Source organism: Providencia sp. PROV197 (assembly GCF_028479625.1).
Lineage (GTDB): Bacteria > Pseudomonadota > Gammaproteobacteria > Enterobacterales > Enterobacteriaceae > Providencia > Providencia vermicola.
In genome coordinates, this window is the sequence record NZ_JAMPNZ010000013.1 from 1 (window position 1) to 42,891 (window position 42,891).

37 protein-coding genes and 2 tRNA genes are annotated in these 42,891 nt (G+C 41.4%); 27 read left to right on the forward strand and 12 right to left on the reverse strand.

The annotated features are described in order from the left end of the window. Positions 1 to 530 precede the first annotated feature (530 nt). Positions 531 to 2,081, forward strand: coding sequence for an aromatic amino acid ammonia-lyase (locus tag PR808_RS06365; RefSeq protein WP_272538945.1), 1,551 nt, complete (start codon positions 531 to 533; stop codon positions 2,079 to 2,081). Positions 2,082 to 2,096: 15 nt separating this feature from the next. Here the strand turns inward: PR808_RS06365 and idi are convergent, their stop codons facing one another. The 4 genes from idi to PR808_RS06385 form a co-directional block, all read right to left on the reverse strand. After that, the gene (idi, locus tag PR808_RS06370; protein WP_272538946.1) at positions 2,097 to 2,618 is read right to left on the reverse strand and encodes an isopentenyl-diphosphate Delta-isomerase; all 522 of its coding nucleotides are present in this window, start codon (positions 2,616 to 2,618) and stop codon (positions 2,097 to 2,099) included. Positions 2,619 to 2,779: 161 nt separating this feature from the next. Further along, positions 2,780 to 3,436, reverse strand: a complete 657-nt coding sequence (narL, locus tag PR808_RS06375) for a two-component system response regulator NarL (RefSeq protein ID WP_206084456.1) — start codon at positions 3,434 to 3,436, stop codon at positions 2,780 to 2,782. A gap of 20 nt (positions 3,437 to 3,456) precedes the next feature. Further along, complete coding sequence (narX, locus tag PR808_RS06380) at positions 3,457 to 5,223, reverse strand: nitrate/nitrite two-component system sensor histidine kinase NarX (RefSeq protein WP_206084458.1); 1,767 nt, start codon at positions 5,221 to 5,223, stop codon at positions 3,457 to 3,459. Between the two features lie 469 nt (positions 5,224 to 5,692). Continuing rightward, on the reverse strand, positions 5,693 to 6,601 hold the full coding sequence (locus PR808_RS06385; protein WP_206084459.1) for a DUF808 domain-containing protein: 909 nt from the start codon (positions 6,599 to 6,601) through the stop codon (positions 5,693 to 5,695). Between the two features lie 287 nt (positions 6,602 to 6,888). Here PR808_RS06385 and PR808_RS06390 point away from each other — a divergent pair, with 287 nt between their 5' ends. Then, positions 6,889 to 7,875, forward strand: coding sequence for a glycosyltransferase (locus PR808_RS06390; protein ID WP_272538947.1), 987 nt, complete (start codon positions 6,889 to 6,891; stop codon positions 7,873 to 7,875). Positions 7,876 to 7,920: 45 nt separating this feature from the next. Here PR808_RS06390 and uriH read toward each other — a convergent pair whose 3' ends face one another. Further along, the gene (gene uriH / locus PR808_RS06395; protein WP_272538948.1) at positions 7,921 to 8,865 is read right to left on the reverse strand and encodes a uridine-preferring nucleoside hydrolase UriH; all 945 of its coding nucleotides are present in this window, start codon (positions 8,863 to 8,865) and stop codon (positions 7,921 to 7,923) included. Between the two features lie 269 nt (positions 8,866 to 9,134). Between uriH and PR808_RS06400 the strand changes: the two genes are divergently transcribed. The 5 genes from PR808_RS06400 (at position 9,135) to PR808_RS06420 (ending at position 14,319) form a co-directional block, all read left to right on the forward strand. After that, on the forward strand, positions 9,135 to 9,881 hold the full coding sequence (locus PR808_RS06400) for a helix-turn-helix transcriptional regulator (RefSeq protein ID WP_206084465.1): 747 nt from the start codon (positions 9,135 to 9,137) through the stop codon (positions 9,879 to 9,881). A 323-nt stretch (positions 9,882 to 10,204) separates the two neighbouring features. Further along, positions 10,205 to 11,509, forward strand: a complete 1,305-nt coding sequence (locus PR808_RS06405; RefSeq protein WP_272538949.1) for an NAD(P)/FAD-dependent oxidoreductase — start codon at positions 10,205 to 10,207, stop codon at positions 11,507 to 11,509. Between the two features lie 48 nt (positions 11,510 to 11,557). Further along, on the forward strand, positions 11,558 to 11,926 hold the full coding sequence (locus tag PR808_RS06410) for a cupin domain-containing protein (RefSeq protein ID WP_272538950.1): 369 nt from the start codon (positions 11,558 to 11,560) through the stop codon (positions 11,924 to 11,926). Positions 11,927 to 11,954: 28 nt separating this feature from the next. Beyond that, entirely contained in the window at positions 11,955 to 13,448 is a 1,494-nt protein-coding gene (locus PR808_RS06415) for an aldehyde dehydrogenase family protein (RefSeq protein WP_272538951.1), read from the forward strand. A 127-nt stretch (positions 13,449 to 13,575) separates the two neighbouring features. Continuing rightward, positions 13,576 to 14,319: an SDR family oxidoreductase gene (locus tag PR808_RS06420; protein ID WP_272538952.1), complete on the forward strand. Its 744-nt coding sequence runs from the start codon at positions 13,576 to 13,578 to the stop codon at positions 14,317 to 14,319. 4 nt (positions 14,320 to 14,323) lie between these two features. Here PR808_RS06420 and PR808_RS06425 read toward each other — a convergent pair whose 3' ends face one another. After that, complete coding sequence (locus PR808_RS06425; RefSeq protein WP_206084470.1) at positions 14,324 to 14,989, reverse strand: helix-turn-helix transcriptional regulator; 666 nt, start codon at positions 14,987 to 14,989, stop codon at positions 14,324 to 14,326. Between the two features lie 399 nt (positions 14,990 to 15,388). Here PR808_RS06425 and PR808_RS06430 point away from each other — a divergent pair, with 399 nt between their 5' ends. The 6 genes from PR808_RS06430 (at position 15,389) to PR808_RS06455 (ending at position 21,842) form a co-directional block, all read left to right on the forward strand. Next, positions 15,389 to 16,882 carry an APC family permease gene (locus PR808_RS06430; protein WP_206084471.1) on the forward strand — a complete coding sequence of 498 codons (1,494 nt, stop codon included), beginning with the start codon at positions 15,389 to 15,391 and terminating at the stop codon, positions 16,880 to 16,882. Then, the gene (locus PR808_RS06435; protein WP_241016849.1) at positions 16,857 to 17,471 is read left to right on the forward strand and encodes a DUF3156 family protein; all 615 of its coding nucleotides are present in this window, start codon (positions 16,857 to 16,859) and stop codon (positions 17,469 to 17,471) included. The genes PR808_RS06430 and PR808_RS06435 overlap by 26 nt, the downstream gene beginning before the upstream one ends. Positions 17,472 to 17,529: 58 nt before the next feature. Then, the gene (locus tag PR808_RS06440) at positions 17,530 to 19,098 is read left to right on the forward strand and encodes an alpha/beta hydrolase-fold protein (protein ID WP_272538953.1); all 1,569 of its coding nucleotides are present in this window, start codon (positions 17,530 to 17,532) and stop codon (positions 19,096 to 19,098) included. Positions 19,099 to 19,279: 181 nt separating this feature from the next. Then, positions 19,280 to 20,719, forward strand: coding sequence for an alkaline phosphatase (gene phoA / locus PR808_RS06445; protein WP_206084473.1), 1,440 nt, complete (start codon positions 19,280 to 19,282; stop codon positions 20,717 to 20,719). Between the two features lie 218 nt (positions 20,720 to 20,937). Further along, a complete protein-coding gene (locus PR808_RS06450) occupies positions 20,938 to 21,468 on the forward strand; it encodes a GNAT family N-acetyltransferase (protein ID WP_206084474.1) in 531 nt (176 codons plus the stop codon). 119 nt (positions 21,469 to 21,587) lie between these two features. Continuing rightward, complete coding sequence (locus PR808_RS06455) at positions 21,588 to 21,842, forward strand: DUF1435 family protein (RefSeq protein WP_206084475.1); 255 nt, start codon at positions 21,588 to 21,590, stop codon at positions 21,840 to 21,842. Between the two features lie 97 nt (positions 21,843 to 21,939). Here PR808_RS06455 and PR808_RS06460 read toward each other — a convergent pair. The 3 genes from PR808_RS06460 to rsmC form a co-directional block, all read right to left on the reverse strand. Continuing rightward, positions 21,940 to 22,025 (reverse strand) — tRNA-Leu (locus PR808_RS06460). 46 nt (positions 22,026 to 22,071) lie between these two features. Continuing rightward, a tRNA-Leu gene (locus tag PR808_RS06465) sits at positions 22,072 to 22,157 on the reverse strand. A gap of 158 nt (positions 22,158 to 22,315) precedes the next feature. Next, positions 22,316 to 23,329, reverse strand: coding sequence for a 16S rRNA (guanine(1207)-N(2))-methyltransferase RsmC (rsmC, locus tag PR808_RS06470; RefSeq protein WP_272538954.1), 1,014 nt, complete (start codon positions 23,327 to 23,329; stop codon positions 22,316 to 22,318). A gap of 131 nt (positions 23,330 to 23,460) precedes the next feature. Between rsmC and PR808_RS06475 the strand changes: the two genes are divergently transcribed. Then, complete coding sequence (locus PR808_RS06475) at positions 23,461 to 23,871, forward strand: DNA polymerase III subunit psi (protein WP_272538955.1); 411 nt, start codon at positions 23,461 to 23,463, stop codon at positions 23,869 to 23,871. Continuing rightward, complete coding sequence (rimI, locus tag PR808_RS06480; RefSeq protein ID WP_206084478.1) at positions 23,840 to 24,292, forward strand: ribosomal protein S18-alanine N-acetyltransferase; 453 nt, start codon at positions 23,840 to 23,842, stop codon at positions 24,290 to 24,292. Before PR808_RS06475 ends, rimI begins: the two co-directional genes overlap by 32 nt. 87 nt (positions 24,293 to 24,379) lie before the next feature. Here rimI and PR808_RS06485 read toward each other — a convergent pair whose 3' ends face one another. Continuing rightward, entirely contained in the window at positions 24,380 to 25,933 is a 1,554-nt protein-coding gene (locus PR808_RS06485; protein WP_206084479.1) for a BCCT family transporter, read from the reverse strand. A gap of 321 nt (positions 25,934 to 26,254) precedes the next feature. Here PR808_RS06485 and PR808_RS06490 point away from each other — a divergent pair, with 321 nt between their 5' ends. Genes PR808_RS06490 through PR808_RS06500 form a run of 3 tightly spaced genes read left to right on the forward strand, consistent with a single transcriptional unit; the run spans position 26,255 to position 29,822 of the window. After that, on the forward strand, positions 26,255 to 27,385 hold the full coding sequence (locus PR808_RS06490) for an aromatic ring-hydroxylating oxygenase subunit alpha (RefSeq protein WP_206084480.1): 1,131 nt from the start codon (positions 26,255 to 26,257) through the stop codon (positions 27,383 to 27,385). 18 nt (positions 27,386 to 27,403) lie between these two features. Beyond that, a complete protein-coding gene (locus tag PR808_RS06495) occupies positions 27,404 to 28,855 on the forward strand; it encodes an NAD-dependent succinate-semialdehyde dehydrogenase (RefSeq protein ID WP_272538956.1) in 1,452 nt (483 codons plus the stop codon). Positions 28,856 to 28,868: 13 nt separating this feature from the next. Then, the gene (locus PR808_RS06500; protein ID WP_272538957.1) at positions 28,869 to 29,822 is read left to right on the forward strand and encodes a PDR/VanB family oxidoreductase; all 954 of its coding nucleotides are present in this window, start codon (positions 28,869 to 28,871) and stop codon (positions 29,820 to 29,822) included. Positions 29,823 to 29,856: 34 nt separating this feature from the next. Here PR808_RS06500 and PR808_RS06505 read toward each other — a convergent pair whose 3' ends face one another. Together PR808_RS06505 and PR808_RS06510 are read right to left on the reverse strand one after the other, a co-directional pair. Further along, the gene (locus PR808_RS06505) at positions 29,857 to 30,762 is read right to left on the reverse strand and encodes a helix-turn-helix domain-containing protein (protein WP_206084785.1); all 906 of its coding nucleotides are present in this window, start codon (positions 30,760 to 30,762) and stop codon (positions 29,857 to 29,859) included. Next, positions 30,762 to 31,709, reverse strand: coding sequence for a LysR substrate-binding domain-containing protein (locus PR808_RS06510; RefSeq protein ID WP_206084483.1), 948 nt, complete (start codon positions 31,707 to 31,709; stop codon positions 30,762 to 30,764). The genes PR808_RS06505 and PR808_RS06510 overlap by 1 nt, the downstream gene beginning before the upstream one ends. A gap of 101 nt (positions 31,710 to 31,810) precedes the next feature. Between PR808_RS06510 and PR808_RS06515 the strand changes: the two genes are divergently transcribed. From PR808_RS06515 to deoB, 9 genes are all read left to right on the forward strand, one after another. Continuing rightward, positions 31,811 to 32,875 carry a tartrate dehydrogenase gene (locus tag PR808_RS06515; RefSeq protein ID WP_206084484.1) on the forward strand — a complete coding sequence of 355 codons (1,065 nt, stop codon included), beginning with the start codon at positions 31,811 to 31,813 and terminating at the stop codon, positions 32,873 to 32,875. Between the two features lie 202 nt (positions 32,876 to 33,077). Beyond that, positions 33,078 to 34,667: a peptide chain release factor 3 gene (gene prfC / locus PR808_RS06520; RefSeq protein ID WP_206084485.1), complete on the forward strand. Its 1,590-nt coding sequence runs from the start codon at positions 33,078 to 33,080 to the stop codon at positions 34,665 to 34,667. Between the two features lie 197 nt (positions 34,668 to 34,864). Continuing rightward, a complete protein-coding gene (locus PR808_RS06525) occupies positions 34,865 to 35,275 on the forward strand; it encodes a BON domain-containing protein (RefSeq protein ID WP_206084486.1) in 411 nt (136 codons plus the stop codon). Between the two features lie 130 nt (positions 35,276 to 35,405). Beyond that, positions 35,406 to 36,503, forward strand: a complete 1,098-nt coding sequence (locus tag PR808_RS06530) for a patatin-like phospholipase family protein (protein ID WP_272538958.1) — start codon at positions 35,406 to 35,408, stop codon at positions 36,501 to 36,503. Continuing rightward, on the forward strand, positions 36,496 to 37,281 hold the full coding sequence (locus PR808_RS06535) for a TatD family hydrolase (RefSeq protein ID WP_241016852.1): 786 nt from the start codon (positions 36,496 to 36,498) through the stop codon (positions 37,279 to 37,281). Before PR808_RS06530 ends, PR808_RS06535 begins: the two co-directional genes overlap by 8 nt. Before the next feature lie 303 nt (positions 37,282 to 37,584). After that, positions 37,585 to 38,868 carry a NupC/NupG family nucleoside CNT transporter gene (locus tag PR808_RS06540; protein ID WP_206084786.1) on the forward strand — a complete coding sequence of 428 codons (1,284 nt, stop codon included), beginning with the start codon at positions 37,585 to 37,587 and terminating at the stop codon, positions 38,866 to 38,868. Between the two features lie 495 nt (positions 38,869 to 39,363). After that, the gene (deoC, locus tag PR808_RS06545) at positions 39,364 to 40,143 is read left to right on the forward strand and encodes a deoxyribose-phosphate aldolase (RefSeq protein ID WP_047755652.1); all 780 of its coding nucleotides are present in this window, start codon (positions 39,364 to 39,366) and stop codon (positions 40,141 to 40,143) included. Between the two features lie 48 nt (positions 40,144 to 40,191). Continuing rightward, entirely contained in the window at positions 40,192 to 41,514 is a 1,323-nt protein-coding gene (deoA, locus tag PR808_RS06550; RefSeq protein WP_219245644.1) for a thymidine phosphorylase, read from the forward strand. Positions 41,515 to 41,567: 53 nt separating this feature from the next. Continuing rightward, positions 41,568 to 42,791 (forward strand): phosphopentomutase, encoded by a 1,224-nt coding sequence (deoB, locus tag PR808_RS06555; protein WP_206084490.1) that lies wholly within the window; start codon positions 41,568 to 41,570, stop codon positions 42,789 to 42,791. Positions 42,792 to 42,891: the final 100 nt, after the last annotated feature.

Below are 42,891 nucleotides of genomic sequence, written 5' to 3' on the forward strand. Positions count from 1 at the left end.
AACGTAGAAATTCTTCTAAGCTTATTAATAATCCCCTCAGCAACTCATCGTTGTGTAATCCGTGTTCTGTGTTCACGTCATTATGACTTGTGACTAAAACGGGGGGATCTTTGCAAGCTTATCAATAATCTACTTAGCAACTCATCGTTGTGTGATCCGTGTTCTGTGTTCACGTCGTTATGACTTGTGATTAAAACGGAGAAATCTTTGTAAGCTTATCAATAATCCACTTAGCAACTAATCATTGTGTCATCAGCATGTTATGTTTTTTATGTTTACATTGTTATGACTTGTAATTAAAGGATAGGAATCCTTGCAAGCTTATCAATAATCTCCTTGGTAAGTATTTTTATGCTTAACAATATTGTTATTTAAAATAATAGCATTACTTAATGATTATTATTAATTTATCTCTAATGAATAATGACTGATAGTTGACGTTTAAAAATAAAAAATTAGTATTTAATATAAGTAAGTGAAAAGGATAGTTGATAATTATCTTATTTTTTATTCTATTTTTTAGGGGGAATATGATTTTATTAAATGGAAAAAATTTGAAACTTCATGATGTAAAATTAATTATGAACGGCGAATGTATTGCTGTGGAGGGGGCTGCAATGGAACAATTAGATAAAAGCCATAAAGTATTAATATCAGAAGCAGAAAAAGGTGCAAAAATATACGGTCTAACAGTGGGAGTTGGTTTAAATAAAGATACAGAATATATAAAGTTAAATGGAAAATTTACTGAAGAGCTAATTGAGAAATCGACTGTTTTTAATAAAAAATTGATACGTGCACATTCTATGGGGATAGGTAAGCTTGTAGATAGTTGTTTAGTTAGGGCTGTAATGGGGATTCATATAAACATGTTGCTCAATGGTTATAGTGGAATTCAGCCTAGAATAATTAGTAGTTATGTTGAATTGCTTAACAAAAATATTATTCCTTGTATACCCAGTATTGGCTCGATTGGTGAGGGGGATATTACTATATTGAGTCATGTAGGACTGACAATGCTAGGTGAAGGAGAGGTAATTTACCAAGGTAAAACAATGCCTTCTTCAAAGGCACTTCAACTTGTTGGAATCACACCCATAGAGCCCTGGGCAAAAGATTCACTATCTTTATTATGTTCAAATGCTTATTCTGTTGCTATTACAGCAGTTGCGTTATTAAAAATAGCGCATTATATAAATATAAGTGAGTTGCTGTATTGTTTAAATTTACAAGCCTTAAATGGTAATCTCTCACCTTTAAATCAACGGGTTTTGGATGCTTGTGCTTACCCTGAAGTTATTGTAATGGGCGCTAAACTTAGAAATTTATTAATTGGTTCTTCGCTAGAGTCTCATGATGATGAACGACATTTACAAGATCCATTAAGCTATCGCTGCGGGGTATATCGACTAGCAGAATTGCGTTTAAGTTATGAGCAAGCGAAAAAGCAACTTCTTATTCAGGTTAATGGTTCAAATGATAATCCATGTGTGCTCACTAAAAATGTAAATAATAGTTTGACTGGGAATTATGATCATCAGGCTGTGCTTCCAAGTGGAAACTTTGAAACATTACCTTGGGTCTTAGCCGTTGAAAAATTAAGTTTAGCGATAGCTCATAATGCATTAGCAAATGTGCAGCAGATAGTAAAACTCAATGATCCTTATTTTACACAATTAACCCGATTTTTGGGTAATAAAACAGCATTTCATGCACTTGGTGCTATTGAAAAACCTGCAGTTGCTTTGGGGATGAGAATTAAAAATCTAGCAATGCCTGTTTCATTAGATTACTTTTCTGTCGCAGGTAATGTCGAAGATACAGCGACAAATGCGCAATTAGTTGCTGAAAAATTACAAAATCAATTAACATATGGATATGAGTTAATTTCAATTGTTTTTTTATGTGTGGTGCAAGCGATTAGTCTAAGAAAAGCGAAAGATTCCTCTTATTTATTATCTCCAAAAACAGAGGGTATTTACCGTGCGATAAGTGAATTCATAGAGTTAAATGGTGAGGATAAATCACTTTCGAAAGAAATAAGACTAATTAATGATTATATTTTTAATTGTAAAATATAATCTTCAAAACATTATTTAATCTCTACTAAAATGTAAGGATGGGTATTTAGTCAGTATTTTTTTAAACCAAGGCGTGAAGATATCTGGTTGTTGGTTAACTTCAGAAATAAGTTTAGAAATACTAATCCAACGGATGGATGAGACTTCTTCTACATTGGGATAAACCATTTTATTATAGTGGCCAACATATAGGTGGTCATATTCATGTTCAATTAACCCGCCATTTACATCGGCTCGATATATAAGAGAGCCTACATGGGTTAGTGGTGTAGTAAAACCTAATTCTTCTTGAAGTCTACGCTCAGCTGCACTTTGCGTTTCTTCATTGGGTTTTGGATGGCTACAACATGTGTTAGCCCACTGACCAGAAGAGTGGTATTTATGTGGTGCTCTTTGTTGAATTAAGAGCTCATTTTGTTCATTAAAAACGAAGATAGAAAAAGCACGATGTAAGCGGCCGAGTTGATGCGCGAGTAATTTGGGCATAGTGCCGATAGCAACATCATTTTCGTTAACTAAAATTAATTCATCTTCCATCGACCTGATTCCTATCATTAAAATTATTGCTGTAGTTTATTATAACTAAAAAAATAAAATTGTAGAATTGAGCTATTTATTCATAATACTTAATTTATGTTCACAGTGTATTTATTTTAAAATGGCAGCTATATTATTATTTGTACTGCCACTTTTAATATTTATTTTTGTTGTAAAACCCAAACAGCAGCTTCTACACGAGATTTTAAGTTTAATTTTTTAAGTAAGTGTTTCACATGTACTTTTACAGTACTTTCTGCGATATCGAGTTTACGAGCGATCATTTTATTAGAAAGTCCCTGTGAGATTAACTCTAAAATATCAGCTTCTCTTGGTGTTAGGGTCGCGATATTATTTTCATTATTGTTAGGATTATCACGTAAAGATTCAGCAAGAACAGATGTGAGTGTTGGGCTAACAACCAGTTTCCCACTTGCGGCTTCTTTAAGTGCGACAATAAGTTCTTCTGGCTCCATATCTTTTAATAAATAGCCATCAGCACCACGTTTTAAAGCATTCACTAAGTCATCGCTATAATTTGAGACGGTGAAGAGAATGATCCGGCCTGACAGCTCTCTTTTTCTTAACTCATCGAGTGTTTCAAACCCATTCATACCTGGCATATTGAGATCTAGAAGAATGAGGTCAGGATCTTGTTCTTCTGCGATTTGAATTCCTGTTTTCCCATCACCAGCTTCACCTATAACGTATAATGAAGGTTCTAAACTAATCAGTTGTTTCACGCCATTTCGTAGCATTGGGTGATCATCAATCAGCAGGATGGTTGATTTATCATTCGTTGTATTTGTATTTTCCATAGATGATTCTCTCTGGTGTATTAAGCGTCAGATAAAGGGAAAGTTACCTTAACCTCTGTTCCGCCTTGAGGTCTGGGTATAACAAAACATTCGCCATTAAGGCTAAGGGCTCTTTCTCTCATAATAATTAAACCATAGTGATTGAGTTTGTCGACATTTGCAGTGATTCCAGCTCCATCATCAATAACTTTGATACAAATAATACCTGAATTTTGTGTTAATGAGACTTCTGCCCAACTTGCATTAGCATGCTTTAAAATATTACTTAGGGCTTCTCGGATTATTTGTATAATATGAATTGATTGATGTGGTGAGATACTCTTCGCTGGAATATCATAGTGTAACTTAATCGTATAACCCATCCGCTCACTAAATTCACTAATCGTACTCTCTAAAGAGGGTAGTAGCCCTGGTTCAGTTAATTTTAATCGAAAAGTAGTTAAAAGCTCCCTTAGCTGACTATAAGCGGTGTTAATTTCGCTGCGCATTTCAGTTAATAATTGCTGAGGTTTTTCGGGTAATGGTTCAGGTTGCAATTGTAGATAGCTAATTTGCATTTTTAAACAAGATAGTGATTGTGCAATTGAATCATGTAGTTCACGTGCAATGGCCGAGCGCTCATCCATAATTAATAATTGTTGCTGTTGTTCAATTTGGTGTTCCATTGCGAGCATGCCAGATATTTGTTTAACTAACATTGAGACTAAATTGTTTTGTTCATCAGATAGAGTTTGGCCAGCCATTATTTCACCGATAATGACACCATAACGGTGCATGTTATCTGACAACTCCCACTGTAAAATTGTGATTTTTTCATTTGCTAATAAACTATCTTGCTGCTCATTTAAATGGGGAGATTCGCCATCTAATCCTATCGATTGACAGTTGATTTTGTGAAAATAAGCTTCATTGCTATCTTCATATAACCGTAAACTCAGGTTATTTAATATTGTAATATTTTTCAGTTCAATCAGGACTTTTTGCAGTCTTAAATAAAGTGGTTCAGATGAGTGAAGAATTTGATTCGACTGGTATAAATAGGACAATACACGATTTTTTTTCGTAAGGTCGGCCGTTTTTTCTGCCACCCTTTCTTCTAATTGGTGATAGCTTTGTGCGAGTTCTTCTGACATTTGGTTCAATGTTTCACCCAATGCATTTAACTCGTCTTGTCGATTATTTTTTGGATAGCGTTGACTGAAATCTTTTTGTCCAATAGCGGTTACCATTGATAGCAATTTCATCCATGGGTAGTAAATTTTTCGCCGCAAATGCCATATAGTTCCCATGAGTAGTAAGAATACTAAACTAATGAAAATGAGCTGTGTCATGGCGACATAGGCTATTTTTCTTTCAGTTTTCTCATCAATGCTGTGGACTAACTCATCAAGCTTATTAACAAACGAAATAACTTCATATCTTGCATCATTTGGTGTATTTGCATTTATTAATGTAGGGCGTAATGTAAGCAGCCAAAAGTTGTGAAGTTCATTAAATTGTGGCGTTAAATCTTCAACTTTGACGACCTGGGTGAGTTCAGGGCTTAGTAAATCACTTTCTAGAGAATCTAAGTAATGTTGATTTTGTTGATTAAGAGGAACTAATGAGAGCAGCCGGTAGCTCTGCATGCGTAATGAACCAGATTTGTTGATTGCGTGAGCGTTACCTTGAACGCTGATAATCATTCTATTTGAAATCGTCATTCCTATAATTCCAAGGATAGCAATTAGCAACATTAGGCCAATAACTTGGTTAATAATAGAGAATCGACGATACAGAGTCGGCATTTATAGTTCCTCAAAAATCCGTGGTACAACTAGTTTTAAGATTAGGTTGGCGATATTGTTCATAAAGGTAACCTAATTAAATATACTACCTTAGTATTAACTTAAAGGACTTAATTTGCGTATAACGCGCTGAAAATAGAAGATTGAAATCTGCGATTATCCTTACTTGTTGATATTAATAGATAAAAATAGGCTGCTTTGTATTTTTTCTGATAATGGTTACGTATTATAACGTAAATTAAAGGTGAGTTTCTTTTGATTTAGATCAGACTAGATGTTTTATGATTTCTAAAAGGTAGGTTTAATAATCCCTAAAATACACAAAATTTGAACCTATCAATATGTATTTTATTATACATCGATAATGTGAGAGAAAGTAAATTAATAGGAATCTAAGTAGAAAAGTTTTTATTTCATCAAGCGAAAAAATAGAATAATGCGGATAAAAAGCCGTATTCTATTTTTGGTATTAGGCTTTTTGAATTTTCTTGATTAAAGATAAAACCATAACAAGGCACATACCAACAATGAAGCCAAAAAATAAGTTAATTATTGTCGGTAGGATAAACTGCATAGTACTCCCAATAATAGGTGTTAATAAGGCAGTGAAGGATATTTCTTCAATCCATTCAGACATATAGCGAATGCCATGAGTGAGTATACCACCTCCAACCATAAACATTGCGGCTGTGCCGACAACGGAAAGTGTTTTCATCAGATATGGTGTGGTATAAATAAGCCCATTGCCTATTTTTTGTAGTAATGCTGATGTTTTCTTTTGCAGATAAAACCCTAAATCATCAAGTTTAACAATTCCAGCAACGAGCCCGTAAACACCTATAGTCATAATAACAGCAATAAGAGATAGTACTGCGAGTTGATTAATAATCGTTGTGGTAGATACAATGCCTAATGTAATTGCAATAATTTCAGCGGATAAAATAAAATCAGTGCGAATAGCGCCTTTGATTTTTTCTTTTTCGAATTCAGCCAGTTTTTCTTCAGGCACCGAGTGTGTTTTCGCTGCTAATTTTGCATTAGAGTGAAAAATTTTATGGGCAATTTTTTCTGCCCCCTCAAAACATAAGTAAGCGCCACCTAACATTAATAAAGGCGTGATAGCCCAGGGAATAAACGCGCTGATCAATAGAGCGAGAGGAACCAAAATTAATTTATTGAGAAATGAGCCTTTAGCAACGGACCAGACAACAGGAATTTCTCGTTCAGCACGAACGCCTGATACTTGCTGAGCATTTAAAGCAAGGTCATCTCCTAGAACACCAGATGTTTTTTTCGCGGCCATTTTTGTCATCATTGCGACGTCATCAAGCACGGCTGCTATATCGTCAAGTAAGGTCAGTAAACTACTTCCAGCCACAAGAGATCCTCAATTAAGTTTGTTTAAGATGTCGTTAATGTTTATTAGGCTGATCAAGTGATAATTAGTTCATTAGAGTTTATAACATATTCGAATTTTTAATTATTCCTTTAAGAAGAATGCCTAGAGTTATTGGATTATGAAATTTTTATGACAATGGAACCAATATGGTTTCTTCTTTTCTAATTTAGGGTATTTCTAAAAACTCATCAGGTGAGTTTGTTTATGTTATTGAGCAATGTTGCATTGGGTTAGTACTTTTAAATCGATTGGTATAGGGTTAATACATGTCTTCTCAACCAGTTTTGAGTATTGTTGTTGCGGTTTATAATGGTGAAAAGTTTTTACCTCAGTTCTTTGATAGTCTATTAGCGCAAAATTTAGAAAATTGGGAGCTCATTGTTGTTAATGATGGCTCTAAGGATAACAGCGAAGGAATTATCAAAGAGTATGAAGATAAATTCAGTCATCTGAAGATTTTGTCTCAAGAAAACCAAGGCGTGTCAGTTGCTCGTAATACTGGAATGGTTGAAGCGACAGGGAAATATATTACATTTCCTGATATCGATGATGAAATTAGCCCGAAAATGTATGGCAGATTGTTAGAAATTGCATTAGCGGGTGACTTAGATGTTGCAACTTGTAATGGTACCTATGTTTATACTAATGGCGATGTACCGAAAGCGATATTTCCGCCAAATAAGGTAGCCTCTACAGGGGTGATAAGTGGCCCTGAATGGTTAGAAAAAGGGCTAAGCTCACGTAAATTTTTGCACGTAACTTGGCTGAATCTATACCGTTTAGATATGCTGCGCCAATATAACTTTTTCTTTGAGCCGAAGCTGCATCATCAAGATATTCCCTGGACAACTGAGGTTTTATTGGTTGCGAAACGTGTGCAATTTATTAATGAGCAATATTATCGCTATTTGATCCACAACCAGTCTGTTTCTCATTCGTTGAGCGGTGACGAACGGTCAGTGCGTAAAATTAATACTTATTTGAAAATTATTGATATGTTATTAGAGATTTACCAGCGTTATCCTGAACAAGTCAAACAAGCACCAGCGTGTATTTGGCAAGTAGGTAAAGAGGGATTAGGCGTTGTTCAAGCTTTACTTGCGATTAAATCCCCTGAAATTCGTAAAGAAATGGTGCAGCAATTTTTCGACAAAGGATATTGGGAAATTGTGTGGAACCATGCGACAACGGTAAAATTAAAGTGGCGTTTAATTAGGCGCTATACGAAATTAAAAGATATTATCAAAGACTAGTATTCAAAGCAGGTAGCTTATGCAGCGGAATAAGCTACCTTTTTACTATTTATCTAATCGCTTTAGCGCATCGATAAACATTTCCCATAACCGCTGGTTATTAAGCTTCGTCGCCACTTGTGTATGGCAATCCGCGGGGGCTTGGGCGCGAAAGTCGGTTACTGTCATTCCAAGCGTTAACGTTCCTTGAAGCTCAATATCAACAGGGGCTTTGCACGTTTCTATCATTGAGGAGTCAATAACATAGGCAACAGCACAAGGGTCATGAACGGGCGCATGGTCACTGTAGCCGTTACGTTGGCGATACCCTGCCGTATAGTAGTTCAACGATTCAACAACAAATCGGCTAATTGGTGTATTGAGCGCGGCAATTTTAGCCATGATGGCATCTGTTGGTTTTGCTTGGTGAGTTAAATCCAATCCAACCATTGTTAATGGCCATTTTTCGTTGAAAACGATATGTGCGGCCTCTGGGTCGATGGCAATATTAAATTCGGCGACAGCTGAACGATTCCCCGTATGGTATCCACCACCCATTAGCACGATTTCTTTCACTAATTCAACAATTTCAGGGGCTTTTCTTACCGCAAGGGCGATATTTGTTAGCCCGCCAATGGGCACTAATGTAATCGTTTTTGCAGGATGAGCTTTAAGCGTATCGATGATCAGGTCAACAGCATGGCGCTTATCAAGGGGTAATGTTGGTTCAGGGAGATGTGTGCCATCTAACCCACTAATTCCATGCACTTCAGCAGCATTCTGAATGTCTCTAACTAATGGACGTGGGCAACCTGCGGCAATCGGGATATGTCTTGCGCCCGCAAATTCAAGGAGCGCGCGTGCATTGTGAGTGACTTTCTCTAGGGTTTGATTCCCCACAACGGTGGTGACAGCCAATAGTTCCACACTTGGATTACCCAGAGCCAATAAAATCGCCATGGCATCATCATGGCCAGGGTCACAATCCAGAATAATTTTGTGTGAAGACATCATATCTCCTTGTCTAAAACGCTTTTATTGATGAGGTAGACTAAGAAATTATGGTGAAATTTCCTGTGATCTGCTTCTTGTTTATCTGTCATCACTCAAGTATTTAGTAACAAAATATTAATACTTTTGGACGATACTGTGATTTGATTAACATATTAATAACAAGTGGTTTGAGCTTATACAAATAATGTGTTTTTTATATTCTTTTGGCTTAATGTATTTATGAGCCATATTTAATTTATTAATAAGTTAACAAACTTGGGGGCGGAATGGATAATTATCTCACTAAATTACCTGATGTGATTGATTCTGTTGCAACTAACCAGTTTTATCCTAATTTATTATCATGGTTATCATCCTTTATCGCTTTTGATAATGCCATCGTGTATGCCTTTGAAAAGGATACGCCTCCACGTTTTCTTTCAAAAGTTGAACGACGAAACAGTGATAGTGTGAACCGAATCTATCAGCGAGGCGCTTATTTAATGGATCCTTTTTACCAAGAGATCCAAAAAGGAGGGACGTCCAAGGTTCTTACATTGAAGGAATTGGCACCTAAAGGTTTTTATCATACAGATTATTACCTGAATTTTTATCGCAAAACGGGCTGGTGTGACGAAGCAGGACTGTTGCTGGAAATTTCTGCGGATAGGCAATTGGGAATATTTTTTGGTAATGAAGACAGACCATTTTTCTCAGAAAAATATACTCAAGCCCCCTTAAAAGAAGCGTTTGAAATTATTTGCAGCATGGCTCGATTGCATAAAGAAGTTTCTCCCAATGTGGTATCGAACCACTATCAAAATGCAGATAGGCAAACTCGTTTCGGCCTCACGCCAAGGGAATGTGAGGTAGTGGAGTTGATTCTGGAAGGCAAAGGATCACCTCAAATTGCAGAGTCACTTTTTATTAGCCTTGGTACAGTCAAAAATCATCGTAAAAATATCTACCAAAAATTGAATATTAACTCGCAAGCTGAACTATTTAATTTATTAATGAATCGAGTAATTCAGTGACTGTATAGCATGAGTATAAATGCAGTGCGAATAATGAAGAACTATAATTATATTTTAATAATCATATGATTGCGTTTTTTGTTATGTTAATTTAAATTTTTTTGAAAAAATGTATTTAATTATTATTAATATCGAAATATTTAATTAACTAATTGAATTAAAAATAAAAAAAATAATTTAAAAATATTTTGTTTTTATTTAAATATTCTACCTGGCTCACATTTGTTAAATCTTTGTTTTAAATGTCCCTAAAGGGCTATGTAATTGTTAATGCAAGGTTAAGATAATCGAGGTATTGCAAGATACTAAACAGGGTATCCATTATGAATAACCAAGTAGAATCATTAACTTATTACGCAGCAACAAAGAAATACGATTTGCGTTTTCCAACACTGAAAGAAGATCTTGATGTGGATGTCGTGATCATCGGGGGCGGTTTTTCAGGGATCCACACAGCGCTTGAACTATGCGAAAAAGGGATCACAAACATCGCTATTTTGGAGGGTCGTTACCTCGGTTACGGGGGATCAGGGCGTAATGGCGGCCAAGTGATGGCTGGAATTGGGCATGATATCGATGCAATCAAAAAATATGTGGGTCCAGAAGGGTTAGAAACCATCTTTAAGCTTAGCAATATGGGCGCAGGGATCATGCGTGAACGTATTGCTAAATACGATATTGATGCGGATTTTTGCCGTGGATATGCTTATTTAGGCAGCAATGCTCGCCAAGAAAAAACATTACGTAGTTGGCTGAAAGATTTCAAATCTGTTGATCCTGATGAAGAAATTGAATTTTATAGTGGCTCAGAACTAAAGCAGATTATCGGCTCAGATGCTTATACCTGTGGTATCAAGCACATGGGCGGTGGGCATGTACATTCATTAAATCTCTTATTGGGTGAGGCAAAAGCAGTTAGCGAGATTTATGGCGCAAAGATTTTTGAAAATAGCCAAGTTTTGAATGTTGAGTATGGTAATACCATCAAAGTTAGAACGGCGATGGGAACCGTTAAAGCACAGAAAATGTTATGGGCATGTGACTCATTCTTAAATGGTCTTGAGCCCACGCTTTATCCAAAAACCATCAATACCTACGCTTATCAATTAATGACAGAAGCGCTATCTGACGAATTAATTGAGCAAATTAGCCCGATCCGCGGTGCATATAGTGATATTCGTCCTGTGATTGATTATTACCGGGTCACTAACGAAAACCGTCTGTTATTCGGTAGTTCAACGCATTTTCTTGAGTATATTCCGTCTGATTTAAAAGCCTGGAATCGCAATTTAATGTTGAAGGTTTTCCCTTATCTAAAAGATGTCAAAATCGAATTAGCGTGGGGTGGCCCGATGGCCTGTAGTGCGAATCTTTTCCCACAAATAGGTTCTTTGCCTCAACATAAAAATGTGTTCTATGCTCAGGGATATTCAGGTTTCGGCGTAACGCCAAGCCAGATCGTGTGCAAAGTGTTGGCTGAAGGCATGGTGGAAGGTTCTCATCGTTATGACTTAATGAGTTCGATTCCTCACGCCAATATTATTGGCAAAGACAGCATGCGTAATGTGATTGTTTCACTTGCGAAAGTCATGCACCAAACATCGGGTTACTGGCAAGGCCGTCGCTAATTCGTATCCGTATAATTATTTTATTGAAATCGATTAAAGGTAAATATCATGATTAGTCCATTACTGCTGAATAAACCGCTTCCAGAGCTGCTGAACATTGGTAGCGTAACAAACTTAGGCTCTGTAGTTGTCGAAGGTGACCCACAAGCCAGTGTGGCGATGGTTCATGGCGAGCCAACGGATAACCTAACTTGCGGTATTTTTGCGTGTACAACAGGCAAATTCAAAATGGTTTATCCGTTTGATGAAATGGCAACAGTACACGAAGGCTCAGTTAAATTGACAGATGTTAAAACGGGTGTGACGGTTGAGTACCATAAAGGCGATACATGGTTTGCTGCGAAAGGTACTGAAGTCTTATGGGAAATTGATACCCCGCGTTTCGTTAAGCACTACCTAGCTTGTGTGAATGCTTAATTAATTACTATTTAGTGGAGTGATTGCAATGAGTGAGTTAACCCTATTACCTGAAGTCAGCGAATTTCTGAAACGTCAACATGGGCATTTTATCAATGGGTTACCGATTTCTGGCAAGGGTGAGACTTTTTTTGACGTTGTTAATCCAGCCACTGAACAGGTTATCGCTAAAGTCAAAGAAGGGACGTTAGCAGAAGTGGATGCGGCAATGAGTGCGGCACATGTGGCATTCAAAGGTATTTGGGCAAATACCACACCGATGGAACGTGGAAATTGCCTAAACCGCCTTGCGGATTTACTTGAAAAGCACCTTGAAGAACTCGCGCAGCTTGAAACCCTATGTTCAGGGAAAACGATTCAACTTTCCCGTTTCCTTGAGGTGGGGTCGGCGGCGCAGTTTTTACGCTATTTCGCGGGGTGGGCGACAAAAATTAGCGGTGAAACGTTAAATGTGTCACTGCCATCATTTAATGGCGAAAAGTATTCCGCGTTTACACAACGCGAGCCTGTTGGGGTTGTTGCAGGGATTATTCCATGGAATTTCTCCATTATGATTTCCATTTGGAAATTAGCGGCTGCATTAACGTGTGGCTGCACCATTGTCTTGAAGCCGAGCGAATTTACGCCACTGACGATGTTACGCGTGGCGGAATTAGCGAAAGAAGCAGGTATTCCTGATGGCGTGATTAATATCGTTAACGGTGGTGGTCGCGAAGTAGGGCCTGCACTTATTCAACACCCTCTGTGTTCTAAAGTGACCTTTACTGGATCGGTACCGACTGGGCTGGCGGTAGGGCGCACAGCAATGGAAGGAAAATTAACCCGTGTGACATTAGAGCTAGGGGGGAAAAACGGTGCGGCATTCTTGGCGGATTTACCTGTTGAGAAGATCGTGAATGGCATTATCGAAGCGGGTTACCTTAATCAAGGGCAAATCTGTGCAGCGGCAGAGCGTTTTTATATCCCATCCAAATTAATGGATGAGGTACTGGCTGAACTTAAAGTCCGTTTATCTGCGATAAAAATAGGTTCTCCATTAGACGAAACAACCGAAATGGGGCCGCTTGCGAACAAAGCCCATTACGAAAAAATCCTCAGCCTATTTGAAAAAGCGCGCCAAGATGGCAGCGAAATTATTTATGGTGGCCAGCCGATTACAGGGGCGGGGTATTTTGTTCCGCCGACTATCATTCGAGCGAATAGCCCAGACGATGTATTGATGAAGGAAGAAACCTTTGGCCCTGTCGGCACCTTCTTAAGTTACGATGACGAAGAACAACTGATTGAGATGATGAATAGCACACCATTTGGTTTAGCAGCCAGTGTATGGACAAACGATCTTAGTAAGGCGATGCGGATGATCTCTCGTATTGAAGCGGGGACGGTTTGGGTGAATATGCACACTTTCCTTGATCCTGCGGTGCCATTTGGCGGTATTAAGTCTTCAGGTATTGGTCGTGAGTTTGGCAGTGCCTTTATTGAGTATTACACTGAGTTAAAATCTGTCATGGTGCGTTATTAGTGGTTAATTTTGAGTATTAATCAACTGCTTCCCGGCCATTGTGCCGGGTTTTTTTATGCTTTTATTCACGTGGTGATGAAGAATAGGGCTATGATAGCTGTATCTTATTTCTGAGCTAGGTGGTGGTATGAAGACGGTATTGATTACTGGTGGAAGCCGAGGAATTGGTCGTGCAACAGCACTACAACTCGCACGGCTCGGTATGCGAGTGCTTATTAATTATAAAAGCGACCATCAGGCTGCGGAAGGGGTTGTTGCAGAAATTCAGGCGGCTGGAGGTGTCGCATATGCATTACCATGCGACATTAGCAGTGAAAGTGAGGTTGTTAAGCTGTTCGAGACCGTTAAGCAGCAACATGGTGACTTGCACTATTTAGTAAATAACGCGGGTATTTTATTTCAGCAATGCAGAACAGAAGCGTTAACAGCACAGCGAATTAATACTGTTCTTGCGACTAATGTCACTGGGCTACTGATATGTTGCCGTGAGTTTATCCAACTGGCTCGCCATTTTAACCACTTTGATAAAAAAGCGATTGTGAATGTTTCGTCAGCGGCAGCACGTTTAGGTGCGCCTGGAGAATACATCGATTATGCCGCGTCAAAAGGTGCGGTAGACTCCATTACAAAGGGGCTGTCATTAGAGTTAGCTGAGTTAGGGATACGTGTTAATGGTGTTCGTCCTGGCTACATTTATACGCAGATGCACCAAGACGGCGGTGAAGCAGGGCGTGTTGATCGGGTTGCGGCACAGTTACCACTGAAAAGAGGCGGAGAACCTGAAGAAATTGCGGAAATTATTTCATGGTTGTTAAGTGATGCTTCATCCTATGTGACGGGTTCAATTATTGATGCGGCAGGTGGTCGCTAGTTAATTAAAACTTTTCCTGACGAATAATAAACCCTGATGACACAAGTTCAGTTCGGTTAGTGACATTGGCTTTAGTGAAGATATTACGCAGATGGGTTTTTACGGTGGATAATGACACGCCTAATAACAACGCAATACGCTTATTGCTCGCGCCTTCACGCACCAAATGAATGATTTCTTGTTCTTTTGGTGTGTAAGATACTAAAGAATCAGGCAAGATATCAAACGTCATCAGCTCTGCAACAGGTAAAATCGCATTTAACCGCATGATTTCGTGTTGTGAGAACGGGCTGTCTCGCAGTACTGAAACTCCAGCAATAATTTTATTTTTCCGACGAATAAAAATCTCAGCCATATCTGTTAGATTATTAGGTTGCATAAAATCATGAAAAAAAGCCTGATTTTGCTGACGAATTTCAGGAGACATCCTGACTAGTCTTAAATCATCTTCCCGAAATTTATCGGGATGGAGTGGATCGAGTTGATGAAAATAAGCCAGATAATCTCGGTGCATTTGAGCAGGGATCCCATATAACACATAGTTGTCTGGCTGCCAGTGGTCGTTGACCAGGTAATACACTGACGCAGTAATAGGGATAATGTGTGCAATGGTATTTAGGCAGCAATCAATCAATGTTTGCTGGTGGTCGCTAAACTGAGGTGGGCTCATTTTATCCCCTTCCATAGTGAGTCAGATAATTATCATGCGCTTTATTGTTATTAACATAAAGTAAACATGTTAATAACGTGAGGTCGATAACAGTATTTAAAACAAGTAAAAATTGGTTCAGTCTTGATTTGTTAGGATTTGGTATCTTTGGTTAATTGATTATTAATATATTAATGATCAAAATGATTGTTATGTATTGATATTAAAGTATATATTTTTATTTCTATTGATTTTCTTGGTACTTTTCGAATAGTTATAAGAACTCCCCCCTCTCTCTGGGTATCGTTCTTTAGGACGATGGTCGCCTCTTTGTGCTTCTTTCTATAGTGGCAATGTAGTCACGCTTTTTTTACAAAAAATTCACATCCATGGCTGCGTATAGAGCGAGAGGGAAGCAAAATGAATTTATCCTCAAAATTAACGTCACATCTCGAAAAGGGGAAAGTTGGGTTCCCAACGACGCTGGCGAGTTCCGCGGGCTTGATTATGGCAAGCCCTGTTATCTTAACCGTCACCAGTGGGTTTGGTATTGGTGGCGATACGTTTGCATTAGCCGTGTTACTGAGCTTCATTATGATGCAGGCACAGCTCACCACTTTTTCAGAGGCCGCTGCGATTTTACCCACCTCTGGCTCCGTGTATGACTATATTTCTTGTGGTATGGGGCGCTTCTGGGCTATCACTGGTGCATTATCAGCGTATTTGATTGTGCATGTCTTTGCGGGAACCGCAGAAACTATTCTGTCGGGGATTATGGCGTTAGTGAACTTTGAGCACCTGAATACGGTACTGGAAACCAGTAATTCGTCTTGGATGGTTGGTGTGGGTTTAGTTGTCACTTTCGGTATCTTAAATGCTTTTGGTATTGAAGCGTTTGGTAAGGTTGAAGTGGTATTGACTTTCGCCATGTGGTCAACACTGGTGATCTTTAGTATTACAGGCTTGATGTTACCGTTTAACGTACCGATGGAGGGGTGGTTTGGTGCAGAGCTAAATATCTCTGATCCAACACTGGTTTTAAGTTTTGTGGGTATGGCGATGTTTATGTTTGTTGGTTGTGAGCTTGTCACACCAATGGCGCCAGAAATTAAAAATTCCGCCAAAGTGATCCCTCGCGCCATGACAACGGGTTTATTCTGCGTGGCCTTATGTATGGTGCTGTTTGGTGCTGCGCTGGCCAATCAAGTGGAAAACGTGGTGGTTGACCCACAAACAGGCACGCGCTTATTGGAAACACCGATGGCAATCCCTGCGTTTGCAGAGCGAGTCATGGGGGAATTTGGTAAATACTGGATTGGTGTCGCACTGTTATTAGCGGGTGGGGCAACCATTAATACACTGATGGCTGCTGTGCCGCGTATTTTATATGGCATGGCACTAGATGGTGCATTACCGCGCATCTTCACGTATTTGCACCCACGTTTTAAAACACCCGTATTCGGTATTTTAGTGGCTGTGATGATCCCATGTTTACATGCTTTTGCTATCCAAGGTGATCTTGACCGTATTATTCCTCTGGTGCTAGCGGCAGTGTGTTCTTGGGGAACTGCGTATTTATTAGTGACTATTTCCGTGGTGCTATTGCGTATTCGCCGCCCTGATTTACACCGAGCTTACCGCTCGCCGTTTTTCCCAATTCCTCAAATTATTTCGAGTGTCGGGATTATTTTAGCGATTGTGTATATCACACCGCCAGGTATGAATAAGTCTGATGTGTATATTCCGTTTGCGATAATGTTAGGTTTAACGGCCAGTTATGCACTGATTTGGACAGTATTTGTTCAGAAGGTCAATCCGTTCAAACCCGTTGATGTTGAAGTTGTTCTGTCTAATTCATTTAGAGATGAAGAAAATGAGGAGGTACAACTTGAGCCATTACGTCACCTCGCCTAAACCTTCGCTATTACAGCGATTGGGAGGCTTAACGAAAAAACGGTTACCAACAGGTTACCAAGCCGGGTTAACGTTAAATCGAATTGAGCGGGATATGGCGCCTTATCCATGTGAGTGGAGAGCACCAGGTGTGCTCCTTATTCTGCCGCAACCTTCGTTGACCATTGACGTCACTGAGCGCGTTAGAAAACTCTTCCTCGCGTTTATTGTGTACAGCCGTTTTTCAGTGTCAGGTTTTTGTGATGAAAATTTAAATGCAAAAATTGTCGTGAAAACGCGTGGTAGCGTGAGAAAAAAACACATTCATTTTGTGTCGAAGCAACCCGATGGGCAAAAAGTGATTGGTTGGCTGAATGCTTATCCAATTATTAGAGAGACACTGGAAGAGTTAGATTTTAATTCATGCCAAATAACTTTGAGCCATGGTCACTGGCGTTGTGAAATCGAGCCCTTTACCGCATCGGAACTTGTTAGCCGCGTTCCAGCAACAAGGCGTTACTTGAAAATAGCGCCAACGCAGCGATACCGGTTACTCAGTTCACTTCAGCTGATTAACCAATTGATGGAAAAACATACCGCTACCCATTGAGTTTAAAAAGGTTTTTTGATAGTAATAATTATTATCAGTTGACTCCTTGGAATTAGATGTGAAATCTTTGCCGCTTTTAGGTTGTATTTTGTTTTCCTGTGCAGCGATGGCAACGCAATCTGACTGCATTCGTTTAGGTGAGCTTTCTTCTGTGGAAGGCGTACATGATAGCGAAGGCCATAGCTGCGTTTATTTTGAGGCTTTGCAGCAAGATTTTATTAAGCAGCGCGGTGAGGGGGTCTCTCAGGTTGTTTTATTAAATGCTGACAAGCAGCCTGTCCGTGTATTACAGGCATATGGTTCCGACAAAGAACCGCATACAGCTGATTACATCGTGCCGACAAATGGTGTGTATTACCTCGATTTACAAGGCTCTCCAGGTAAATCATGGCAATTACAGTTTGATGTGAGTGACTATCAGCCTTTAGCGATTAAAAAAGATAACGAGCCCATTAGCCCTAAACTGCAAAGCCTGCTCAATGAACATTATCATCATGGTGATACTAATGCGTTTTGGCAGGAGGTTGCCAAACAAGGGACGCCGCTTATTGAAGACCTTGCAGGTCGACAAAAACGAGCGACATTTTTATGGCGCGGAGCAAAGTCCAATGCGTATATTTTAGGAGCGCCTTCGGGTAATCATGAAAGAATGGCGCAAATAGAAGGAACGGATATTTGGCACCGTTCCTTCATCATTCCAGCGGATACATTAACTCAATATAAAATTGCCCCTGATATCCCTACCGTACCTGAAGGCGGTTTTGCACAACGCAAAGCCATTTTAGTCACCGCCCAGGCTGACCCTTACAACTCACAAAGTATCCCTTCTGGCTCAACGGATAAATATAATCGCTTTTCCTTGCTATCACTGGCACCGAATATTCGCCAGTGTCAATTTCCTGCTATTGAAAAAAAACACATTCAAGGGCAGTTAGAAACCTTTACCTTATCTAGCCAAATTTTGAATAATGAGCGGCAAATTACGGTATACCGGCCAAATATTCAGATGAAACAGCCTGCGTTATTGGTACTTTTGGATGGGCAAATCTATCTTCATACTTATCAAATGGCGAAATTTTTTGATAGCTGGATGAACGAGGGCTCTCTCCCACCAATGAATATTGTGTTTGTCGACAGTATTAGCTCTGATAGGCGTGGCGAAGAACTGCCTCCGAACACGCTTTTCCCGCAATTGCTGGTGGATGAATTAATGCCGCAATTGGCGAAAAAAGGTATTGATGCGAAAGCGGAACATACCATTATTGCTGGATCAAGTTTTGGAGGGTTAGGGGCAACGTGGAATGCACTACAACACCCTGAAATATTTGGCAATGTGCTGAGTATGTCAGGGTCTTATTGGTGGGCGCCAAAAGGGGAAGATCCTGAATGGTTAATCAGTGAAATAGAAACGATGCCACCGAAGCCTATTCGCTTTTTCCTCGAAGCAGGCTTATTTGAGCAACGAGGAAGCTGGGGCGGGATCATTCAAAATCATTATCAGTTATTAGAAGTGTTGAAACATAAAGGCTATTTAGTGGATGCCATTGAATTACCCAGCGGGCACGATTATGTTTCTTGGTGCGAAACATTATACGAAGGCACTAAACAACTGTCTTCTCAGTGGTAATAGCGCGTTAATTTCAATAAAAAAGCAGCGGATAATGCGCTGCTTTTTTCACATTTATGACAATCGTCTTCATTTCGCCATAAAAGCGTCATTCAACTGTCATCTGGTTACTTTAGCATGCCTGTCATTATTTGAAGCATACTTCCTCTTTTTTCATTATTGATTGGCAAGGAAAACAGTTATGACTGGTAATTTTATGAAATCCCTTTTAGCTGTCACAGTCAGCACATTAATGTTAGGTAGCACCCTTCCAGCTTATGCAGCGGATAAAAATGATGCAGTTTCAGAAAACCGCGCAGCACAAGGTGATATCACCAAGTTTGGTGGTGCACGTCGCTTAGCGACCGAGCAAACGGATATCATGAAAGCCGCATTACATAATGGCAAAGCAAAAAACGTGATTTTATTTATTGGTGATGGCATGGGTGATTCAGAAATCACCGTTGCACGTAACTATGCAGAAGGGGCTTCTGGATTCTTTAAAGGTATCGATGCATTGCCAATTACAGGGCAATATACGCATTATGCGCTAGATAAAAAGACGCAAAAGCCTGATTACGTCACAGATTCAGCGGCATCCGCTACAGCATGGTCTTCTGGGGTGAAAACCTACAATGGGGCTTTAGGGGTAGACGTCTTTGGTAAAGACCACGAAACATTAATTGAAATCGCTAAACGTAACGGTAAAGCGACAGGTAACGTGACGACCTCTGAGATCCAAGATGCAACGCCAGCGGCGCAATTCTCCCACGTGACGGCACGTAAATGTTACGGCCCAGAAGAAACTTCAGAAAAATGTGGAACCAATGCCCTTGAAAATGGTGGTCGTGGTTCGATTTCTGAACAGTTATTGGTAACCCGTGCGGATGTGACGTTGGGCGGTGGTGCGAAGAGCTTTAAACAAGAAGCGAAAGCGGGTGACTATAAAGGTAAGACGCTTGAGCAACAAGCGATTGAGCGCGGTTATACTATTGTGCGTGATGCGAAGTCGCTGAACGATATAAAACTGGCAAACCAAGACAAACCTCTACTTGGACTATTCCACGATGGCAACATGACAGTCGCGTGGGAAGGGCCAAAGGCGGTGCACTATGGCAACATCAACAATGCTCCGTTGGAGTGTAAGCCGAATCCAAAATTAGATCCAAACGCACCAACGCTAGCGCAAATGACGCAAAAGGCTATTGACCTGTTAGAAGTCAACCCAAATGGTTTCTTCTTACAAGTTGAAAGTGCATCTATCGATAAACAAGATCATAAAGCCAACCCATGCGGCCAAATTGGTGAAACGGTTGCTCTTGACCAAGCGGTTCAAGTGGGCTTAGATTTCGCGAAAAAACATGGTGATACATTAGTTATTGTGACTGCTGACCATTCACATTCAAGCCAAATTATTCCAGAAGGCACGAAATCAACGGGGTTAACTCAAGCGTTGATTACCAAAGACGGCTCTGTGATGGTGGTGAATTACGGTAACTCTGAGGAAGATGATTCACAAGAGCATACTGGTGCTCAGCTGCGTGTTGCGGCTTATGGTCCACACGCTGCGAATGTGATGGGTCTGACTGACCAAACCGATTTGTTCTTTACCATGCGTGATGCAATGGGATTGAAGCAATAAACCAACCCTGTAGTGTAAATTCTCCGCAATATGGATGTTGTGGGGAATTTTTTATTTTATGTTCCCATCTCTTTTGAATATCTTGCTTTTATTTCAACCTTGCCTTAATAGCTTATTGAAATAGTTGAACTTATTTTTTTATCGGTTATCTTGGAAAACAAATTCACCTGATAACAATAAAGAGCGTTTATATTGGCGCTGATAATGAGAATAAGATCATGAGAGAAATCCGCGAATTACAACGAGATGAAATCCCTTCTGTTTGGTCAATCGATCGCACTGAATTAATTGAACACCTTTATTTACACCAAGAGGGCAAACTGGTGCTTTCGAAGCAGCGCTTTGATATGAAAGGCTGGCCAGAAGGCGAACCCGAGGCTTATACCCCACATTTATTAGACAGTTATGACCAAGGTGCTATTTTTCTGGGTGTCTTCGAACAAGGAAAAATCATTGCGGCTGCAAGCGTGGATAATATTTGGCGAGGGGAGCAAAAGAATTTACTGCAGTTATCCTTTTTACACGTGAGCCATGCATATCGAGGCAAGGGGATTGCGGGAATGTTATTTCAACAATGTGTAGATATTGCGACTCAAAAAGGGGCGAAAGGGCTGTATATCTCTGCAACGCCATCTGAAAATACGGTGCATTTTTACCAATACATGGGATGTGGTTTGATTGAAACACCAGACCCAGAGCTGTTTGCCCTGGAACCAGAAGATATTCATTTTGTTTATTGGTTTTCTTAAGTTATCTATTTTGTAAAAATCGTGTTAATTTAGGGGTGTTTTCGCAGAAAAACGATTGAAATTTACTAAAAATTAGATATGATTGATAATCATTATCATTTAAGATTATTGAGGTCACTATGCCAACTAGCATATCAAAAACCGCAGGTTTACGGCGTATAGGCGCTGGCCTATGGGGTGTCTTTGCCGTGGTATTGCTAAGCATTGCTTATGTCCTCAGCAATATGGGTTTTGATAACCTAAGAGTGGTGATGATCACTATGATGATCGCAACGGCGGGGATGTTATTTAATCGCGGCTCTCGCCGTTTATTGATTATTCCAGCTGTAGTTTCATTACTGTGCTTTTTGATGGCTTTTGTGTTGCAAAGGTAGTTTGATTTGCGAAAGTGTTAATTGAGCTGAATGCAATCTGGGAAGATTTCAGAAAAATGCGCGAAAGGCTGCTGGGGAAATAACATTCATTGACCAGTGGTGCGAAAGGGGGGACTTGAACCCCCACGTCCGAAGGACACTAACACCTGAAGCTAGCGCGTCTACCAATTCCGCCACCCTCGCAATACTGTTTCGTCAATGCTGAACTACTGTGTTTATCTAAAGTTAGTGGTGCGAAAGGGGGGACTTGAACCCCCACGTCCATAGGACACTAACACCTGAAGCTAGCGCGTCTACCAATTCCGCCACCCTCGCAATGCCAAATCTAACTTTTCTTACAGCGATAATACGCAGCGGATTTTAGGCTAATTTTAGCGGACGTCAATATTTTTTTAATCATCTATTTTTTTTTGATTAAAAAACGGCCAGCCTATGAGGCTGACCGCTAAATTGCACGATAATAGGGTCATTAACTAGCGTTTCGTGGCTTGGTATACCTTGAATTTACCTGTTTTTGCTAGCACTTCATGGCTACCAAAGGCTTTATCTAATAAGTCTGGGTAAGGTAAAAATGCATTGGCAACAATGCGCAAGTGACCGCCTTTTTTCAGGAATTTAGGGGCTTGGTAAATCATGTTTTCAACGGCACTGTAGCTGGTGTTTAGCCCATCATGGAAAGGTGGGTTAGAGATAATCCAATCGAATTTGTCGTGAATATCTGAATAGGCATCACTTGCAATGACGACTCCCGTGAGTTTGTTCGCTTCAAGTGTTGAGGCTGCGGAGTCTAATGCGGAGGCGCTAACATCGCTTAACGTCAGCTTAACATCAGGGTTTTGCGTTCCAATGACGGTTGCAAGAACACCATTACCACAAGCTAGGTCGAGAACATCGCCTTTCATTGGCTCTGTTAATGTTGAAAGCAGTAAATCACTGCCGATATCTAACTCATTATGACTAAACACGCCAGGTAGTGCATTAATTCTAACCGTATCAAGATCATAGTGACGCCACCAGCGTGCAATATCAAAGGTGGTTGGTTGCTCTAATTCACCATAATACAAGCCACAACGGCGGGCCGAGTCGATTTTTTGTAAGGTCGCGATACCTTCCATGATGGATTCTGCGCTTTTGACGCCACTGCGGTTTTCGCCAACAATAAAAATTTGACTACCCGCAGCAAGATGGGTGCACAGATCGTCCAGTTGGAAGCAAGCTTCTTGTTTATTTTTTTGCCAGAAGTAAATCAATGTATCGCAAGGCTGAATAAATTCAGCGGGTGTGGTTGATGAAAATAAAACCATTTCGCCCATCAAAGGCTGCAGGTTTTTCCAACGATGGTATTGATTTGTTACGACGCGAACACTTGCTGCTTCGAGAGTGGCAGCCAATTCATCCTGAATGTCACCAGCCAAAATGACATGACGATCCGTAAAATGCTCAAGATGGCGCTGGATAACTTCACTGGCCGGTGTCAGTAATGACATATTCTGTCAATCTCCTAAAATGATAAAAACTGCTAACACCATACCAGAAATGCGAGAAATCGCATTGCTCTGTTGGCGCTATTAATCCCCTTTGATAAGATGGGGTTGTAAAATAGCGACTGGAAAAATAAATGACACGACGTGACAGGCTTTTAGAACAAATGGGGATCACTCAATGGATGGTGAGAAATCCAGCTGTGTTACGTGGCGAACGTGGTGTCAGGATCCCAGCGTCGACTAAGCTTATTATTATTACTGATGAGAACCTTGATTTAAATAGCCAGCTGTTAAAAGATATTTTTCTTTCAATGCGAATCGCACAAGATGATGTGGTTTGCATTAATTCTGAGCAGCTGAATTTAATCCCAACACCAATAACAATTCCTTGTTGGGTTCTCGGGGGGGAAACCCATCCAGAAGGTTCAAAAATGACGTACTTTTCACCTGTTTTGTCTGAGCTTATGACGAGTATCAGCGGCAAACAGGCACTATGGAAACAAATTTATCAATATGATGAAAATTTCAACACTAAAGCAATCTGATCTTGCTACTGCCTTCTTAATTGAGAAGTTAAGCCATGATTTTCCATGGACTGAGCGAGTTTTTTATGGGAATCAAGGGGAAAAGTATCATAACCTAAAAATTTCTATTAATAATCAGATTGTTGGTTATGCGATAACGCAATGTGTTCTGGATGAGGCAACACTATTTAATATCGCTATTCACCCTGATTACCAAGGCAAGGGATATGGGCGTTTATTGCTAGAACAGTTGATTAGTGAGCTGATGAATAAAGGCATTATGACGCTTTGGTTAGAAGTCCGAGAATCAAATGCTTCTGCATTGCATTTGTATGAAAAGCTCGGTTTTCATGAAGTCACTGTACGAAAAGACTATTACCCTGCTAAAAAAGGCCGAGAAGACGCATTAGTCTTAGCGCTCACACTGTTTGGCTCCCAATAGTTGCTCCTGAAAGCGAGTAAAAAACCCCAGCACATACCAAATGTTCTGGGGTTTTTATTGTTGAGCGACTATAAATTCATTTTTTAACTATTTTTCGGGTAATACAGGTTCATTGGCCATTGAGAGATCTTCTTTTGTCTGTCTTTGGACTGCGACCTGTGCATTCACTTCTTCGTTCAGCCCTTTATAAGTGGAATAACACATTAACAGCATCATCATGGAAAGAGGGACTGCCATAGCAACTAGCGCTGATTGTAATCCTGATAACCCGCCCGTCATGATGAGTACAACCGCAATCGCGGCAATCACAACACCCCAAATCGTTTTGGTGATGTGAGACGGGTTAGGATTACCATTTTCACTGACCATGCCCAAAACAAACACCGCCGAGTTTGCTGAAGTAATAAAGAAGATCAACACCAATGCAATGGCAAGTACACTAATGAAAGTAGATGCAGGGAAATAATCTAAGAATTTAAATAACGCTGATGTCACATCGGTTTTCACTGCATCCGCGAGCGCTGTTTGCCCTAAGTTTTGAATTAAATGAATAGCCGATCCGCCCATTACGGCAAACCATGCAAAGGCACTTAATACTGGAATAAATACTGCACCAATCATAAATTCTTTAATGGTTCGCCCTTTCGAAATACGCGCGACAAAGCTACCGACTAATGGTGCCCAAGCAATCCACCAGCCGAAGTAAAACAGTGTCCAGTTAGCAATCCAAGTACCGTCATTATAAGGCTCAGTACGAAATGACATACTGACAAAGTTTTGTACGTAATCGCCAATACCTTGGAACAACACTTTTAAGATGGTTTGAGTTGGACCAGAGATAAAGATAAATGCCATCAATGCTAATGCGAGGATGATATTCAGGTTCGATAGGTGTTTAATCGCCCCTTGTAATCCAGAGATGGTTGATGCGATATAAACAACAGTGATAACTGCAATTAACCCAATTTGCACGTAAATGCTAATTGGAAGCCCCCATAAGTAGTTCATGCCACTGTTAACTTGCAGTGTACCAAACCCCAATGATGTGGCGATGCCAATCACAACGGAAAGCATCACTAACACATTAATTAGCTTACCGACAGAACCATAAATTCGATCGCCAATTAAGGGATAGAAAACGGAACTAATTGATGAAGGTAGCTTTTTTCTAAATTGAAAATACCCTAAAGCGACACCGACCAGTGCGTAACAGGCCCATGCGGAAACGCCCCAATGAAGGTAAACATACTGCATCGCTGATTTTGCGGATTGCTCAGTTGAGCCTTGGCCAATGGGTGGACTGATGTAGTAGGAAACAGGTTCTGCAACTCCCCAGAACATCAAGCTGATACCAATAGATGCGCTGAATAGCATGGCAATCCATGTCACCGTACTGTATTCGGGTTTATCGCTGTCATCGCCAAGACGAATATGACCGAATTTAGAAAAACCAAGGAACATGCAGAAACTAAAAAAGATAAAAACAGAGCCCAGAATGAACCAACCTAGGTTGTTATAGATAAAGCTCAGAGCAGAATGTGAAAATGCTTCCAGTTTGTCGGGGATAAATGCGCCCACACTGATGATAGCCAAGCTAATGGCTAACGACACGTAAAATACGGATTTCTTATGATTCATCATACCTCTTCTCCAGTTGCTCACTTATTTTTTGTCTTTTATGAGAGTCGGCTTGCAGGGAATGCCTGTTTATTTTTTAAGGGTACAGCTAATTGTGGTTACTTTGGGTTTACAGAGAATAGCCATGCAAAGATTGTGTAGTCAACAAGTAATTAACCAATTATTAACAGCTGGTTTAATTTAATATCATTTAACTGAATGATTTAATTATGAAATAAAATATTGTTTGAATATCGCGCAATATTTTGTTTGATCATTTATGCGATCTTCGTTAACATCCATAAAAAAGATGTTAACTATAAGTTTACATAAGTGAGGGCAATTATGAGCAATGCAGCTAAAGTCATTTCGATTAATGATCACCTTGATATTGATAACGCATGGACAATCCCTGCGCGTTATTACACATCTAATGATATTTTTGAATATGAAAAAGAAAAAATCTTTGCTAACTCATGGGTTTGTGTTGCCCACGTTAGTGAAGTTAAAGAAAAAAATTCCTATATCACCCGTGAATTGATCGGTGAAAGCTTAGTGATTGTGCGTGGTCGTGATGATGTTTTACGTGGTTTTTATAATGTGTGCCCACATCGTGGTCACCAATTAATTAGCGGTGATAGCGGTAAAGTTAAAAATGTAATTACTTGCCCTTACCATGCGTGGGCTTTCAAACTCGATGGTCAGTTAGCGCATGCGACAAACTGTGAAAATGTGAATAACTTTGAGTCTGATGCGATGTCACTTAGCAGCTTTCATGTGATTGAACATGCAGGGTTTATTTATGTGAATATGACCGTGGGTGAGCCGCAACCGATCGAAGAGCAATTACCTGGCCTCGCTGAAAAAATGCAAGAAGCTTGTGCGGTGATTAGCGATTTAAAATTGGCAGCACGTTTTGTTAGTCATACGCCAGCTAACTGGAAGACCATTGTTGATAACTATATTGAATGCTATCACTGCCCTACCAACCACGTCAGTTTCGCCAGTTCTGTGGATGTGAATGTTTACGAGCACCAACTTCTGGATAATTGGACGGTACAAATTGGTAAAGCAAAACCGTCTGAATCTTCTTATCAGTTTGATGAATCCGTTTTAGACCCGCGCTTCTTTGGTTTTTGGATTTGGCCAAGCACCATGTTCAATATGCCGCCAGGAGGAGACTTCATGACGGTTATCTATGAGTTCCCTGTGAACGCTGGGGAGACCTTGCAACACTATGATATTTATTTCCTTAATGAAGAATTGACTGAGTACCAGAAAAACTTAGTGGAATGGTATCGCACCGTGTTCCGCCCAGAAGATTTGCGCTTAGTTGAAAGTGTTCAAAAAGGGCTGAGATCGCGGGGCTACCGTGGTCAAGGACGCATTATGGCCGACAGACAACGCAGTGGGATCAGTGAGCACGGTGTGGCGCATTTCCACAAAATTGTTGCTGGTGCACATACCGAAGAATAATGAAAGGAGCCGTCACATATGCAGACAGTCACTCACCCGACGCTTTTTCGTCAGTCTTGTTATATTAATGGGCAATGGGTTGATTCAGATAAAAAAATTTCTGTGACGAATCCTGCTGACCAATCTGTGCTGGGGACTATTCCCAGCCTAACGGTAGCACAAGTGGATGACGCTATTGAACAGGCTTACGGTGCAATGGAAAGTTGGAAACAATTGACCGCGAAAGCACGTTCGATCATTTTACGCCGTTGGTTTGAGTTGATCGAAGCCAATGTTGATGATCTTGGCCTGATCATGACCCTCGAACAAGGTAAGCCGCTGCACGAAGCTAAAGGAGAAATTCGCTATGCAGCCTCTTTTATTGAGTGGTTTGCGGAAGAAGGTAAGCGTGTGTATGGGGAAACCATCCCCCAAACTGTTGGTAGCAACCGTATTTCAACGATAAAACAGCCGATTGGTGTCTGTAGCGCTATCACGCCGTGGAATTTCCCAGCGGCGATGATCACGCGAAAAGCCGCCCCCGCTTTGGCCGCGGGTTGTAGCATCATTATTAAGCCTGCAACAGAAACACCTTTTACTGCTCTCGCATTAGCGCAGCTGGCGGATGAAGCCGGTATTCCAGCAGGGATATTTAACGTCATCACTGGGGATTCTCGAGTTTTAGGGGAAAGGCTGACAAAACATGAGCTTATCAGCAAGTTTTCATTTACAGGTTCAACACAAGTCGGTCGTGTGCTATCAGAACAATGTGCATCAACCATCAAGAAAACGTCGTTAGAGCTTGGCGGTAATGCACCGTTTATTGTGTTCGAGGATGCGGACATTGATAAAGCGGTGAGCAGTGCAGTTCAAGCGAAATTCCGTAATGGCGGCCAAACCTGTGTTTGCGTCAACCGTTTCTACCTTCATGATGCTATTTTCGACGAATTTAAGACCAAGTTTGTTGCAGAAGTCGCCAAGTTGAAAGTTGGGAACGGGGCGGATGTTGGTACAGATATTGGACCAATGATTACCACGCGGGCTATTGAAGGCATGAATGCACTATTGCAAGACGCATTGGCAAAAGGTGCAAAACAGTTGGTATTGGGAAATGAAATCAAAGAGCAAGGTCATTTTTTCAATCCAAAAGTTCTGGTGGATGTTGATGATTCGATGGACATTGTGCACGAGGAAATCTTTGGACCTATCGCAACGTTGATCCGCTTTACTGATGAAAATGAAGTTATTACGCGAGCAAATAATACCATTTATGGACTCGCGGCTTACTTCTTCTCCCGTAATGTGAACCGTGTTTATCGCGTCGCTGAAAAACTGCAAAGTGGCATGGTGGGGATCAATACAGGGTTGATTTCTAATGAAGTGGCACCATTTGGTGGGGTTAAACAATCAGGGCTAGGTAAAGAAGGGTCTCGATATGGTATTGAAGACTACTTAAGTATCAAATACCTGTGCTTAGATGTCGGCGAATAAGAGGGACGCGGTGATGAGCCAAGAAAAAATTGCAGTGAATGTCAGCCGAATCGAACAAGTGAGTTCAACCGTTAAAATGTTTGAATTTGTTGCCCAAGAGGGAAATTTCTTGCCTTTTAGTGCAGGCAGTCATGTCACTGTATACATGGGGGAGCAAACGGGCTTACAGCGCGCTTATTCGCTGATTAGCGACCCAAAACATAGAGGCAGTTACTGTATTTCTGTTTTGCGTGATGAAAACTCGAAAGGTGGATCGGCATTTATGCATGAGCAGCTGTCTGTTGGCGATTGTATTCATCTTTCACCTGCTCAAAATTTTTTTTCCCTTGAACAGGATAACCAGTGTAAGCACTTGCTAATTGCTGGGGGGATCGGTATCACACCGTTTTTGTCTTATTTGTATGAATTAGAGCAAGGCGGTATGGACTTTGAGTTACATTATTGCTTTCGCGATGTGAAAACCGCTGCGTTTGTCGAGCATTTACAAGAGCGTATTGGCTCACGCTTGCACCTTTATGATGGCAGCCAAGGGCAGAGGATGTCTGTCGAGCAATTGATTCAGTCCCAACCTTCGTCTAGCCATGTGTACGTGTGCGGCCCTCAATCATTAATTAATGAGGTGATTGAAAAAGGTAACCAATACTTAGGGGGATCACAGGTACATTTTGAAAACTTTGGTGAAGTCGCCAGTGAAGGGGATTCTTTCGAAGTTTACTTTCAACGTTCAGGCTTTAGCTTAGGAGTTGGCAAAGATATATCTATTTTACAGGCCATTGAATTGGATAAGCGCATCAATGTGGAATGTTTATGTCGTAATGGGGTTTGCGGAACCTGCGAAACCGCTATCCTTGAAGGCGAAGCTGATCATCGTGACCACTATTTAGATGACGATGAGAAAGCAGAGCAAAAAACCATGATGTTATGCGTATCTAGGGCAAGAAGTAAGCGTTTAGTACTTGATTTATAAATTCATTCCCCCACCGTTGTTTGTGGGGGGAGTATTAAATTGGTTTGAGTTCAAACATCAAAAAGGGTTGGTTTTCATCATTAAAATGTTGATATGCAGTAATTTGTTTATCTTGAAACACAATTTGTCCACGGCCTGTTTGGCACACTTCTTCTAGCCATGTTTTGTGATTAATGATGAGTTGATACAATAAACGTTGCAGTTCGAGGTAGTCAATTTCAGTGGATTGGCTACTTAAGTTACTGGCAAGAATTTCACCAGCTTTGTCAGTGAAAGCGACTAAGTAATTGAAGTGGGAGAGTAAAACATCAAAATAGCACTTAATTTTTCGTAGGCGTAATTCGCTATTCTTGCGTTCGGTATTATCAAGGCTGATCCCAACCAATTTAGTGACTTTACCATTTGGCCCTTTAACCCCTGTGGCGCGAGAAGTGATCCAACGGTACTCGCCTTCCCAGTTAATTTTAAAATCCATCTCATGGGCACCGCCTTCACGAATGATTTTTGAGTAACCATTCACCAGCTTCTCTTTGGACTCAGGCGCCATCAATGCCCAAAAATCTTCATTAGTCGTAATTTTAATGCCATAAACGGCTTCGACATTATCTGAGTAGTTCAATTCCCCTGTGAGCAAATCCCACTCCCACGTTACGATATCGGCAGATTCTTGCAGGTGCACTTCGTTGATGTTACGCATCACCCCTGCATTGGTGACCGTGATTTGGTTGTTCGTATATTCGCCGTATTTTAACCAAATTTTATCGACATCCAGTAACGTTGCCAATTTATCAAGGTTGTCTTCGTCGATCATACCACCTTTTGTCCACTTATTGACGGCGGTTCGGGAGACGCCAAGGGCTTGTGCCGCCTTAAGTTGGCTCATTTTCTTTTGTTTGAGTAATTTTAATAAACGTTCTTTGAATGTCTCAGTTTCTGTCATCAATTGCTATCAACCTTTACTGAAGGTGTTGCCATAAATCCATTTTGCAAATGGGTCGCAAGGTATTGTTCGAGATTTTCAATGAAAACTCTAAGATTAGCACTTGTTCGAATACTTCTCGAATAAACGGCATAAACATCTGCGGTTTGGTACCATTCTGGGAGAACACGCACTAACTGTCCAGATTCTAATTCTGGCAAGACGCTCCACAATGATCGCAGTAGGATGCCTTCCCCACTTAAACACCATTGCTTTGCAACCTCACCATTATTCACGGTGAGTTGACTGTTTGGGCTAACGGTCATACTTTCTTGGTTGTGGGCTAATTTCCACACCGCGGGGGCTTGATTGCGTTCTTTAATCGCAATACAAGAATGTTTTTGTTCAAGTTCTTGTGGATATACTGGATAGCCATTTTTTTCTAAATAGCGAGGTGCGGCACAGAGTATGCGTTGATTGGCAGCGATACGCCGTGCAATAAACTGATCGGAGATAGTGCCTCCGATACAAATATCCACATCAATGTTTTCATTAATAATATCGACGGATTTATCTGTTAACGTCAGGTCGATAGCTAATAAAGGATACTGAGCGCGTAATGATAGGATAAACGGATTGATATAAGTGCTGCCAAACCCTGTGCTACAACTGATCCGCAGTGTACCACGGATTTCTTCACGGCAAGCATTGAGCGTTTCTTGCATATGTTCAAGTTCCGCTAACATCAATTCGCTGCTGCGTAGAATAATTTGTCCTTCATGCGTGAGCTTAATTGAGCGTGCACTTCGAAAAAATAGCGTTTGCCCAAGATTTTCTTCCAACAGTTTGATTCGTTTAGAAATATAGGCGGGTGAAACCAATAGCTGTGCTGCCGCTTGAGAAAAACTCATTAAGTGGGCGACAGTGACAAAAACGCGAATGTCCTCTAACGCAGGGAGCTTGTTCATAGTTTGTAAACCTAAGGATTACAGTTCATGTCTATACTTTATCACAGCAATCCCTAAACTGGAGAAAAACACACCTAATTCATTTATCAGAGGTTTTCACCATGTCACAATTCAACATAGCGGTTATTCCTGGCGATGGCATTGGTACGGAAGTGATCCCCGAGGGGTTAAAAGTTTTACAAGCCGCAGCAAGCAAACACAATGTAAAACTCAACTTTACACAATTTGATTGGTCATGTGAAACCTATCACCGCACTGGGCGTATGATGCCAGAAGACGGTTTAGAACAACTGAAAAAGTTTGATGCGATTTTTCTTGGTGCTGTAGGTTTCCCTGGTGTACCAGACCATATTTCGTTATGGGGTTTATTGTTGCCTATTCGCCGTGCATTTAACCAGTATGTTAACCTGCGCCCAGTTCGCTTATTTGATGGGATCAAATGTCCACTGGCGGATAAAAAACCAGGGGATATTGATTTTTATGTGGTGCGTGAAAACGTAGAAGGAGAATACTCTGCTATTGGTGGTATTCAATATGAAGGCACTGAAGATGAAATGGTGCTGCAACAAAGTATTTTTACCCGCAAAGGCACTGACCGCATTTTAAAATATGCGTTTGAATTAGCACAAACTCGTGAGAAAAAACACCTGAGTTCAGCCACTAAATCTAACGGATTATTCCACTCCATGCCGTATTGGGATAGCCGCGTGGCAGAAATGGCAAAACACTACCCAGAGATTAAAGTCGATCAATTTCACATTGATATTTTTGCGGCAAACTTAGTGCGTATGCCAGAGTTTTACGATGTGATTGTTGGGTCAAATTTATTTGGGGATATTTTGTCTGATTTAGGCCCTGCTTGTACAGGGACCATTGCGATTGCACCGTCTGCCAATATCAACCCAGAAAAAGACTTCCCATCGATGTTTGAGCCAGTCCATGGCTCAGCCCCTGACATTGCAGGGTTAAATATTGCTAATCCAATAGGGACGATTTGGGCGGCAGCGATGATGATGCAACACTTAGGTTGCCCTGAAATGCACGATAGCATTATGGTTGCGGTGGAAACGGCGATCAAAGAGCGCCGTCACTTAACCCGTGATATGGGCGGTAATGCAAGTACTCAGGCGTTAGGCGATGAAATCACTCAATTGATTTTGTCGTAATCCGTTCGTTATTTAAGTCATTTTTATGTCTCATCGGGGTATTGTTTTTGTCATACCTCGATGCTTTGATTGTTAATACCCCCAAGATCTGCGAAAATATCCGCCAATTATGTTTAACAAGACGGATTTGCACCGCTAAATGCTACATTAAGCTAAGACGCGTGCCACTATAAATCTGTATTCAGACGAAAAGAACGGTTAAATGACAGATCAGAATTTTCTACAGGAAGTTAGCACGCGTAGAACGTTTGCTATCATCTCTCACCCCGATGCGGGTAAAACCACGATTACAGAAAAAGTATTGCTGTTCGGGCACGCTATTCAACGTGCAGGTACAGTAAAAGGCCGTGGCTCCAATCAGCATGCAAAATCCGACTGGATGGAAATGGAAAAACAGCGTGGTATTTCGATTACCACATCTGTGATGCAGTTTCCGTACAATGATTGCTTAGTTAACTTACTGGATACCCCAGGGCACGAAGACTTCTCTGAAGATACCTATCGTACGTTAACTGCTGTTGACTGTTGCTTAATGGTTATTGACTCTGGTAAAGGGGTTGAGGATCGTACTCGTAAACTGATGGAAGTTACCCGTCTGCGTGACACGCCAATTCTGACTTTCATGAATAAACTCGACCGTGATATTCGTGATCCAATGGAACTACTGGATGAAGTGGAAAATGAGCTGAAAATTGCTTGTTGTCCAATCACTTGGCCTATTGGTTGCGGTAAGTTATTCAAGGGGGTTTATCATTTACTGCGTGATGAGACGATTCTTTACCAAACAGGTCAAGGTCATACAATTCAAGAAGTTCGTATCATCAAAGGGTTAAATAACCCTGATTTAGATGCGGCGGTGGGTGATGAATTGGCTGCACAATTGCGTGATGAGTTAGAGCTAGTTCAAGGCGCTTCCCACGAATTTGACCATGATGCGTTTTTAGAAGGGGAATTGACCCCTGTTTTCTTCGGTACCGCATTAGGTAACTTTGGTGTTGACCACATGTTAGACGGCTTGGTCGAATGGGCGCCAGCACCACAAGCCCGCCAAACTGACGTGCGTGAAGTTGAAGCCACAGAAGAAAAATTCACGGGCTTCGTCTTTAAAATCCAAGCTAATATGGACCCGAAACACCGTGACCGCGTTGCGTTTATGCGTATTGTTTCAGGCACCTACGAAAAAGGAATGAAGTTACGCCAAGTGCGAATCAAAAAAGACGTGGTAATTTCCGATGCATTAACCTTTATGGCAGGGGATCGTTCTCAGGTCGAAAATGCCTACGCTGGGGATATCATTGGTTTGCATAACCACGGGACGATTCAAATTGGTGATACGTTCACCCAAGGTGAAGAACTCAAATTCACGGGTATCCCGAACTTTGCACCAGAGCTGTTCCGTCGCATTCGTTTACGTGATCCACTGAAGCAAAAACAGCTGCTGAAAGGGCTGGTTCAGTTGTCTGAAGAAGGTGCGGTGCAGGTGTTCCGTCCATTAACCAATAACGATTTAATCGTCGGTGCGGTAGGGGTACTACAGTTTGACGTGGTCGTTTCGCGCCTGAAAAGTGAATACAACGTTGAAGCGATTTACGAAGCTGTTAACGTTTCAACGGCACGTTGGGTTGAGTGCGATGATGCGAAGAAATTCGAAGAATTTAAGCGCAAAAATGAGCAAAACTTAGCCCTTGATGGCGGTGATAACTTATCGTATATCGCACCAACGATGGTGAACCTCAACCTGACCAGCGAACGTTACCCAGACGTTCGGTTCCGTAAAACACGCGAGCACTAGTCTTGTTTTTAACCCGCTATTTCATCATGAAGTAGCGGGTTATCTCTTCCTGATGCTCTTTTAGAGAGCCTTTTCCTATCTTTAAAACTATTTCATCAAGAATATTCTGTCTTTACCCTTGAACCACTTTATTTTTTCTGTTTTTTTACTTAGGCTAGTAACGTTAACTCGTTTACCACAGTGAAAGGAAGGTTCCTATGAAAAAGGCAATGCTATTAAGTAGTTTTACTGCTATTGGATTGAGCTTTGCACTCACTGCATGCAGCTCATCATCAGACGGCGCGCTGAAAAAACAAGCTTCTGAAACGTGGGACAGTGCGGCCAAAACCGTTGAAATGGCAGGTAAAGATACGGGGAATGCTATTTCTAGCGGCGCAAAAAATACGGGCGAATACATTGATGATTCGGCAATTACTGCAGATGTGAAAGGAAAATTACTGGGCACCAAGGGAATTTCCAGCAATAGTGTATCCGTCAAAACTGTTAACGGTGTAGTCTATCTCTCGGGTTTTGTGAAATCAGCTGACCAAATCGATAAAATTACGCAGGTCGCTTCCCGCGTTAATGGCGTGAAATCTGTGCAAAATGGATTAGTGCTTGCTAACTAATCTGTAAATAAATGTCTCAATAGCCCGAATTGATGAATGTTTATTGTACAATGCCGATAGAATGAGCTTTCAAAGGGAAGCTCATTCTGTTTTTGAGTCATGAACGCTATTCAATTCATTCAGGTGTATTATGGGAAAACACGTTTCAGTCACTTTAGGCACTATTGAGCCTCTCGCATTTTTAGATAATATCAACTCAGGAAAAACCGCATTGATTTGTGAAGGTGGCGGGCAGCGAGGGATTTTTACTGCGGGTGTACTGGACGAGTTTCTGATTTCTGACTTTAATCCATTTGATTTAATGATTGGTACCTCCGCAGGGGCGCAAAATTTGTCTGCTTATATTTGCGGGCAAGCAGGCTACGCTCGCCGTGTGATCACCCGTTATACCACCAATTCTGCGTTTTTTAATCCACTACGTTTTATCCGTGGGGGTCACCTCATTGACCTCGATTGGTTGATAGAAACCACAGCAAAAGAGTTCCCTTTGAGAATGGAAGCGGGGCTGGATCTCTTGGATTCAGGCCGTGAATTTTATATGGGGGCTAGCCGTAGTGATAATTTTTCTGCTGAGTTTTTACAACCCAATGCAGATACTTGGCTGGATATTATTCGTGCATCGAGTGCAATCCCTGGGTTCTACCGCGAAGGCGTTGAATTTGATGGCACGTTATACCACGATGGTGGGATTAGTGCGGCAATCCCTGTTGAAGAAGCCTACCGACGCGGGGCTGAAACAATTGTGGTGATCCGTACTGTGCCATCCCAAATGTATTTCACCCCTGAATGGGTGAAAAGAATGACGCGCTGGTTGGAAGGTGAGAATAACGGATTACAGCGCATGGCGGCGATGTTGAAAGTGCATCTGAAAAGCTATCGTAAGACGCAAGAATTTATTGAAAATCCGCCTAAAGATGTGCAAGTTTTCGAAATTTACCCACCTGTTCCGCTAAAAAGTAGTGCGTTGGGGAGTAAAGTCTCTTCCTTAAATGAAGACTATCATACAGGGCGACGTTGTGGGCGTTATTTCATTGCTGCTCTTGGTGCAGGGTTTAATCAGAGTCAAAACAGCTTCAGTCGCACTTTGGCGCGGAAGATGGAACTCAATCCCCTTGAGATTGATATCGAACCTTCAGAGCAAAATGCATCAGTGCCTGAAGACTTAGTGCCAGAGCTTGTTGAGACACCTTCAATTATATTGCCAGTGAATGAAAATCGTAATGGATAAACCCCAATTTATTGATACACACTGTCATTTTGATTTTCCGCCTTTTAGTGATGCGCTTAGCGAAAGCTTGCACCTTGCACAACAAAGTGGCGTAGAACAGATTGTTATTCCTACGGTGAGTTTAGATAACTTCGCTCGTGTATGGCAATTGGCACAGCAATACCCACAATTGCATGCAGCGATGGGGTTTCATCCTCTGTATATCAGTCAGTATCAAGATGCACATTTTGATGTATTAGTGGATTACCTTCAGCAGAAAAATAAAAACTGCGTGGCAGTAGGGGAAATTGGACTCGATCTATACATGCCAAACCCGCAGTTTGAGCGCCAACAGCAATTGTTAATCGCGCAACTTAAGCTGGCAAAGCAGTTTGATTTACCTGTCATTTTGCATTCCCGCAAAACGCATGACCCACTAGCAGCGATATTGCGCCGTATTGATGTGCCTGCTCGCGGTGTGGTACATGGTTTTTCGGGGAGCTTATCCCAAGCTCAAGCTTTTGTTAAACTTGGTTATTATATTGGTGTAGGGGGAACGATAACCTATAAGCGCGCTAATAAAACTCGCTATGTGATGTCGCAATTACCACTCACATCATTATTGTTTGAAACTGATGCGCCAGATATGCCTGTTTCAGGTTTCCAGGGAGAGCCCAATCGGCCAGAGCGTCTTGAGTGGGTTTTTCGTTCATTTTGTGAGCTTCGCCACGAATCTCCAGAAGAAATCGCTCAACAACTTTACAATAATAGCCTGTCGTTATTTAATCTGACAAAGTAAAAACAGTTAAAACGATAAGTAATACTTATATAAATCTGTTTCCCATCTGATTTAATCCATTCAGCTTTTACTACGACTTATGGCACCTTTAGGGCCTTTCCAGATAAAACTGACTCAGTTTTGTGATTTTTATCACATTATTTGAATTTTCAGTGTTTCTTGCACCTCGTATTTGTGATGAACATTGCGAGTTATTCATGATGACTAGGTATAATCATCACACAAAGAGACAAGGCGACTTACACGTTTCCTTATATATCAACCTAGAATCAAGTGAACAGGGATCCTTCCATGCAACTCATTATGAGTATTATAGGAATGGCGGTACTCATCGCGATAGCTATCCTATTTTCTAGCAATCGCCGAGCGATAAGACTTCGCACTGTAGGTGGTGCTTTTATTATCCAGTTGGCAATCGGCGCATTAGTGTTATATGTCCCTGCTGGGCGCAGCGTGCTACAAGGGATGTCTGATGGTGTTTCTAAAGTCATCGGATATGGTCAAGATGGTATGAGCTTTATTTTTGGCGGCTTAGTGTCCGACAAAATGTTTGAATTATTTGGCGGTGGCGGCTTTATTTTTGCTTTTCGCGTTCTGCCTATCATTGTGTTTTTCTCATCGTTGATCGCTGTACTTTATTACTTAGGTATCATGCAGTTGGTGATTAAAGTATTGGGTGGCGGTTTACAGAAAGTTCTTGGTACATCACGAACTGAGTCCTTATCTGCGACGGCGAACATTTTCGTGGGTCAAACTGAAGCACCTTTAGTTGTTCGTCCTTATATTGCAACCATGACCACTTCTGAACTGTTTGCGATTATGTGTGGTGGTTTAGCGTCAGTGGCGGGTTCTGTGTTAGCGGGTTACGCACAAATGGGCGTGCCAATGGAATACTTGATTGCTGCATCATTTATGGCAGCACCTGGTGGTCTGTTATTCGCAAAACTGATGGTTCCTGAAACAGAAGATGCGCGCGATAGAGTTAACGCGACTGATTTAGTTGCAGAAGATGAACGTCCTGCAAATATTATTGATGCCGCAGCAGCGGGAGCATCGTCAGGGATGCAATTAGCATTGAATGTTGGCGCAATGTTATTAGCGTTCATTGCATTGATTGCATTAATCAACGGTATTTTAGGTGGTATTGGTGGCTGGTTTGATTATCCTCAGCTGTCCCTTGAGTTGCTATTAGGTTGGTTGTTTGCGCCTATCGCTTACTTAATTGGTGTGCCGTGGAGTGAAGCCACTATTGCGGGCTCATTTATTGGTCAAAAAATTGTTGTGAATGAATTTGTTGCCTTCATGAATTTCGGTGAATACATGAAGGCCGATGCAGAAGTGATTGCGGCAGGTAAGCAAGTACTGTCTGATCATACAAAAGCCATTATTTCATTCGCATTGTGTGGTTTTGCGAACTTATCGTCAGTGGCAATTTTGCTGGGTGGTTTAGGCGGAATGGCACCAAATCGCCGTGGCGACGTTGCGCGTCTTGGCATGAAAGCTGTCATGGCAGGAACATTGTCTAACTTAATGAGTGCGACTATTGCTGGCTTCTTCTTGACCTTGGGGGCAGCCGCGGTAGCATAAAGCATCGTGTAAGATTTTAGGCAGGTTTATTCAGCCTGTTCACTATAGAAGCGGAAGGGTGTAGCTCTTTCGCTTTTATTTTTATCGGTTATATTCTTTTGCTATCTTTTATATTCAAAGGCAGAATTTCAACTATTCTTAACTTAGTCAATTAATGATTGTTTAAGGTTAGAAAAGCCATTTGAGTGAATAAATTAACAGATAGATCGGGTATAATGAGATCTTATTCACATAATTATATTTAATAATGTAACATTCAGTCGATTAATGTGATTTGTAGCACATAAAGTGACGCTGTTCCATGGTCAAATAGACACTAGTAAGCTGCTAATGGAACTGCTAGTTCTCAGAGTCGAATGACTCTAGGGCATCGTGCGGTGAGAAGGAACTCAGCTGCTCAGTTCGGAAGCATCCGGCTGGCATCTTTAAGGAACCAAGCCCGCTCGCCAACAAAGAACGTGTCGTTCTGAAGAATTAATAACGTTGGAGAGTTATATGACTGATTTAAAAGCAGCCGCACAACGCGCGCTGACCCTGATGGATTTAACCACATTGAATGATGACGACACTGATGCAAAAGTGATCGCATTATGCCATCAAGCCAAAAGCCCTGCTGGCAACACAGCGGCAATTTGTATCTACCCTCGTTTTATTCCAATTGCGCGTAAAACTTTGCGTGAGCAAGGTACGCCTGACGTTCGCATCGCGACCGTAACCAACTTCCCACACGGTAATGATGATATTGAAATCGCATTAGCAGAAACTAAAGCCGCTATCGCTTATGGTGCGGATGAAGTTGACGTTGTATTCCCATACCGTGCGCTGATCGCAGGCAATGAGCAAATTGGTTTTGATTTAGTCAAAGCGTGTAAAGACGCATGTGCAGCTGCCAATGTGTTACTGAAAGTGATCATTGAAACGGGTGAATTAAAAGATGCTGCGTTAATTCGTAAAGCGTCTGAAATTTCAATTAAAGCAGGTGCTGACTTTATCAAAACCTCAACAGGCAAAGTCCCTGTTAACGCAACATTAGAAAGTGCAGAAATCATGATGCAAGTCATCAGTGATATGGGCGTTGCAAAAACCGTTGGTTTCAAACCTGCTGGTGGTGTACGTACCGCAGAAGAAGCGGCTGATTACTTAGCATTAGCAGGCCGAATTTTAGGTGACAATTGGGCTGATAGCCGCCACTTCCGTTTTGGCGCATCAAGCTTATTAGCAAATTTATTAAACACGCTGGGTTACGACGTTAAAAAATCAAGCAGCAGTTATTAATTTTCGCATTATTGTTAGCCGATAAATTCGACTTTAAAGGAGTATATCGTGTTTCTGGCACAAGAAATTATTCGTAAAAAACGCGATGGTAAACCATTAAGCGAAGAGGAAATTCGCTTTTTTATCAATGGTGTTCGTGATAATTCTGTTTCGGAAGGTCAAATTGCTGCACTGGCAATGACCATCTATTTTAACGATATGACGATGCCTGAGCGTGTTGCACTGACGCTGGCTATGCGTGATTCAGGAACGGTGCTGAATTGGAAATCACTCAACCTTAACGGCCCGTTGGTGGACAAGCACTCTACAGGCGGTGTTGGTGATGTGACTTCGCTGATGCTAGGCCCAATGGTCGCTGCATGCGGCGGTTATGTCCCTATGATTTCAGGCCGTGGTCTGGGTCATACAGGTGGTACGTTGGATAAGCTGGAAGCTATTCCTAATTTCGACATCTTTCCTGATGATGTTCGTTTCCGTGACATTATTAAAGATGTGGGTGTGGCAATTATTGGGCAAACCAATTCATTAGCGCCAGCAGATAAACGTTTTTATGCAACCCGTGATATTACTGCAACAGTTGACTCGATTCCGCTGATTACGGCATCCATTTTAGGTAAAAAACTGGCTGAAGGCCTTGATGCCTTAGTTATGGACGTAAAAGTCGGCTCTGGTGCATTTATGCCAACCTATGAGAAATCAGAAGAACTGGCAGAGTCAATTGTCAAAGTGGCAAATGGCGCAGGATGTAAAACGACGGCATTGTTAACCGACATGAACGAAGTATTGGCGTCCAGTGCGGGTAATGCGGTTGAAGTGCGCGAAGCAGTGCAATTCTTAACTGGCGAATACCGCAACCCGCGTCTGTATGAAGTGACAATGGCACTTTGTGTGGAAATGCTGGTTTCAGGTTCGTTAGCGGCTACTCGTGAAGAGGCTCGCCAAAAACTGCAAGCGGTGCTGGATAACGGTAAAGCGGCAGAAGTGTTTGGTCGTATGGTTGCAGCACAAAAAGGCCCAGCAGATTTTGTTGAAAATTATGACAAATACCTACCAACTGCTGTGCTGAGCAAAGCAGTTTATGCACCGAAAGACGGTATTATCACGCAAATGGATACGCGTGCATTGGGGATGTCCGTTGTGACATTAGGCGGCGGTCGCCGTAAAGCAACTGACCCAATTGACTACAGTGTTGGTTTGAGTGATATCGCGGCACTCGGCGCGAAAGTGGATACACAAACACCATTGGCAATTATCCATGCAAACAGTGAAAAAGCATGGGAAGAAGCGGCAAAAGAAGTGCGCGCAGCAATGGTAATTGGTGAAAATTCCCCAGAGCAAACGCCGATGGTTTATCGCCAAATCAGCGAGTAATACAAATAGATTTTAGTGGTATATCGTTCTAATAAATACCGCAGGAGAAAAATATGAAACGCACATTTATTATGGTTTTGGATTCCTTTGGGATCGGCGCTGCACACGATGCACATAAATTTGGTGATGAAGGCTCAAATACATTGGGTCACATTGCAGATGCTTGTGCACGCGGCGAAGCGGATATTGGTCGTAAAGGGCCTCTGCATTTACCTAATTTAACAAAATTAGGTTTAGGTAAAGCAGGAGAAGAATCAAGCGGTTCATTCCCTGCGGGTCTTGATCCTAATGCTGAAATTATCGGTGCATATGGTTACGCAAGCGAGATTTCTTCTGGTAAAGATACCCCATCAGGCCACTGGGAAATCGCAGGTGTGCCTGTGTTATTCGATTGGGGATATTTCTCTGACGAAGAAAACAGCTTTCCACAAGAACTGCTAGATACTTTAGTTAAAAAAGCCAACCTGCCAGGCTACTTAGGTAACTGCCATTCATCTGGTACTGTCATCCTAGACCAACTGGGTGAAGAGCACATGAAAACTGGGAAACCAATTTTCTATACTTCTGCAGACTCTGTATTCCAAATTGCGTGCCACGAAGAAACGTATGGCTTAGACAAACTGTATGAGCTGTGCGAAATCGCCCGTGAAGAGTTAACCAAAGGTGGTTATAACATTGGTCGTGTTATCGCGCGTCCATTTGTGGGTGATAAAGCAGGTAACTTCTCGCGTACAGGCAACCGTCACGATTTAGCGGTTGAGCCACCAGCACCAACTGTACTGAAAAAATTAGTGGATGAGAAACAAGGTGAAGTCGTTTCTATCGGCAAAATTGCGGATATTTATGCGCACGTTGGTATCACTAAGAAAATCAAAGCAACAGGTATCGATGCACTGTTTGATGCAACAGTAGAAGAAATGAAACTGGCGGGTGATAACACCATCGTATTCACTAACTTTGTTGACTTTGACTCAGCTTACGGCCACCGCCGTGATGTTGCTGGCTATGCCGCAGCACTCGAATTATTTGACCGTCGCTTACCTGAATTAATGAAACTGGTTAAAGAAGATGACATTCTGATTTTAACTGCTGACCACGGTTGTGACCCAACTTGGCCAGGAACTGACCATACTCGTGAGCACATTCCTGTTCTGGTTTATGGACCAAAAGTGAAACCAGGTTCATTAGGTCACCGCGAAACGTTCGCAGATATTGGTCAGACAGTCGCTAAGTATTTTGATTTGTCTCCAATGGATTACGGCAAACCAATGCTTTAATCCCAATTACCCGTCATACTTTGAGCTGTAGCGGTGTTGGCAGCACAAATCCACCCTAATCACATACTTGTGTATGCTCATAGGGATGGTTTTGCTAGCC

What these genes read in the sequence shown, in the direction of transcription:
- PR808_RS06365 (WP_272538945.1), top strand. Translation starts at nt 531, where the DNA reads ATGATTTTATTAAATGGAAAAAATTTGAAACTTCATGATGTAAAATTA.
- idi (WP_272538946.1), bottom strand. Translation starts at nt 2,618, where the DNA reads ATGGAAGATGAATTAATTTTAGTTAACGAAAATGATGTTGCTATCGGC.
- narL (WP_206084456.1), bottom strand. Translation starts at nt 3,436, where the DNA reads ATGGAAAATACAAATACAACGAATGATAAATCAACCATCCTGCTGATT.
- narX (WP_206084458.1), bottom strand. Translation starts at nt 5,223, where the DNA reads ATGCCGACTCTGTATCGTCGATTCTCTATTATTAACCAAGTTATTGGC.
- PR808_RS06390 (WP_272538947.1), top strand. Translation starts at nt 6,889, where the DNA reads ATGTCTTCTCAACCAGTTTTGAGTATTGTTGTTGCGGTTTATAATGGT.
- uriH (WP_272538948.1), bottom strand. Translation starts at nt 8,865, where the DNA reads ATGTCTTCACACAAAATTATTCTGGATTGTGACCCTGGCCATGATGAT.
- PR808_RS06400 (WP_206084465.1), top strand. Translation starts at nt 9,135, where the DNA reads ATGGATAATTATCTCACTAAATTACCTGATGTGATTGATTCTGTTGCA.
- PR808_RS06405 (WP_272538949.1), top strand. Translation starts at nt 10,205, where the DNA reads ATGAATAACCAAGTAGAATCATTAACTTATTACGCAGCAACAAAGAAA.
- PR808_RS06410 (WP_272538950.1), top strand. Translation starts at nt 11,558, where the DNA reads ATGATTAGTCCATTACTGCTGAATAAACCGCTTCCAGAGCTGCTGAAC.
- PR808_RS06415 (WP_272538951.1), top strand. Translation starts at nt 11,955, where the DNA reads ATGAGTGAGTTAACCCTATTACCTGAAGTCAGCGAATTTCTGAAACGT.
- PR808_RS06420 (WP_272538952.1), top strand. Translation starts at nt 13,576, where the DNA reads ATGAAGACGGTATTGATTACTGGTGGAAGCCGAGGAATTGGTCGTGCA.
- PR808_RS06425 (WP_206084470.1), bottom strand. Translation starts at nt 14,989, where the DNA reads ATGAGCCCACCTCAGTTTAGCGACCACCAGCAAACATTGATTGATTGC.
- PR808_RS06430 (WP_206084471.1), top strand. Translation starts at nt 15,389, where the DNA reads ATGAATTTATCCTCAAAATTAACGTCACATCTCGAAAAGGGGAAAGTT.
- phoA (WP_206084473.1), top strand. Translation starts at nt 19,280, where the DNA reads ATGACTGGTAATTTTATGAAATCCCTTTTAGCTGTCACAGTCAGCACA.
- PR808_RS06450 (WP_206084474.1), top strand. Translation starts at nt 20,938, where the DNA reads ATGAGAGAAATCCGCGAATTACAACGAGATGAAATCCCTTCTGTTTGG.
- PR808_RS06455 (WP_206084475.1), top strand. Translation starts at nt 21,588, where the DNA reads ATGCCAACTAGCATATCAAAAACCGCAGGTTTACGGCGTATAGGCGCT.
- rsmC (WP_272538954.1), bottom strand. Translation starts at nt 23,329, where the DNA reads ATGTCATTACTGACACCGGCCAGTGAAGTTATCCAGCGCCATCTTGAG.
- PR808_RS06475 (WP_272538955.1), top strand. Translation starts at nt 23,461, where the DNA reads ATGACACGACGTGACAGGCTTTTAGAACAAATGGGGATCACTCAATGG.
- rimI (WP_206084478.1), top strand. Translation starts at nt 23,840, where the DNA reads ATGATGAAAATTTCAACACTAAAGCAATCTGATCTTGCTACTGCCTTC.
- PR808_RS06485 (WP_206084479.1), bottom strand. Translation starts at nt 25,933, where the DNA reads ATGATGAATCATAAGAAATCCGTATTTTACGTGTCGTTAGCCATTAGC.
- PR808_RS06490 (WP_206084480.1), top strand. Translation starts at nt 26,255, where the DNA reads ATGAGCAATGCAGCTAAAGTCATTTCGATTAATGATCACCTTGATATT.
- PR808_RS06495 (WP_272538956.1), top strand. Translation starts at nt 27,404, where the DNA reads ATGCAGACAGTCACTCACCCGACGCTTTTTCGTCAGTCTTGTTATATT.
- PR808_RS06500 (WP_272538957.1), top strand. Translation starts at nt 28,869, where the DNA reads ATGAGCCAAGAAAAAATTGCAGTGAATGTCAGCCGAATCGAACAAGTG.
- PR808_RS06505 (WP_206084785.1), bottom strand. Translation starts at nt 30,762, where the DNA reads ATGACAGAAACTGAGACATTCAAAGAACGTTTATTAAAATTACTCAAA.
- PR808_RS06510 (WP_206084483.1), bottom strand. Translation starts at nt 31,709, where the DNA reads ATGAACAAGCTCCCTGCGTTAGAGGACATTCGCGTTTTTGTCACTGTC.
- PR808_RS06515 (WP_206084484.1), top strand. Translation starts at nt 31,811, where the DNA reads ATGTCACAATTCAACATAGCGGTTATTCCTGGCGATGGCATTGGTACG.
- prfC (WP_206084485.1), top strand. Translation starts at nt 33,078, where the DNA reads ATGACAGATCAGAATTTTCTACAGGAAGTTAGCACGCGTAGAACGTTT.
- PR808_RS06525 (WP_206084486.1), top strand. Translation starts at nt 34,865, where the DNA reads ATGAAAAAGGCAATGCTATTAAGTAGTTTTACTGCTATTGGATTGAGC.
- PR808_RS06530 (WP_272538958.1), top strand. Translation starts at nt 35,406, where the DNA reads ATGGGAAAACACGTTTCAGTCACTTTAGGCACTATTGAGCCTCTCGCA.
- PR808_RS06535 (WP_241016852.1), top strand. Translation starts at nt 36,496, where the DNA reads ATGGATAAACCCCAATTTATTGATACACACTGTCATTTTGATTTTCCG.
- PR808_RS06540 (WP_206084786.1), top strand. Translation starts at nt 37,585, where the DNA reads ATGAGTATTATAGGAATGGCGGTACTCATCGCGATAGCTATCCTATTT.
- deoC (WP_047755652.1), top strand. Translation starts at nt 39,364, where the DNA reads ATGACTGATTTAAAAGCAGCCGCACAACGCGCGCTGACCCTGATGGAT.
- deoB (WP_206084490.1), top strand. Translation starts at nt 41,568, where the DNA reads ATGAAACGCACATTTATTATGGTTTTGGATTCCTTTGGGATCGGCGCT.